Source organism: Embleya sp. NPDC056575 (assembly GCF_042793325.1).
GTDB lineage: Bacteria > Actinomycetota > Actinomycetes > Streptomycetales > Streptomycetaceae > Embleya.
Genome location: NZ_JBHTVA010000053.1, coordinates 1 through 57,671, shown reverse-complemented (window position 1 = coordinate 57,671; position 57,671 = coordinate 1). Strand labels below are relative to the sequence as shown.

Here is a 57,671-nt window from a genome sequence, read left to right as displayed (position 1 = left end):
CAGGCGATCGACACGGTGTCGGCGCTGGTCGGCGAGAAGATCCCGATGCGGGCCGACCCGCCGCCGGTCGGCCACACTCCCCCGCCGCCGGCCACACCGACCACCCCGCTCCCGCCGCCCGTCGTGCTCGGCCGCGAACCGCTGCCGCCGAACGCGCTTGCGAACTTCGGCGCGGAACAGCGCACAGTCGTCGCCAAGGCGCTGGACGACGTGGCGACCGGACCGGGTCCGGGCGGCAAGTCCACGCAGGGGCTGCCCGGTTCGCGGTTCGAGGCGTGGCACGACTACTCCCGTGCCAAGCAGGCGTTCGACCGGGCCGCGACCGCCGAGCAGGGGCTGCGGACCCGACTGCTCACCGGCGACACCAGTTCCGGAACGGTGCGGGCCCGACTGATGGTCGCCACCGCGGAGCGGGCCAACGCCCGTCTGGCCCTGGAGGATGCCACCACGGCGTTGAAGGCGTGGGGCGTGGATCCCGTGCACGCGGCCCCCGCGGTCGCCGAGGCGATGTCGAAGCTGCGCGGGTTGCCCGGCGGGATGACGCCGGTGGAGCACGTTCTCGACGCACGGGTACGGGTGCCCGACTCGTGGCCGCAGGGCGGCGGCACGGTCGGACACAACGATCGTGTCGTGCACATGTTCCGCGCCGGGGACACGGTCGACCACTTCGAGGTGCTGGGTGCGATGGGCCCGGGTGGGACACGGCCGCTGCTGCACGACGGCTACCTCCTGCCCGACGGCACCTACCAGGTGTTCCGTGGGGAGTTCCGGGCCGACAGCCCTTTCGAGATCTGGGCGGACACCGGCGGCACGCGCCTGGCCACCGGCGAGCTTCGCGGCGGGGGACCCAATTTCACGGTCACCACGGCTCACGGCGACTTCCGGATCTGGGGGCCTCGCGGCGCCGACGGCGTCCACCCGCTGCTCGCCGACGCGCGGCTTCTGGACGACGGGACCTTCCGGGTCACCGATGGCGCGCCGGGCGACCGCAACGGCTTCGAGATCTGGGCGCACGCGGACGAGCAGGTGCTCAGGACCGGGTATCCGGGACCGGACGGGACGTTCCACGTCCACGAGGGCCCTCGCGGCAGCAGCGACGACTTCGGCATCTGGGGGCCCCGCGACCCCGACACCGGCATCCATCCGGTCCTGGGCGAGGCGCACCGCCTGCCGGACGGCACCTGGCGGGTCGAGAACCCGGCGAACCGTCCTGCGGGCGATTTCCGGATCCTGGGACCGCGCGGCGCGGACGGCGCCCACCGGGTCCTGCGCGACGTGCACGTGCCGGGCAACGGCACGCATCACGTCTACGACGGGCCCCCGACCGACCCCGGACGCAACTTCGAGATCCGCTCCGCCGCCGACGACACGCTGCTCGGGTATGCCGAATTCCGGCCGGGCAGCGGCGACTTCCACGTCACCAACGTCGGCGACAATCACTTCCGGACCTGGGGACCCCGCGACCCCGACACCGGTGCCCACTCCCTCCTTCGGGATGCCCGCGCCCAACCCGACGGCACGTATCACGTCTATGCCGGCCCCCACTCCACCCCCGGGCAGAGCTTCGAGATCTGGTCCGATACCAACGGCACCGTCCTCAAACACGCCCGATACCGCGCGGCCACCGGCGACTTCCACGTCACGAACACCGGCAACGAGCACTTTCAGACCTGGGGGCCCCGGGACCCCGACACCGGTGTGCATCCGGTGCGCGAGGACGGGTACGCGCTCGGCGGGGATCGTTTCCAGGTGTTCGAGGGGCCGCGCGGGAGCGCCGAGCGGTTCCGGATCCATGGGCCGGCCGACGCGAACGGTGTCCGGCCGCCGGCCACGCGGCACGGGTACGCGCTGGGCGACGGCACCTGGCAGGTGTACGAAGGGGCCGCACACGGTCGGTTGGACGACTTCCGGGTCTGGGACGCGGACAACGCCCCGCTCCGGACCGGAACCCGCATTCGGGCCACGGAGCGTTTCCGGGTCACCAACGACGGCGACGACCACTTCCAGATCTGGGGACCACGGGGGGTGGACGGCGCGGCGCCCGAGGTGTTCAAGGACGCTCGCCGGCTGACCGATCGGCGATACCAGGTCTTCGAGGGTGCGCCCACGGCCGGCAACCGCGACTTCGAGGTGTGGGCGAACGATTCCTTCCGGATCGACCAAAACGGCGCCGTGCACGGCGGGAAGGTCACGCACGTCGGGGAACGGGTCGGCGAGACCGCCCACTTCCGGGTCACCGATCGGCTCCGCGGCACCTGGGAGAAGTGGGACAGCGCCGACCTGGCGAACCATCGGCTGCTCGAATACCCGGTGAACGGCCCCATCCCGGGAGTCGTTCGGCGGATCGATCACACGAACGGCACCTGGCAGGACGTACGCCCCCCGAACGCCCCGCTCGGCCACGACCTCGGCTGGGAGCACATGCCCTTCCGCAAGGGCACCGTCGAGCAGTGGCCCGCCGGGCCGAACGGCGAGTACAAGGGCATCCGCACACTCACCGACGGCAACGGCACCATCGTGTACACCCGCGACCCGTCGGTCGTCGACGGCCACTGGATCGAGGCGATGCGCGACCACGCCGGCAAGTGGCGGTGGGTGGACAAGACCGCCGAGGGCCGCACGATCGCCACCGGCCGGCGATACGTGCGCTGGGACACCACCGCGTACGACGTGATCGACGGCGTCTTCGACCTCAACGCCCGTCACCTGTTCGGCGGCAAGGTCCGGGACCTCTTCCCGCAGCTCGACGGGGGCCGCTTCGTCGCCGAGAAGGGCGGCCTACGGGAGTGGCAGTGGCAAAAGTGGGACGCCGAGGGCGCGCTTCAGGCGAAGGGACGGCTGGAATACCGGGTGGACCCGAACCTGGGCTTCAGGGCCAGGGTCACCGAAGTCCGGCTACCCGACGGCGGGTTCCACCGGCTCACCGACGCCGACCGCCCTCTGGTCGCCTTCGAGCGGTTCGCGCCCGTGCGCGGCAGCATGAAGGGCGACAAGTTCTTCTCCGCGCCCGACAAGGCCCGCGGCACCCGGCAGTTCACGTTCGACGCGAACGCGCAACCGGCGGACCAGTTCAAGTACTCCATCGAGCGCAACTACGTGAACGAGGAGGCGGCCACCTTCGCCAAGTTCGGCGAGACCGAGCTGAAGGTCCGGCGGATCTGGCAACAACGTTTCAACACCCCGTTCTTCCCCGGGCACGTGGACTTCCCCGGCAACCCGGTCACCGGCGACAGTCGGCTGTACCGGTACTGGACCGTCTCGGAGAAGAGTGGCGGGCAGACCACCGCCCGCACGCTGCGCGTGCAGCGTCTGGACGGCACCTGGCAGGACTTCACCGCGAACCGCGAGTTGGTGCGGGAGAGTCGGGTCCTGGCCGACGGGCGCAAGATCGAGTTCACCGCCGACGTCCCGGGGCGCGGCGGTACGTGGCGGGAGGTGGGCGGCACCGGCACCGGGCCGCGCGTCTTCGACGACAACCGGGGCTGGATCGACTACGCCGACGAGGCCCGCACGATCGAGGTCCGCAAGACCATCGACGCCAAGGGCACGGTGCGCGAGTATCCGGGCACCGCGGGCGACGCCGGCGCCTGGGTGGATCGCAACCGCTTCGGCCAACTGGTCGCACGCCGGGACGAGATCGCCGGCGGCTTCCTCGAGGCCCACATGCGCAAGGGACCGGACGGCGAGTTCACCTGGACCAAGCAGGCCGGCCCCGGCAACCCGCCCTTCGAGGGGCCGACCACCGGCACCCGCACCACCAATCGCGCCGGCGCGCAGATGTGGGGTGAGGGGTTCGACGACGCGTTCAAGGACTTCGCCCGGATCGACGGGCGGGACGTACTGGTCTACGAGCGCAAGTCGCTGGCCGACGGCCGTACCGCGATCATCGAGCGAGACGGCGCCGGCAACCACCGGACCACGGTCAGGGGCCGCGACGGCGCCGTCGAGGCGGCCCCCGGCGTCGGCGACGTGCGGCACGTGGACGCCGGCGCGAAGGGGTGGCACGACGAGTTCACCGACGCCGCCGGCAACGTGCACACCCTGCGCGAGGGCCGCGGCGACGCGATCCGCGAGTATCACGTCACCGACGGCAGGGCCGATCCGCGGCACTGGGACGACGTGCGCAACGGCACCAGGATCCGCTCGTACGAGCCGATCACGCACGGTGGGCAGCCGGTCGGCTACCTGGAGAAGGACATCGCCTACCTCCAGCAGCGCATCTACGACGGCGACGGCAACCTCGTGGTCCACCAGGGCCTGTCCACCCGGATCTTCGAGAAGACGCAGGCCCCGGACCCGAGCCTGGTCAATCGGATCGAGTCCAAGCTGCACCCCGACAAGGCCCTGGCGAAGGGCGTCGACTCGCGGTTCAAACTGGTCGGGCGCGGGGTGGACCATCCCGGCGCGCTGAACGACTTCCGCGGCTACAACCGGGCCCTGGCGGACACCAACCGGCGGCACTGGGGTGCGTACGACCGGGTCACCGGCTCGGCGGAGTGGACCTTCGAGCAGAAGGTGTGGACCAAGGTCGGCATGGAGTTCATGCAGGACTTCGGCTTCTCCGTGCTGGCCGGCATGATCACGGAGTGGATCAACGACGGGAGCATCTCCGGTGCCGACTGGGGGAAGATCTTCCTCAACTCGGCGGTCTCCGCGTCGTTCGCCGGTCTGATGGCCCGCTTCCACGAACTCAAGCTGAAGCCCGGGTCGTTCTCCCCCAAGCAGTTCAAGGACGGGCTCACCGCCAACGACTTCGGCAAGCCCTTCAACACGAACCCCTACTTCGGCGACAACTGGAAGACCGACTGGTCCAACTTCGACACCGCGTTGCGCTGGCGCTCGGGGATGTACAAGTACAGCCTGGGACTTGCGGTCAACCCGATCGTCGCGTTCGTCAACGGGTCGATCAACGCCGCGGTGTTCGGCGACAAGAACGGCGTCAAGCACTACGGCCTGGACGCGCTGAAGTTCGGCGGGGTCGCGGCGCTCGGCTCGCTGGCCGGTTCGGCGTTCGGGCCGGGGGCGTTCAAGTTCGCCTACGACGCCTATGCGGCGGGGCGGTTCTGGCGCAAGTCCGGGATCCTGGACCTCGGTATCAAGTTCGGTGAGAAGTTGATCGACGCCCAGCTCAACAAGCTCTTCCAGAAGGCGCTCGGGCTGAACGAGAAGTATCTCTACCCGCCCACGCCCGAGAACGGACAAAAGCCGTGAGTGTGTTCGGCAACCGCGGCAATCGCGGCCCCCGCGGCGACCGCCCCCAGCGTGGTGGTCGACCCGTCACCACCGGTCGCACCATCGCGGAACTGATCGGCGCCGCGCCCGACGGCGCCCGGGTCCTGGTCGCCCCCGGCGAGTATCGCGAGCACGTCGTGCTCGATCGCGGCGTGGTCCTGGTCGCCGAACAGGGGCCCGGCAGCGTGCGCCTGACGGGTGATCACGACGTCGCGCTGACCGTCCGCGGCGGGGTCGGCGTCCGGGTCGAGGGGGTGGTCCTGATCGCCGCCGACGCGGCCGCGCCGGCCGTGCGGGTCACCGGCGGCGCCGAGGTCGCCTTCGACGACTGCCGCGTCCTGGGCGGCCGGGTGGAGATCGCCGACACCGCCCGGGTCCGGCTGAACGACTGCCGAATATCGGCCGCCGGGGTGGCCGGGGTGTCGGTGGCCGACGACGCGCGCCTGTCCATGACGGGGTGTCGGATCTGTGCGGTGGACGGCGCGGGTGTGCTCCTGACCGGGTCGGCCACGGTGACCCTCGCCGATTCGGTGGTCACCGAGGCCGGCGTCGGCCTGAACGTGCGGGACACCGCGAGCGTGCAGGTGCGCGGTTGCGCGTTCGTACGCTGCACGCACAACGCCGTGCTGGTGGAGAACGAGGCGACGGCCGGGTTGGACGCCTGCCGCTGCACCGACAGCGGCGAGGACGCCGTACTGGTGCGCTGCGTCGCGAAGTTGACCATGCGGGGCAGTGCGGTCGACCGCGCCGGGGCCTCCGGGGTGGCCGCGATCGGGCAGGCCTCGGCGAACGTGCTGGACTGCCAGATCGTCGGTGCCGCGCTCAGCGGCGCGGTCGCCGACGAGGAGTCCCGCCTCGACCTGGTCGGCGGCCTGATCCGGGCCACCGGCGCCAACGGCGTCTTCGCCCGCGGGTCGGCCCGGGTCGGCCTGGACGGCGTCGTGATCGCCGACACCGCGTTCACCGCCGTACACCTGGACGAGCACGCGCACGGCGAACTGGCCGCCGTCGTGCTCGGCCCGACCCCCGAACACGGCCTGTGCGTGGCGGGCGCGGCGGGCGTGACCGCGACCGGCCTGCTGGTGCGCGCCGCCGAGATGACCGGGATCCACCTCGGCGGCACCGGCACCGCCCGGCTGCACGCGTGCGCGGCGCACCGCTGCGGGATCGGGCTGCGCGTGGACGAGGGGACCGACGCGGAGGTCGAGGACGCCACGTTCGCCGCCACCGGGCGGGCCGGGATCGAGGTGGGACCGCACGCCCGGCCGACGCTGCGCCGGGTGCGGGTCGCCCGCGCCGGCACCGCCGGGGTGGTCGTGCACGAACGCGCGGTGCCCGTCCTGGAGGACTGCGCGGTCACGGACAGTGCGGGTTCGGCGATGGTGGTGTGGACGGACGCGGCGCCCGTGGTCCGGGCCGGCGCGCTGACCGGCGCGGGCAAGAACGGGGTGTACCTCAAGGGCGGCGCCGGCGGCGAGTTCACCGACTGTGTGCTGGGCGGCTCGGCCTATCCGGCGGTCTACGTGGCCGCCGGCGCGGTGCCCGTGCTGCGCGCGTGCACGTTCCGGGACTGCCCGGGCGACGCGACCATCGAGGATCCGGAGCAGACCTCGGCGGTGTTCACGGACTGCGTGGCCCACGGGGTCGCCGAGGTCCTGGTGTCCGGCCGGGGCACAGCGCTGCCGGCGGGCCCGAACGGCCTCGCCGAGGGCTCCGGCGCGGCGGACGACACGGACCGGGCACCGGCGGATCTGGACACACTGCTCGCCGAGTTGCACGAATTGGTCGGGTTGGCCCGGGTAAAGCACGATGTGGCCACCCTGGTGCAGTTGATGCAGCTGGTCCGCCGCCGCGAGGAGGCGGGGCTGACCCCGCCGCCGCTGAGTCGACACCTGGTGTTCGCCGGCAATCCGGGTACCGGCAAGACCACCGTGGCACGTTTGTACGGGCGGATCCTGGCCGCGCTCGGCATGCTCTCGCGCGGTCACCTGGTGGAGGCCGATCGCGGTGCGCTGGTCGGCGAGTACGTCGGGCACACCGCACCACGCACGACGGCGATCTTCCGCAAGGCGCTGGGCGGCGTGTTGTTCATCGACGAGGCGTACTCGTTGACGTCGGCGGGCGGCAGCGACTTCGGGCAGGAGGCGATCGCGACACTGGTCAAGCTGATGGAGGATCACCGCGACGACATCGTGGTGATCGTCGCCGGCTACCCGGACGAGATGCATCGTTTCATCGACTCCAACCCGGGTCTGGACTCGCGGTTCAACCGCACCGTGGTGTTCGAGGACTACGCGTCGGCGGATCTGGTGCACATCGTCGAACACCAGGCCGCGGCCTACGAGTACACCCTCGACGAACCGGCACGCGCGGGCCTGTTGGCCTACTTCGACTCGGTTCCGCGCGACCGGCGGTTCGGCAACGGGCGTTCCGCGCGACAGGCCTTCCAGGAGATGACCGAGCGGCATGCCCGACGCGTCTCCGCCATCGCCGAGGTGACCCCCGAGGATCTGGTCTCCCTGCGCGCACCCGACCTCCCCGATCTCGTTCCGGCCGCCGGCGATCCCGCCCGGGCGGCCGAACCGACTCCGAAAGGCTGAACATGGCCGAACCACCCAACCCGAACGCGGACTTCCAGCGCGCGTTCGCCCGCTCGGTGCGCACGCCGATGCGACCGCTGCGGCCCGGCCGCCGGGTCTGGGCCGTGAGCCTGGGCATGCCGGTGCTGGCCGCGGCCGGTCTGGCGGCGGTGACCGTCGTCTCCGCGATCGACCTCGGCGGCGACGACGGCGCTCGGCGCAAGCCGGTGGCGCAGGCCGCGCCCATGCAGGACAAGCCCGTGGAGGTGCTGCCGAGCGGCGGCGGGGCGGCGCCGCAGAGCGGTCCGAGCGCCGGGAGCAGCACGGGCGACGCGGCCGGCGACCCCGGCCCGACCGGCGCCGGCACACCCGGCGGCGGTTCGGCGTACCCGCCGGGCTATCCGTACCCGAACGGCGGCTCCCCCGGCGGGGGCGCGTCGGGTGGCGGCGGGTCGGCGGCGGGCGGCTCGACCGGCACGTTCGGCGGCGGCGGTTCGACGCCCGACGCGCGCAACCCGGCCACGGGTTCGCCCGGCGGCGGGGGCGGCACGGCGCCCACGCCCGGTGGCGGCAGCCCGGGCGGATCCGGCAACAAGCCGGCGCCGCCGCCGGTACAGCCCGATTCGTTGGCCCCGAAGCAGACCTTCCTGGGCACCTCGGGCTATGGCTGCGCGAACAACGGCGCGAGCGGTTTCGCCGAGGTCGGCCGCTACGGCGACGGCTCCAAGGGCTGGTACACCGTGGGCAGCGGCGGCTGGAACAAGGACGGCTGCAACGGGAAGTTCGACGCGGTTCCGATGTCGGGGGACAAGAACAAGGACGACGCGAGCGCGCGCGTGTTGTGGTGGTTCGACGTCGGCAACGCCTCCAAGCGCTGCCAGTTGAGCGTGTACGTGCCCTCGGGCAACGGCCGTGACGTGGGCGGGACCCCGGCGCAGTACTTCGTGCTGCGCTCGCGCGACGACGACAAGACCGGTGCCTGGTACGCCCAGTTCCAGGTCAACCAGGTCAACAACAAGGGCCGTTGGGTGAGTGCGGGCACCTTCCCGGTGGCCAACGGCAAGGTCGCGGTGAAGCTGGTCACGCGCGGCGTCGACTGGGGCGGCACCGCGGGTGCGCACCTGGCGGCCGGTCAGGTCCAGGCGAGCTGCACGGGCTGACCCGAAAGCACGGCCGGGCGGCCGGCGGTCTGTGCTCGGCGTCGGGCGCTCGGCGCTCGGCGCTCGGCGCTCGGCCGGGAACGACGATGTCCGTGCTCGATCCCCACGATCGGGCACGGACATTCGTGCGTCTCGGTGTCGCCTCGACCTCAGGACACCTCTTCGGCCAGCGAGTCCCCCGCGTGCCGCTGCGGGGGCAGCAGGCGGGTGGGGTCGACCGGCGAGTGGGTGATCGGCCCGCTCCAGACGATGGGTCTGGGCAGCGGGAACGCGTCGGTGCGCGGGGTACGCACGGGCCCGGGGCGCGGCTGCGTCCCGGGCTCGCCCGCCTCGACCGAGGCCGGCACCGGGAAGCCCGGGTTGACCCCGCCGGCGGCGGTGATCCCGGACGGGCGCAGCAGTACCCCGACGGTGCGCCACAGGATGAGCAGGTCGACCCGCGCGCCGCGATTGCGCACGTACCACAGGTCGTACTCGATGCGTACCGGCCAGCTGAGCGCGTTGCGGCCCTGGACCTGTGCCCAGCCGGTCAGGCCGGGGCGCACGTCGAGTCGGCCGCGCTGGCGCGGGCTGTAGTGCACGACCTGGCTCGGCAGCGTCGGCCGGGGGCCGATGATGCCCATGTCCCCGCGCAACACGTTGATCAGCTGCGGCAGTTCGTCCAGGCTGGTGGTGCGCAGGAGTTGCCCGATCCGGGTGATCCGGGTCGCGTCGGGTTCGTCCGGATATCGCGGGTCGAGCATGGTGCGGAACTTCAGGATCTCGAAATCGCGGCCGTGTAGGCCGCTTCGGGTCTGACGGAACAACGCGGGTCCACCCATGGTCGCGCGGATCATCACGTGGATCGCGAGCAGTACCGGTCCCAGTAGAACCAGTGCCACCGCGGCCACGGTGATGTCGAACAGTCGTCGCATGCCATGCCCCTCCCCTGGTGTGGCGTTGGATTGTGGTGTTCCGCGGGCGCCGGTGGCGTCTCCCTCACCGGCCGGCGCCTTGTGTGTGCCTCACGTCCAGCCCAGGCCGCGGCGTGCGGCCACGGCCCGGTAGGTGTCGATCGAGACGCGGGCCACGCGTCGTTGGTCGAACTCGGCCAACGCGCGGCTCCGGGCCGCGGCGCCGAGTGCGGCGCGCAGGTCCGGTTCGCTGATCAGGCGGTCCATCGCGGCGGCCAGGGAGCGGGACTCCCCGGCCGGCGCGAGCAACAGGTGTTCGCCGTGGGTGCCGATCTCGCGGCAGCCTCGGATGTCGCTGAGCACCATGGGCAGCGCGCACGAGGCGGCCTCCATGGCGGATCGTGAGAAGCCCTCGCGGTGCGAGGGCAGGACGAAGACGTCGAGCGCGTTGTAGACGGCGGGCATGTCGGCGCGCGGGCCGACGAACTCGACGGGCGAGTCGTGCGCGGCCCGGGCGATCGCGTCGGGCTTGTCCGGGTCCTCGGGTCCGATCCAGACGAATCGGGCCTTGCCCGCGAGCAGTCCGGCTGCTTCCACGTATTCGAGGATGCCCTTCTCCGCGACCTGCCGCCCGACTCCGCCGACGAGGAGTTCGTCTTCGGCCACCCCGAGTTCGGCGCGGATCGCGGCGCGGGCGGCGGGATCGGGGCGAAAGCGGGTGAGGTCGGTGCCGTTGCCGACCACGCGCGAGCGCCATCCGGGCACGGCCCGGCGCAGCGTGGCGTGGTCGGTGGCGTTTTGGTACAGCTCGGCGTGCGAGGCGCGGGCGGCCAGGCTCTCGGTGCCGAGGACGAACGCGCGTCGGGCCCACGGGTCGCCGGGGCGGATCCACAGGCCGTGGCAGGTGTTGACCACGACGGGCACGCCGGCGGCGCGGCCGAGCAGGCGGCCGAGCACGCCGGTCTTGGGGTTGTGCGTGTGCAGCACGTCCAGGCGCAACCGGCGCAACGTGCGGACGAGTTCGCCGGCCGCGGCGGCGTCTCGGCGCGGATTCCAGGCGCGGGTGAGCGAGTTCAGCGGGACGTGGGTGACGCCCAGCGCCTCGATCCCGGGCACGTAGGGGCCGGCCGCGCTGATCCCGAAGGTCTCGAAGCCGGCGGCGACGTCCTCTTCCAGTTCGGTGCGAAGCAGCAGCGCCAGGCTCATGTCGACGGTGGTCAGGTGGGCGATCCGCAGTGGGCGCCCGCCCGGGCCGCGTGGCTCACGCATGCGCACCGGCCTTCTTCCCGAGGCCGACCACGGCCGCGTAGGCGCGTTCCTGGCCGAGCCGGCCGCCGAGCTTGGCCCGGAAGAACGCGGGCGGATCGGTGCGCCGGACCGGGACCCGGCGCAGCCGGATCGGGTCGCAGCCGGGCCGGTTGCGGCCGAGCACGCCGGTGGCGGCGCTGCGGAACCGGCAGCGCAGCGCGTGTTCCATGTCCGGGACGGCGACGCCCCACGTGTAGGCGAAGTGCGCGGGGCGGTGGCCGAGTCGGCGTTCGATGTCGTCGGAGGCGTCGTCGAGTTCGGTCGCGGTGAGCGCTTCGGGGCGGGCGTGGCTGCGGGTGTGGTTGCCGATGGTGGCCAGCCCCGAGTCGGCCAGTTCGGCCACCTGGTCCCAGGTCAGCGCGGCGGATCCGCCGCTGGTGCCGGTGGAGCCCTCCCAGCGCATCTCGGCGTCGATGCAGCCGGTCGCCAGGTAGAGGGTGAACGGCAGTTGGCGGGCCCGTAGTTCGGGCCAGGCGTTGGCGTACACGTCGGCGAAGCCGTCGTCGAAGGTGAGCACGATCGACGGGGTGGGGTCGCCGGCCGCGAGGCGGTCCACGGCGGTGTCCAGGGAGACCACGTGCCGGGCCGGCAGCAGGTCGAGCTGGGTGCGGAACGCGTCGGTGGGCAGGTCGAGTTCGTCCCGGGTGCCGCCGCCGACGCGGTGGTAGATGAGCAGGGTGGCGCCGGGCGCGGGGTCGCGGGCGAGGGCGGTGGCGGCCAGGCCGCGCTTGAGGGTGGTGCGCACGCGGTCGCCGCTGATGGCGGTCATCGGGTCAGGTGCCCTTCGGGGTGAGGCGGGTCGGGCCGGTGCGGGCGACCGGCCACGGAACCGGTTCCGGTTCCCGGCGCAGGGGGGTTCCGGGGGTTCCGGCGGGGTCGGGCAGGTACAGGCGCAGGGTTTCGCCGAGGGCGGTGGCCACGCTGCGTGCGGCCTCGTGCAGTTGCCGGTCGCGCGGCAGGGTGCGGTCGGCGCCGAGGGCGGCGACGGTGTGCACGGTCCGGTTCGGGGCCAGGTGTACGAGGGTGTGCGGTTCCTCGCCGACCAGCCACCAGGTCTCGCCGCGGGAGCGGCCGGCGTCGACCGCGTCGGTGCCCCGGTAGCCGCAGGCGAGCGCGATCGCGCGGTTGTCGGCGAGGCCGGCCTCGTGTACCGGGTCCGGTTTGTCGCCGCCCTCGTGCGGATTGATCGCGGGTGGGATCACCGTCTCGGCGACCAGGGTCGGCTCGACCGGGGCGGCTTTGGCGCGGCGTACCCGCAGGTGTTGCTCGACCGACATCCGGGTGGCCCTGGCGAAGCCGCGGGCGGGCAGGGTGACGGCGAGCAGGCGTCGGTCGCGGACTGCTTCGACGTCCCACAGGGCGGGGCGTTCGGGGGCGAGTCGCAACTTCTGCGGGGTGCGGGTGGGCATCAGGTCGACCAGGCGCGGCTCGGTTCCGGCGGGCCAGGGTTCGGCCAGGACGAGTTCCTGGGCCTGCCACTGCACCACGGTGCCGATGCCCAGGGCGGCGAAGCGTTCGTCGTAGGCGGTGGAGTGCCAGGTGGCCACGTCGCCGAGGCGGAACCACAGGTGCATCGCGGCGGGCACGCCGTCCACGCGCAGGATGTACAGCCGGGCCCAGTCGTGGCGCGCGGCGCGGGTGATCAGGTCGCGCCGCGCGTCGGCGGCGGCGGGCTGGAGCGGGCCCTTCCAACTGCGGGCGAACAGGTCGGTGTAGACGGCGAAGCCGGCGTCGAAGTCGTCTTCGCGGGTGCCGGGGCCGCCGATCCGGTCGACGGTCAGGTCCCACTGCGCGCGGACCCGGGTGGCGAAGCGGTGCGCGTAGCGGTCGAAGCTGCGGAAGCGGGCCCGGTGGCCGGCCCAGCCGCCCTCGACGCCGGCGAGCATGTCGCAGGCCTTCTCCCGGGCGTCGACCGTGTAGCCGCAGGCGCGCAGCCCGGCGATCAGGCGGTGCGTCTCGGGGTCCCGGCTGGGCATGCGGTGCAGGCGCAGTTCGCGTACGCCGGTGCGGGCGAGGGCGTCGGCGATCGAGTCGGCGCCGTGCGGCTCGTCGGGGTGTACCACCACGTGGCTGCGGGGGCGGCGGTGTGCGGAGAAGACGCCCCAGCGGTCGGGGCCGATCCGCTCCAGTGGGAGCAGGGCGCGCGGTTGGTCGGCGTCGTCGAGCACGGAGACCACGCGGATGTCGTCCAGTGGGTCGTGGTGGCCGTGCAGGGTGGAGGCGAACCAGGCGTGCGTGTCGAATGGGTCGGCGTGTACGCCCCGCGCGGCGACCAGGCGGTCCCAGGAGCCGGCGAAGGCGGCGTCGATCTCCAGGGGGTGCATCGGGCGTGCCCGCATCAGACCCCCTCGGCCCGGCTGAGCGCGCCGTGCGCTCCGGGTGTTCCGGGGGTCTCGTGTGTTCCGGGGGTTCCGTGCGCTCCGTGCCCTCCGGGTGCCTCGGCGGCGTCGTGCTCGTCGTGTTCCCGGACGCCGTCGTCGGCTTCGGTGACCGGGGCGGCGGCCGCGTGGTCGGCGGCATCGGGGTCGGCGACGCCGTGAGCGAGCGCGGTGTGGTCGGCGGCACCGGGGTCGGGTCCGGTCCAGGTGCGCGGCCAGCGCAGGCGAGGATCGCGCACGGGTACCTCGTCCAGGTAGCGGACGGGCGACGCGAGCAGGTCGGCGAGCATCAGCGCGATCGCCTCCAGGGTGTATGCCGGGTCGTAGCGCACGACCTCGCGCAGGGTGGGCACCGGCTCACCGGTGTCGACCCGGGCCACCGCGAGGGGGCCGGCGCCGATCCGGTACCAGCGGTCGTCCGGTCCCCAGTCGGCCCGCATCTCCTGCGGGCTCCGGCGCGCGCAGGCCACGGTGAGCAGGCGCAAGGTGGACTGGTCCAAGGTCAGTTCGGGGCTGGGTCGGGCCGGTGTCCCGGTCGCCGGTCGCGCCTCCAGCCGGCGGGCGGTGCCGGCGTGGCCGGGCGGGACGGCGCCGACCCGGGCACGCAGCCGGCCCATTCGGGCGCGGGTGGCGATCGGTACGGCGCGCTGCACCTCGCGGGCCCCGCGCAGCAACGGCAGCACCCGGCGCGGCACCCGGGCCGCGCACACGTCGAGCAGCGCCGGTCGTTCGCTGCTGACCCGATCCTTCAGCGGGCTCGCTCCCGGCAGCAGGTCGATAAGCGTCAACCCGCCCTCAGCAAAAGCGAGTTCCTGGGCGCGCCAGTGCACCACGTTGCCCGGCGACAGCAGCGCGGCGGCCGGGTCGTAGGCGACGGTGTGCCAGTGCATCACCGGGCCGATCCGCACGCCGAGGCAGGACGCGATGGCGCGGTCCTCGGCGTAGAGCACGTACAGCCGGGCCAGGCCGCGCTCGTCGAGCGCGCGGGTGAGCAACCGGCGGCGTTCCGGGGCGGCGCCGAGTCGGCCCTTCCAGCTCAGGTCGAACAGCTCTTCGTGGTCGGCGAGTCCGGCCGCGAGCGGTGGGCCGCCGGGGCCGCCGTACGCGACGACCCGCAGCGTCCACAGCCGGCCGGCGCGGCGCGTGGCCTGTCCGACGGCGCTGTCGAAGCCGCGATGGCGGGCCCGGTAGCCGGACCAGCCGTCGGGGGTGGACTCGATCATGTCGGTCATCCGCTCGCGCACGTCCACCGCGTAGCCGGCCTCACGCAGCGCGCCGAGCAGCGCGTGCGTGGCCGGGTCGCGGCTGGGCACGCGGTGCAGCGTCAACTCGCGGATGCCGAGCCGGCGCAGTTCGCCCGCGAGCGCGCCCAGCACGTCGGGGCGTGGTTCGGGGGTGCCGATGACGACACGTGTGCGCTCGCGCTGGCCGCGGCCGAGTTCGTGGGCGCGACCGGTCGAGTCGAGTTCGAGCGGCAGCAGGGCCAGCAGCCGATCTCCGTCGAACACGGCGGGTACACGCACGTGTTCGGCGCGCCGCGGCCGGGTCGCCAACCACGACGACGCCCATGCGTGGGTGTCGAAGACGTCTGCCTGAACCCCCCGTCCCACCACCAATTCGTCCCACGCGCGAGCGAGATCGCCATCGATCTCCTCGGCGCGCAGGGTCGATGCACGATTCATCGCCCGGCCCCCACCTCGCGGTCCCGATGTGAGCAGCATCGGAACGTTTGTGCCCGACCGGCGCCGCCGCCCCCACACGGTCGGGGCCGGGTCGCCCGCCGACCAGATTAGGCCGGATGGGTCACGCGTGAAGGGTGTTTCGCGATCCGTCCACGAGTCGGGGGTGATGTTGCGTGATATCCGACGTTGACGACCTTGCCATGACCTGGCGGGAGTTCGGGCGGATGTTCGGTGTCGGCCGGGCGGACGTTCGGTGTCCGGCTGACGGGAGGTGACCCCGCTGTTACGGTTCCGGCAGCGGGAGCCGAGAGGCTGGGGAACCGCGGGACCGGGGAGGCGCGGGTGGGCGGTTCGAGGGTGGGGACGTTGCGGTCGTCGGTGCGGTCCTCGCTGCGGGGTGGTGGTGACGCGCTGTTGCGGCGGTCGCCGGCGCAGGTGTGGTTCGCGCGCCGGTCCCGGCTGCGGCTGGCCGTGCTCGGGTATCACGGGATCTCCGATCCGGCCGTGTTCGCCGGGCAGTTGGACCGGTTGAAGCGGATCGCCCGGCCGGTGTCGCTGGACGAGGTGGAGGCGGCGCTGGGCGATCGACGCCCGCTGCCCGCCCGGGCGGTGTTGTTGACCTTCGACGACGGCGAGCGCAGCATCCTGGAACAGGGCCTGCCGCTGCTGCGCGAACGCGGCATCCCGGGAGTGGCCTACGTGGTGGCCTCGGCGATCGACTCGCGCTCACCGTTCTGGTGGCACGAGGCGCACCGGTTGGTCGCCGCCGGGGCGCGCGTCGCGGGCGAGCCGGAGCGGTCGCCGAGCGGGTGGGTCGCGTATCTCAAGACCGTGCCGCAGGAGCGCCGTCTGCGCCTGCTCGCCGCGCTGCGCGAGGGGCACGAGCCGGTGCTCGACGAGCAGTTGACCGGCACGGACCTGCGCACCCTGGAGTCGGGTGGGATCCGGGTGGAGAACCACTCGCTCACCCATCCGCTGCTCGACCGCTGCTCCGACACGGACGTGCGGGCCGAAGTGGTCGACGCGCACGAGCGGTTGACCAAGCTGCTGGGCCGGGCGCCGAGTTCGTTCGCGTATCCGAACGGGAACTGGGACGTGCGCGCCGAGCGGTTGCTCGACGAGCTGGGCTACCGTTCGGGCTTCCTGTTCGACCACCGGCTCGGACCCCGGCTGCCCGACCACCCGTTGCGGATCTCCCGCCTGCGGGTCGGCTCGAACACCCGCCCGGATCGGTTCGCCACCATCGTCTCCGGGCTGCATCCGGCCGTGCACGCGTTGCGCGGCGGGCGGTGAGGGGTCGGGTCCGGTTCGGCGTCGGTTTCGAGGTCCGGGGGGGATCGTCGTGCTTGCTCTGCCCACGTTGTCGCGCTCGCCCGAGGAGTTGGCGGCGCTGGTGCCGTCCTGGCGCGCGCTGGTCGCCGCGACGCCCGGGACGTCGTACTTCGCCACGCCCGACTGGGTGCTGGGCTGGACCGAGTCGCTGGGCCGGGAGCAGCCCGGGCGGGTGCTGGTCGCGGTGTGGCGCGCGGACGACGGCGCCGCCGAGGCGGTCGTACCGCTGCTGCGCACCCGTGAGCGGCTGCACCCCCGGCTGCCCGGCGGGGTACCGGTCTGGACCGTGCTGGGCAGCGGGATCGGCGCCGCGGACCACTGCGGCTTCGCCGTCGCGCCGCACCGGCACGAGGACGTACGGGCCTGGCTGGCCACACTCGCCCGGCGGCGCAGCATGCTCTTCCCACACCTGGATCCGGGCACGGGCGATCCGTATCTACCGCCCGGCGCCCGGGAGATCGAGCGCACGGCCTGTCCGGTGATGCCCGCCGACCCCGACGCCCTGGGCTCGGCCCGGCACCGCCAGGGGGTGCGGCGCAAGGCGCGCCGGCTCGCGGCCGACGGCGTCGTCTTCACCTGGGCGGAGCCCGGAGAGCTGACGCCGGAGGTGTTCGACGACCTGCTGCGGCTGCATCGGCTGCGCCGGGACACGATGGGCGCGTCCAGCGCGTTCGACGCCTCCCGGCGTCCGCTGCACGCGGCGCTGGCGGCACGGGCCGAACCCGGGCGCGGGCCGTGCGCGTTGGTGGCGCGGGATCCGGCGGGCGCGGTGGTGGGGGTCCTCTACGGGTTCCTGTGGCAGGACACGTTCGCGTACTACCAGTTGGGTTGGGATCCGGCCTACGCCAAGGCGAGCCTGGGCACGGTGTTGTTCCACGAGACGCTGACCGCGCTGGCCGCGCGCAAGGTGGCCACGTTCGACTTCCTGCGCGGCGCCGAGGAGTTCAAGCATCGGTTCGGCGCGACCGATCGATATGACACGACATGGTTGGTTGCCCGCGGTGCGGCCGGCGCGCTCCTCGGCGCGAAGGCCGCGGCCCGCCGGGCCCGGGATCGCCGGCGGCGACCGGCGCGGGGGGAATCGTGAAGGAGCGGATCAGGCTCGTCCACGTGGTGTGGCGGCTCAGTGTCGGCGGCGGCATCCCGCAGGTGAGCCGCCAGGTGCTCGCCGGGCTCGACCCGGAGCGCTTCGACTGCCACGCGATCAGCGCCCGACCCGCCTGGGAGGAGGACGAACTCGGCGAGTTGGGGCCGAATGTGACGGTGCATTCGCTCGACCACACCGGGCCCGCCGGCCCCCGGGACGAGGTGCGGTTGGGACTGCGGATCGCGGCGAAGGTCAGGGAGTTGCGCCCGGACGTGCTGCACGCGCACAGCGGCACGGCCCGCCTCTCGCTGCCCGCCGCGCTGGCGTGCCCCAGGCTGCCCCGGGTGATGGAGGTGCACGAGCCGTTGAAGGACGGCCTGCACTCGCGGTTGACCAACGGCATCGAGGTCGCCATGGTCAAGGCGGCCGGGTTCCGGCCGTTCGCCCACTCGACCCACGTGCGCGACGCGACGGCGGCGATCGTGCGATGGCGGCCCGAGCGCATCCCGCTGGTCCCGCTGGGGGTGCCGGTCCACGAGCCGGATCCGGCCGCCGGGGCCGCGCTGCGCGCCGAGTTGGGCATCGCGCCCGAGGCGCTCGTGGTGGTCGGGGTGGGCCGCGCCGCGCAGAAGAACATCCCGCTGATGGTGCGGGTCGGCGCCGACGTGGTGCGCAAGCTCGGCGACGCCGGACCGCCGGTGGTGTTCCTGATCATCGGCCGCCAGGAACCGGAGATCCCGGCGCTCATCGAGCGGTTGGGGGTGGGCAAGCACGTGCGGGTGGTGCCGCCGCTGCCGCGGCTGGGCGACGCGTTCGACGCGGCCGACCTGTTCCTGTCCACGTCCCACTACGAGGGCTTCGGCCTCGCGGTCGCCGAGGCGATGGTCGCGGGCGTCCCGGTGGTGGGCACGGCGGTGGGCGGGGTCACCGACGTCGTCGCCGACGGCGTCACCGGGCGCCTGCTGCGCGCGGGCGATCGCGGCGGACTGGTGATGGCCTGCCGCGAGTTGCTCACCGACGCGGACACCCGGGCCCGAATGGGCGCGGCGAGCCGGGAACGGGTCCTGGCCCGCTTCACCCGGCAACACATGCTCGACGGCTTCGCCCGGGTGTACGAACGCGCCGCGCTGCGCCGGAGTTAGGCCCCGCCCGGCGGATCGGACCGGGCCCGGCGGCGAGGGGAACGTCGCCGGGCCCGGCTTCACACGATCGGCGGCCAGTCCCAGTGCGGGACTTCGCGCAGCGGGTGCAGTTCGTCGTCGGTCTCGGCGTGCGAGTTCTGCTTGGCCACGTGGGTACCGAACTCCACATGCGAGCGCAGCGCCTCCCGAAAAGGTTCGTCGGGCGGCAGTTCGGCCTTGTCGGCCGCGGCGAGATACAGGTCGACGAAACGTTGGCGCTGTTCCTCGGAGATCTTCAGGCCGCGATGGACCTCGATCAGATGGGTGAAGCCGCCCATGGTCCGGGTGAAGTCGTTCGGCCCACCGAAGGTTTCGGCGGTGAAGGCGGTCAGATGGTCCACGTGCTCCGGGCGCCCCGCGCCGAACAGGGGTTGCAGGAGCGGGTCGGCCAGGACGTCGCCGTAGAAGATGTCGATGAACCGGCGCAGGCCCTCGTGTCCGCCCGCGTGCTCGAAAAGTGTCTCCATGCCACCTCATCCCAGACCGGGACGAAGCGGCTGTCAACGGCCGGCGCCCGGCCGTCACCGAACCGCTATCCGGGTAGTTCCGCCAGAATGTGCGCGGCCACCGTCGGCCACGTCATCGTCGCCCGCAGTTCCTCGCCCCGCACCACGGCGCGTTTGCGGAACGAGGGGTAGTCGGCGGTCAGTTGGCGCAGCGCGACGACCAGGGCGTCCTCGTCGCCCGGGGGTACGGTCAGGCCCGCGTCGCCGATGATCCAGGGCTGGTTGCCGACCGTGGTGGCCACGCACGGCAGCCCCCGGATCAGACCCTCGATCAGGGCGATCCCGAACGCCTCCATGTGCGTGGGGATGACCACCGCGTCGGCGGCGGCGTACGCGGCGCCCATCGCGGTGTGCGGCACCCGGCCCAGCGCGGTCACCCCGACCGGCAACTCCCCCGCCGGACCGCTGCCGACCAGTGTCAGCCGGTGACGCGGGTCGCGGGCGTGGAGCCGGGCGAAGGCGGCGAGCAGGAGCGGACCGCCCTTGAGCTCCCACTGGGTGCCGACGAACAGCAGCCGGGGCGGATCCGCGCCGCCCGGACCGGGATCGGCATCCGGCGCGGGTTCGGCGTTGGTCCCGGAGCCGACCACGTGCACCCGATCGGCGGCCAGGCCGTACTCGCGCACCAGCACGTCGGCCGTGCTGGGCCCCATCACGAACACCCGGTGCGCGCCCAGCAACAACCGCCGCTCCCGGGCCAACCACCCGTCGGAGTACCGGGATCGATGCACACCGCCGACCGCCGCGCCCTCCAGGCCGACCCGGTCGGTGTACACGCCGTAGCGCACGCCCGGCGGCGGGGTCAGCGCGGGCAGCGTCTGCACGATCAGCACCGGCCGCCCCGGGTCGAGCAGTCCCCGCGAGCGCACCCGGCGGTCCAGCGCCGCCGTCCACGCGCCGGTCTTGGTCCACGGCGTCCCGGGACCGGCCCGCCGCGCCTCGCGTACCGCCCGCAGCCGGGCGGCGGCCAGCCCCGGCGCGCGGGCCAGCGGCATCAGATCGTGCGCGGCCACCTCCGTACGCTCCGCGAGCGCCCGGCACAGCGCGGGCACCGACCCGGAGAAGGCCCCGACGTGCAGCAGTGTCAGCCCTCCCGGCCGGGTCATCGGGCCGAGGCTCCGCGCCCGCCCCGGGTGCGCCGGCGTAGCGCCTGACCGCGCTGCCCGGCCTTGAAGCCGACCAGGCGTCCGCCGACGCGCACCGCCTCGCCGACCCGACCGCGGGCGGGCGGGTGTTCGGCGCGGGCCTGCTCGTACCAGTCGACGAGCCGCAGCGCCTGGCTGTCCAGCGCGAAGCGCTCGCGGACCAGGTCGAGCGACCAGGCGCCGATGCGCTCGCGCTCGGCTCGGTCGCCCAGCAGCGTGGTCAGCTGGCCGACCAGCGCGTCCTGTTCGACGGACACCCGGCCCGCGCCCAGGCCGTAGAACCCGAGACCGTCGAATTCGCCGATCGTCTCGGGCGTGACCGGTTTGCTGAATCCCTGTTCGCCGACCACCACGGTGGGTTTGCCGAAGGCCATCCCGCGCAGCACCGAACTGCCCATGCCCACCACCACGTCGGCCGACGCGTACGCCGGTCGCGGGTCGGCCATCTCACCCGTCAGCACGATGGCGCGCCGACCCAGTTCGGCGTTCGCCGCCGCGGCCCGGGCCTGGAGTTCGCCCTCGATCGAGCCGCCGCCGACCAGCACGAGGCGCAACCCGGGCAACTCCGGGGAGAGCCGGGCCACCGCGTCGACGGTGCGTTCCAGGTGTTCCTGCTTGAGGTGGCGGGCCAGGCGCGAGACCAGCACCACGGTGGGCGCGGGCTTGAGCAGCCCGTGTTCGGCGGCGAAGGCGTCCACGTCGACCTCGGCGTCGGCCCCGTCCGCGATCGGGTGATCGATCGTGGTGTCCACGGGCGGTTCGAGAAGGTGCACGCGGGCACCTTCCAGGCCGCGCACCTCGCCGGTCTCCTCGTACAGGTCGCCGTAGCCGAGGGTGAGCGGCACGCCGGTGCGCGGGAAGTACGGCGGCAGGCTGCCCATCGACATGATCGTGCCCAGCACGGGGGTGCCGCGCGGGACGAACGCACCCAGGAACGCCTCGACCAGCGGCCAGTATTCGTAGGTGTGCACGACGTCGATGCGATGCCGGCGCACCGCCGCCGCGATGGCGCGCGAGACGGCGGGCGAGGGACGTACGTGCGCGCGCTCGGGCAGCGCGAGCAGCGGCAGGCCCGCGGCGGCGACGCGTTGTCGCAGCGGGCCCTGACGGCCCATCACCCACACCTCGTGGCCGAGGTCGCGCACCGCGCGGGCCAGGTCCACCGCGTTGATCGAGCTGCCGCCCAGTTGCATGTCGTGCGGACACACCAGGATGCGCACGGTCGTTCACCCCTCCCAGGTGTGGTCGACGTAGACCGGCGCGGCGAGCACGACCGCGCGCGGCGGGGTGTCCAGTTCGGGGCCGGCCACGTCGAACTGTTTGGCCGGATGCCACGCGGTCAGCGGATGTCCGTCGCCGTCGTAGACGCCGATCCACAGCGCGTAGCGCCCCCGGGGCAGCGGCAGTCGGTCCAGGGTGCATTTGACCCGGGTGCCCGACGGGCCGAACCGCACGTCGCGGCGGGTGGTGAAGACCGGGCTCGCGGTGCCCTCGGTGACGCCGATGTGCACGGTGGCCGAGCCGCGGAAGTCACCGACGAAGTCGGCCTCGACGACCATCGACCGGTTGGTGGTGGGACCGGCGGTGTCCACGCCGCGCACGTCGACGTAGGTGGTGCGGATCGCCTCGTCGGTGCGGGTGCGCGCCTCTGTCTCCTCCTCGACGCTGTCCCGATATCCGCGCAGCGCCTGCCGGATCGGGCCGTCGGTGCGGATCTCGCCCTGCTCCAGCCAGATGCCGCGCGTACAGATCGACTCCACCGACGCCAGGTCGTGCGAGACCAGGACCAGCGTGGTGCCCTGTTCGAGCACCACCCGCATACGATCCAGGCACTTTTGCTGGAACAGCGCGTCGCCGACGGCCAGTACCTCGTCGACGAGCAGCACGTCGGGCTCCAGGAACGCGGCGACCGCGAAGCCCAGGCGCATCTGCATGCCGGAGCTGTACCACTTGACCTGCCGGTCGATCGCCGTGCCCAATTCGGCGAAGTCGACGATGTCGTCGAAGCGTTTGGCCACCTCGGCCCGCTTGAGGCCGAGCAACGAGCCGTACAGGAAGGCGTTCTCACGACCGGTCAGGTCCGGGTGGATACCCGCGCGCACCTCGATCAGCGCACCGACTCGGCCACGCACCTGGAGCCGGCCGGCGTAGGGGTACATCACGCCGGTAAGCATTTTCAGCAGCGTCGACTTGCCCGACCCGTTGGAGCCGATCAGACCGACCGCCTCGCCGGGGTCGATGTGGATGTGGATGTCGCGCAACGCCCAACGCCAGTCGGCCTGGTCGCGGCCGGACAACTTGCGCGCGATACGGCCCAGGTTGTCCCGGAGCAGCATGCGTTGACTGTCCGCGCGAAAGCGTTTCCACAGGTGTTCGGCCTGGATCGTGCCCGGCGCGAGGGTGCCCGGCTTGGCCGGCGCGAGCGTGGTCGACGTGCGGTCAGGCGACATCGGCGATCCCCGCCTCGAGCTTCTTGAAGATCTTGTAGCCGACGACGAGCAGCACGGTCGCCGACGCACCGGCCGCGCCGGTGAGTTCCCAGTCGGGTTGTTGTCCGTACAGGATCGAGCGCCGGTAGCCGTCGATCACCGCGGCGAGCGGGTTGCTGATCACGTAGGGCAACAGCCAGTCCTTGGTGATCTGGTCCATGCCGTAGGCGACCGGGGTGGCGAACATGCCCATCTGCATGAGCAGCGGCAGCACGTGTCGGATGTCGCGGAAGTAGACCACCGCCGCGGACAACACGAGCACCACGCCGAGGGTGACCTCGAATTGGATGAGCAGCAGGATCGGCAGCGCCCACATGGTCGCGGCGGGCGGCGTGGTGTAGGCCGCGAACAACACCACCAGCACGCTCGACGCGATCAGCATGTCGACGGTGGCCACGATCACGGTGGCGAACGGGAAGACCTCGCGCGGGCAGTAGACCTTGTTCAGCAGCGGCCCGTTGGACACCAGCGAGGACGAGCCCTGGGTGACCGAGGACATGAAGAACGTCCACGGGAGCAGACCCAGGTAGCTGAACAGCGGGTAGGGCACATCGTATTTGTGCGCGGTCTCGCTGAGGTTGCCCACCCGCTGGAAGACGACGGTGAACACCAGCATCAGCAGGACGGGCGTGATGATCGCCCAGGCGAAGCCGAGAACGGCTTGTTTGTAGCGGGCCTTGAGGTCGCGCTCGGCCAGGGTGCGGACGAGTTCGCGCGAGTGCCACAACTCCCGGATGCCGCGGAACAGGCTGGTGCGGCGCTTGAAGCGCAGCTCCGGCGGTGGTCCCTTGACCTCAGGGTCGGGCGCCTGGGCGGCGGCGATGCGGCCGGTGCCGCTGCCGACGCCGGCCGTGGGCGCGGCGTGTCGTCCGGCGCCGGTGCGACTGTCGATGGTCGGCGTGGTCGCTCCCCCGTGGCCCGCGAGGGGCGCTCCGTTGACGTGTGTTCGGTGATCGGCGGGTTCGTCGACGCTGCCGCCGGGTCGGGCATGTCGGGCCGCGCGGCCGAGATCGCCGATTCTGCTCATGCCGTCGCCGGGCATGCCGACGGCACCCCCCACAGACTCCCCCACGGACTCCCCCTCCCTGGTTCGACAACAACCTTGGCACATGCGATCTCCCCACGAGTCGCATTCGGCCGTACGGGAATCGGGGCCCACGCCCCGTCCCGAGTCCTGCGTTCGACGCCGAGGCGTCGTCCCGATCCTTCCCTCGACGCCGCGGTGTCAGCGCGTGTGTTCGTCGAGCAACGCGGTCCACGCGTCCACCACGGTCTCCATCGCGTGTCGTTCCAGGCAACGAGCCCTGGCCGCACGCCCCATCGCGTCCCGGTCGGCCAACACCCGGCGGATCGCGGCGACCAGCGGGACCGGATCCCCGGCGCCGGGGCCCACCTCGGCGAGCGCCCCGGTGACCCCGTCCACCACCACGTCGCGAACGAACCCGACATCGGTCGCGGCGGCCGGGATCGCGGTCATGCCCGCCTCGACCAGGACTCCCGGCACACCCTCGCTGGTGCTGGAGAGCACCAGCACGTCGCCGGCGCGGTACACCGGGCCCAGGTCGGCGAGGTTGCCGGTGAAGGTGACCCGCCCCGGGGCGCGGCGCGCGGCCAGCGCCTCCAGGGCCGCGCGCTCGGGGCCCTCGCCGGCCACGAGCAGGTGGTAGTCCGGGAGTTCGGCGTTCTCCGGCGCCGCTTCGACACGCTCCGCGGCTCCTTCCACGAGCTGTGCGAAGGCCTCGATGGCCAGCGCCACCCGCTTCTCCACGGCCAGCGCGCCGACCACGACGAGCACCGTCGCGCCCGGTGGCAGCCCCAACTCGGCGCGCGCCTCGCGCCGATCGGTCGAATCCGGTGGCGGGAACCGCTCCGGACGCCGCCCGTTGGCGATAGCCCGTACCCGACCGGGCGCCAACCGGTAGGTGTGCAGCAGGATTTCCCGACCCGTCGGCGACACCGAGGCGATCGCCGCCGCCCGGCGCAGCAACAGCCCCACCCGCGCCCGGCGCAGCGCGTCGCGCGCCCAGTGCCGGGGGTCGCCGATGTTCACGTAGACGAACGGCGTCCGGGTGCCCGCGAGGGCGATCCCGCACGCGTCCAGCGTGGTCGAGCCGTGCGCGATCACCACGCCCGCGCCCGCCGCCCGTCGGCGCAGTTCGCGCAGCGTGCTCGGGTGCAATCGCCCCGGTCCGAGCACGGGAAAGTCCATCTCCCCGGTGCCGGACAGCGCGACGACCGCCGATGACCGCCCTCGATCGCGCAGCGCCGCGTCCAGATCGTGGGCGAACGCCTGTGAACCCCGTCGTCGGGGGTCGGTTACGACGTGCAGGACCCCACGCCGATCGGTCGTTGTCCCCATGGGGTGACAGGTTGTCACGAATCCGGCCCCGCCGGGGGCGTATCGATGACATGCTCGGCGGTGCGGGGTGGGGGCGTCCCGTGACCGACGGCCGCGTCGGGAGAGCGCGGGGGATGGCAGGGGTGAGGCGAGTGCACGTACTCCAGGTGATCGACAGCGTGGATCGGGTCGGCGGTGCCGAACGCGCGGCGGCGGCGATGGCTCCGGGACTGATCCGGCGCGGCGTCACCCTCGATGTCGCGTATCTCCTGGATCTCGACGGTTTTCAACCGGAGTTGGTCGAGGCGGGCGCGTCGCTGTTCGGGGTGCATCGTGGCTCGCGCGCGGGTTCGGTGCGCGGGTTGGCGCGGGTGATTCGCGATCGCCGGCCGGATCTGGTGCACACGACCCTGTACGAGGCGGACATCGCCGGGCGAATCGCCGCGCTGGCGACCGGTGTTCCGGTGGTGTCGAGCCTGGTCAACACCTCTTACGGGGCGGAGATGCGGACCCAGCCCGGGATTCGGCCGTGGAAGTTGCGCGCCGCTCAGGGTCTGGACGCGGCCAGCGGGCAGGGGGTGCGCCGCTTCCACGCGTTGACCGAGCATGTGGCCGAGGTGATGTCGCGCCGGTTGCGCGTGCGCCGGTCGCGGATCGAGGTGGTGCCGCGCGGGCGCGATCCCGAGGCGCTGGCCGCCGCGCGGGAGCGACGGGCGCACACCCGGGCCGAGTTGGGCCTGGGCGCCGACGTGCCGGTGCTGGTCACCGCGGCCCGGCAGGAATACCAGAAGGGCTTGGACGTGCTGCTGGCGGCGTTCGCGTCGGTGCGCCGCGAGGTGCCGGACGCGGTGCTGCTGCTGGCCGGTCCGCCCGGTGGGCAGACCGCGTCGTTGCGGAAGGCGGCGGCCGGCCTGGCCGGGGATTCCCCGGACGGGGTGGAGCCCGTCCGGTTCCTGGGATATCGCGACGACGTGCCCGATCTGATGGGCGCGGCCGATGTGTTCGTGCTGCCCTCGCGCTGGGAGGGCCTGGGCAGCGTGCTGATCGAGGCGATGGGGGTGGGGACGCCGATCGTCACCAGCGACCTGCCCCCGGTGCGCGAGATCACCGGGGCGGGCGACTGTGCGGCCCTGGTGCCGCCGGATTCGCCCGAGGCGCTGGCGACGGCGTTGGTCTCGGCCCTGACGGAGCGGGAGAAGACCGCGATGCGCGCGGAAGCGGCGTATCGACGTTTCGGCGAGGAGTACACGATCGACAGCGTTTGCGACCGGATGGTCGCGTTCTATGCCCGGGCACTCGGTCCCGGAGCGGGCCGTGACGGGTTGTCAGGTCCGGTGCGGTGACGGCCGCGCGAACACGGCGGGTCGGATCTCGACGGAATCTCCACACTTCCGGCACAGTCGAGGGGTCGTTCGGCACCCCGCGTGCTCTACGTTTGGCCTGCCCCGCGGTCCCATCGCGCGGTGGCACCTCGAACCGGAGGGGGACCGGTGGAAACCTCTAGCTACTTCTCCGTTCTCCAGCGTCGTTGGCCGCTGGTGCTCGCCTGTCTGGCGATCGGACTGCTCGCGGGGCTGATCCTGACCCCTTCGGACCCCAAGGGCACGGGCAATCAGTGGACCGCCTCGGTCAACGTGCTGCCCGCGCCGAACTCGGCGAAGGAGTTCAACCTCGCGCCGGTGCAACTGATGACCGACGGCGGCGAGGTGGCCCGCCGGGTGGCGAAGCGGCTGAACAACCCGGACCCGGCGGTGCTCGCGGCCAAGGTCACCTCGCAGCTGAACCCGAATCTGGGCCTGGTGACCATCTCCGCGAAGGCGCCCGGCCGCAAGACGGCCGAGGACCTGGCGAGCGCGTGGGCCCAGGAGACGGTGGCCGCGTTCGCCGACTCGCAGCGCAAGACCCGGCAGGGCCAGGCCGACAGCATGACCGCCCAGTTGGACAAGCTCAAGGCCGACATCGACGCGCTGGACAAGAACACCACCAAACGCGCCACCCTCCAGGCCGAGTTCGACGCGAAGCGGACCCAGTACACCACCCTCGTGGGGCAGCAGCAGGAGTTGATCAACCCGCTGAACGACCCCAAGATCGAGGTGATGGACGGCCTCAAGAGCACGGCCGACTCCACCACCAGCATCCTGGCGCCGACCTCGCGGCCGTTGCGGATCGCGCTCGCCGCGGCGCTCGGCCTCGCGCTCGGGTTGATCGCCGCGCTCATGGTCGACCGGATGGACGTGCGGCTGCGCGGGCGGATCCAGTTGGAGGACGCGTTCGGCCTCCCGGTGATCGCCGAGGTGCCCAGGGCCCCGCGCCGACAGCGAGCCGGGCACGCGGTGCTGGTCGCGGGGCGCCCGGACAGTCCGGTCGCGGAGGCGTATCGCACGCTGCGTTCCGCTCTGTTGCTCACCGGTCCGCCCGGGCTCGCCTACCGGCTCGGCGGCGCCGATCCGCGCCAGACCAGGGCCACCGCGATGCCGGTGCGCCGGGTCAGCGATCCGGCGCCGGTGATCCTGGTGGTGTCCTCGAAGCCGGGCGACGGGCGTACCAGCACGGTGGCCAACCTGGCCGCGGCACTCGCCGAGGCGGGCCGCTCGGTGCTGGTCCTGGACTGCGACTTCCGCAATCCGGCCACCCATCTGTACCTGGGCGCCAAGCCGGGCAAGGGCATGTCGGAGGCCCTGCTCGCCGAGCAGGAGATCGACCTCGGCGACGTGGTGCGCGGGACGAACATCCCGAATGTGCGGCTGATCACCGCCGGGGCGCCGGCCGCCTATCCGGCCGCACTGCTCCTGCGTGCCGGCGAGGTGGTCCAGCGCGCCCGGCACCACGCGGACGTGGTGCTGGTGGACAGCGCGCCGCTGATGTACGCGAACGACACCAACGACCTGGTACAGCACGCCGACGCGATGCTGGTGGTGGCTCGCAGCGGCAACCTGACGGCCGATCAGGCGTCCCGGGTGGGCGAGCTGTTGACCCGGACCGGGGTGCCGATCGCCGGCGTCGCGCTGCTGGGCGTGGATCCGACCGGGGCGATGGGCGGCGGCCTGGGGCGCGGGTCGCGGATCGGCTCGGTGGGCCGTACGGGTGCGGCCGGCGGCCTGGTGCTGCGCGGTCGCTCCGGCGGGCCGCCGGCCGAGCCGGAGGAGGACGCCGAGCGGCCCGCGCCGAGTTGGGCCAAACGCAACCAACTCACCGACGGTGAGCCGGAGTCGACCGAGCACGGTCACGGCTCGCAGCGCACCGGGCCGCCCGCCCCGTCCGAGGACGGCACCGCCGGCTTCCGGGTGCAGTCGGCCGCCGAGCGGGCGCTGCACAACGGTGCCGGTGACGGGGCGCGGTTGGGTCCGCACTTCGACACGTGGTCCACCGTCGAACTCGGCTCGGAGGATCGCTGATGGGAGAGCGCGTTCGTGTCCTGTGGCTCGCCAAGGGCCTGGGGCGCGGTGGTGCCGAGCAGTTGCTGGTCAACGGCGCCCGGCACCTGGACGACGAACGCTACGAGGTCGAGGTCGCCTACGTGTTGCCGTGGAAGGACGCGCTGGTGCCGACGCTGCGCGGGCTCGGCGTCACGGTGCACTGCCTGGGCGGCGGGCGGCGCTGGCCGCTGCGGCTGCGCACGCTGGTGCGGGCGCGCGGCTACGGGCTGATCCACACGCACATGCCGGTCCCGGCGGTCGCCGCCCGCGTGGTGGCGGCCGGCGTGCCGATCGTGCACACCGAGCACAACATGTGGCCGCGCTATCGGCGGCCCACCCGGCTCGCCAACGCGTGGACCTACCGGCGCAACAGCGGCGTGATCGCGGTCTCGACGGCGGTGGCCGAGAGCATCGTCCCGGGCCGGCTGCGCCCCGGGGTCTCCCCGACGGTGATCCACCACGGCCCGGACCTCGGCGACGCGTTCGCCGGCCCCGGCGCCCGGGAGCGGGCCCGCCGGATGCTGGACCTGGACCAGGACGCCTTCATCGTCGGCACGGTGGCCAACTTCACGCCCAAGAAAGACCAGTTGGGCCTGCTGGACGCGCATGCCCGGGTCCGCGAGCGGCATGTGGGCGCGCTCCTGGTGCTGATCGGCTCGGGGCCGCTGGAGGCGACCCTGCGCGAGCGGGCCAACCGGGACGACCTCAAGGGGTCGGTGGTCTTCACCGGCTCGCGCGGCGACGTGCCGACCCTGCTGTCCGCCTTCGACGTGTTCGCGCTGAGTTCGCGTCAGGAGGGGCTGCCGGTCTCGTTGATGGAGGCGATGACGGTGGGCCTGCCGTCGGTGGTGACCGCCGTCGGGGGTATGCCGGAGATCGTCACGGACGGGATCGAGGGCGTGGTGGTGCCGCCGGGTGATCCCCGGGCGTTCGGCGACGCGCTGGCGGCGTTCGCCGCGGACCCGGGGCGCCGGCGGGCGTGCGGCGAGGCGGCGCACAAGCGTTCCGCCGAGTTCGACGTCGCGGGTGCCCAGCGGCGGATCGAGGATGTGTACGCGAGAGTGCTGGAGGGGTCGCGGTGAGTGGGCAGGAACGCGGGAATTCGCCTTTCACCGTGCGGGAGTTGGGCAAACACGACGAGCCCCGGGTGTTGGACCTGCTGGGCACGGCGCTGTCCGGCGGGCCGACCGGCGAGCGCACCTCGGAGTTCTTCCGCTGGAAGCATCGGGACAACCCGTTCGGCGCCAGCCCGGGCCTGGTCGCGGAGAGTGCCGACGGTCGGGTGGTGGCCGTACGGCTCTTCCTGCGCTGGGAGTTCGTCTTCGGCGGAGAGGTGATCCGGGCGGTGCGCGCGGTGGACACCGCGACCCATCCCGACGTGCAGGGCCGCGGCCTGTTCCGCCGGCTGACCACGGATCTGCTGGAGCGGATCGAGGCGGACACCGCGCTGGTGTTCAACACCCCCAACGGCAACAGCCTGCCCGGCTATCTGAAAATGGGCTGGCAGGAGGTCGGGAAGGTACCGATCTCGCTGCACCCGATCCGGCCGCTGGCCTTCGCGCGCGGGCTCAAGGAGTTGCGCGCCTCGGGTGACCTGACCGGCACCTCGCAGACGTGGAACTCGGTGGATCCGGCCGCCCGCTGCCGCTTCCCCACCGCCCGTCAGTTCTTCTCCGATCCCCGGGCCGCGATCGGCTTCGACGAGCTGGTCGCCGAGGCCGACGCGGGCGACGCGGCGATCGGGCACGACAAGCTGCGCACCGCGCTCACCGGCGACTTCCTGCGCTGGCGCTACGGGGAGGCGCCGGGCCTGGACTACCGGATCGTCGCCTCCTACAAGAACGGCGAGTTGACCGGCGTGGTGTTCGGCCGGCCGCGCCTGCGCGGGCCGTTGGTCGAGTTCACGCTGTCCCAGATGGTGGTCCGCCCGGGCGATCGGGACACCGCGCGCACCCTGTTCTCCGGGGTGGCCATGTCCGGGTGCGACCACGTCGCGACGCACCTGGCGCGCGGGTCCGAGGCGGCCCGCGCGGCGCGCTACGCGGGCTACGCCACTCCGCCGCGCACCGGCATGCTCCTGGTCGCGCGGCCCGTGCACCCGCATCCGATAGACATCCACGACCTGCGCTCGTGGCAGCTCTCCCTGGGGGACTTGGAGGTGTTCTGACTCCGCGGCCGATGCCGCGCCGGACCGGTCCGATCCGGTTCCGCGCGCCATCGCCGCCCCGCGTCGCGCCGGTTCGCCGTTCCTGCGAGGAGTTCCGTTGTCGTCCCGACTTGCGTGGTTCACCCGGTGGACGGGTCGTTCGCCGCGGCTGCCGTGGGGTTCGCTGCTCGCGCTCGCCGCCGTGGGTGTCTACGTCTCGGTGTTCGCGTGGGCGATGGAGTATCGCCCGTACGACACGTGGGGCGCGCTGATCGTCTTTCCGCTGCTGCTGACCGTCAGCGTGCCGCTGCTGTCCCGGTTCTCCCGCGACGAGCCGCCGTGGGTGAGGCGGTTGGTGATCGGCGCGCTGGTCGCCAAGCTGCTCGCGTGCTTCGCCCGCTACTGGATGTCCTTCGTGCTCTACGAGGGTCGCGCCGACGCGGCGACCTACGACCTGGTCGGACGGGCCATCGCGCCGCACTTCCGGGACGGCGACTTCACCGTGGACATCGGCCGCAAGGTGATCGGCACGGGCTTCATCATGATCGTCACCGGGATCGTGTACGCGATCGTCGGCCAGTCCCTGCTCGCGGGCTACCTGGTCTACTCGTGGCTCGGGTTCTGGGGGCTGTACCTGTTCTGGCGCGCGTTCAACGTGGCCTATCCGGACGGCGACCGGCGCCGCTACGGCAAGCTGCTGTTCTTCCTGCCGTCCCTGCTGTTCTGGCCGTCGGGGATCGGCAAGGACACCTGGATGATGTTCACGCTGGGCATGGCCGCCTACGGCGTGGCGCTGCTTCTGGTGCGCAAGCGCGGGGCGTTCGTGTTCCTGATCCTGGGCGCGGTGGGCACCACGATGGTGCGACCGCACGTGACGGTGCTGCTCCTGTGCGGGTTGTGTGTGGGGTATCTGCTGCGCAACCGGCCGCAACAGGCGTCAGCGCTGGGCCCGTTGCGCGCGGCCTTCGGCATCGTGGTGCTCGGGGTGGGCTGCGTGCTGGCGCTCCAGCAGGTGGGCACCTTCTTCGGTACGCCCGGCATCGGCGCCGCGCAGGCCAACCAGGTGATCGCCAAGACCCAGACGCAGACCGCACAGGGCGGTTCGGCCCAGGCGGTGGACGACCAGGCGGCGCTGGCGATCTCGCCGGCCGCGTTGCCGCAGTCGCTGGTGACCGTGCTGTTCCGGCCGTTCCCGTTCGAGGCGCACAACATCCAGGCCCTGGTCGCCTCGCTGGAAGGCGTGGTGTTGATGGGCCTGTTCGTGGTGGCGCTGCCCCGGTTGAAACGTATTCCGGGTCTGCTGATCCGAAGACCCTACGTGGCCTTCGTGATCGTCTACACACTGGTGTTCGCGCTCGCGTTCGCGAACATCCGCAACTTCGGCATCCTCACCCGCGAACGGGTCCAGGTGTTCCCGTTCGTGCTGGTGTTGCTCGCGGTGTCGAAACCGGAACGGACCGAGACCGCGAAGGGCGGCGGTTCGGAGCGGAGACGGCGGCGTGTGCCCGTGCGGCAGACGATGCCGGTCGCGGCCGATTCCGAGTCGGTGGGGACAGGTACGACGGATCCGGGGTATCCCGGGGAATTCAGGGGGGATGGGACATGGCGGTGACCGGCAAGCCGGCGGTGCTCGGCGGAACGGCGCTGTTCGCGGAGGGCCTGCCGCTGACACGGGTACGGGTGCCCGAGCGGGAGGAGTTGACACGGCGCCTGGACACGATTTTGACGAGCGGTCGGCTGACCGACGGGTCCACGGTCCGCGAGTTGGAGGAGGCCGCGGCGGCGCAACTCGAAGTGCCGTATGTGGTGGCGGTGTCCAACTGCACGAGCGGGCTGATGCTCGCGCTACAGGCGATGGGGGTCAACGGCTCGGTGGCGATGCCGGGCTTCACCTTCTCGGCCACGGCGCATGCGGCGCACTGGGCCGGGGCGGTGCCGGTGTTCGCCGAGGTCGACCCGGACACGCTGACCCTGGACCCGGCGGACGCGGCGAAGTTGCTGGCCGAGTCAGGAGCTTCGGCGCTGATGGCCACGCACGTGTACGGAACCCCGTGCCGGGTCGAGGAGTTGGCCCAGGTCGCCGACGACGCGGGCGTACCGCTGCTCTACGACGCGGCACACGCTCTGGGCAGCCGGCGCGCCGGCACCCCGATCGGTGGCTTCGGCGCGGCGGAGGTCTTCTCGCTCAGCCCGACGAAGGTGGTCGTCGCGGGCGAGGGCGGCCTGATCGCGACCCGCGACGAGGGCCTGGCCCAGGCGTGCCGTTTGGGGCGCGGGTACGGCAACCCGGGCGACTACGACTGCGTCTTCCCGGGCCTGAACGCCCGGATGTCCGAACTCCACGCGGCGTTGGCCCTGGTCTCCCTGCGGGGCCTGCCGGAGCGGGTCCGCACGCGCACCGACCTGGTCGCGGCGTTCGCTGCGGCGATCCGGGACGTCCCGGGCGTGCGGTTGCCGGTACTGGCCGAGGGCGACGTATCGACGTGGAAGGACCTGACACTGGTGATCGACCCGGAGTCGTTCGGCCTCGACGTCCCCACTCTGGCGCGGGCGCTGAAGGCGGAAGGCATCGACTCCCGCCGCTACTTCCACCCCCCGGTACACCGTCAAAAGGCCTACGCCCACCTCCCGGCGCGGAGTCTGCCGGTGACGGACGACATCGCCGACCGGGTCCTGACACTGCCGCTGTGGTCACACATGGACACGACGACGGTCGACACGGTGGCGGAGGCGGTAATCCGCCTGCACGAGCACGCGGCGGAGGTGCGGTCGGCCGCCGGGTAGGGGGTGGGCGGCCGGGAGCGAGGCGGGGCGGGGTCGGGCCGGCGGCATTCGCCGGTCGGCCCGGTCGGCCCCCGGCGCGGGCCGGGCCGGGCCGGCCGGGGTCGTAGACGACTCGGCTCCGCCGAATCCGCCGCCCGACACCCCGGATCGGGCTCGTGCACCGGCCACGACGCACGCGGGATCACGCGTCGGGCCGGGGATCCGCCCGACTGGCTCGGTTCCCCCGGCGCCCGTTGCGCTTCCGGTGGCCGGGGCGCGGTGCGGGGTTGGTCCGGCTCGAGGGGTGGGCCGCTGCCGGCCCGCCCTCCGCCGAGCCCCGCACACCCACGCGCCCCGCCCCTCCCCCGATCGGCCCCCGGCGGGCTTCCCCACGGCGGCCCCGCCGCCGCTCCCCCGGATGGGTCGCCGGGATCGCGGGGGTGCTGTGGGCGGGTGAGCGTGGGGGGATGGGTGTCGGTCGGTGGGTGGTGGTGCTTCGGGGGGTTGCCGCGCTGGTTTCGACCCTGGCCGTGGTCGTGTTGGGCCTGGCCGGGATTGCTCGGAGCACCGTGCTCAATCGGGCCTTCTATCAGGGGGCGCTCGACGACGAGCGGGCCTACAACCGGATGTACGACCAGGTCCTGGTCGATCCGGCCGCCGCCCGGGTCACCCGGGACCTGTTGGCGCGGATGCCCGTGCCGCCGTCGGTGGTGACCGCCAACCTCAAGACCGTGTTGCCGCCCGCGACCCTGCGCGGCATCGTCGACACGCAGATCGCCAACACGATCGGCTACCTGCGCGGCGAGCAGCCCGAGTTGCGGCTGATCCTGGATCTGCGGCCGATCCTGGCCAACGTCGGCGGCGTCGCCGAGTTGTACCTCGGGGACCTGATCGCCAACGTGCAGGGCCACCCCTCCGCCGACTTCGCCGCGTTTCGCGAGGGCCTGGACGCCGCCCTCGACGACCTCGCCGAGGGCCGCCGGCCGGCCGACTTCCCCACCTTCGTGCTGGACGCCCCGAGCATGGCCGCCACCACCGACGCCCTGGTCGCGGTGGTGCCGGCCGACGCCCGACCCGGGGTGCGCGTCCAGGTGACCGCGGCGCTCGCCACCGGCGACATCGCGGGAGCGCTCGCCGTGGTCGGGCCGTACGTGCTGGGCGGCGGCGCCGGTTCGGCCTCCTCCGACCTGGCCGCGCGCACCGACGACGGGCAGTGGGACGTGCTCCCGGACCTGCGCCACGCCGGCCTGAACCTGAGCAGCGTCTCCACCGCCCGCGGCTTCACCAAACTGGCCCTCGGCCCGATCCAGACGCTGGCCACCGTGCTCGGCATCGCCGCCGTGGCCCTGCTGTGGCTCACCGGACCCCGTTCGTGGACGCGCCGCGTGCCCGTGATCGGCTGGTCCCTGGCCGTCGGCGGAGTGCTGACCGGCGCGCTGGTCCTGTTCGTCCGCGGCCGGCTGCCGAACGTACTGGCCCAGCCGTCGCCCACCTGGCCGCATTCGGTGAACACGCTGGTCACCGACGTCCAGCGGTCCGCGATCTCCTCGCTCACCCGCGTCGGCCTGTTCGTCGCGCTGGTCCCCCTCGTACTCGGCCTGCTCCTGGTCGCCGGCGCCTGGAGCTGGCGTCGCGCCGCCGCCCGCCGGGCCCTGGCCCTGCCCCCGCGCCACCGCGTCGCGCTCGCCGCGACCGTGGCCGCGCTCACCGTCGTGGCCCTGGCCCTGGGCGCCACCGTGGTCCCCATCGCGGCGGGCAAGAGCGAGGAGCCGCACTGCCTGGGGTCGATCGAGCTGTGCGAGCTGCGCTACGACGAGGTCGCCTACCTGACCACGCACAACGCCATGGCGAGCACCGCCGACCGGTTCATCGGCCCGCTCCAGGACCCGAACATCCCCGCGCAGCTCAACGCGGGCGCGCGCGGCCTGCAACTGGACACCTACACCTGGGAGCAGCCCGACCAGGTCCAGCCCCGGCTCAGCGTCTCCAGCTTCGCGCCGGACATGCAGGCCGAGGTGTTGCGGCTGATCGACCTGGCCAACCCGCCACGCCCGGGCCTGTGGTTGTGCCACGCGCTGTGTCGCGCGGGCGCGATCCCACTGGCCCCGACCCTGCGCGAGATCGGCGCCTGGCTCGACGACAACCCGGGTGAGGTGGTGACGCTGATCCTGCAGGACGACATCACCGGCGAGCAGACCGAACAGGCGTTCCGCGAGGCGGGCGTGGAGCGGCTGCTGTTCACTCCGTCCGCGGACCCGGCGGCGAAGTGGCCGAAGCTGGGGGACATGGTCCGCGACGGGAAACGCCTGGTGGTGTTCGCCGAGCGGGCCGGTGGTCCGGCACCGTGGTACCGCAACTTCTACCAGTACGGCATGGAGACCCCGTTCACCTTCCTCACCCCCGCCGACATGTCCTGCGTGCCCAACCGGGGCGGCACCGACAAGCGGCTGTTCCTGATGAACCACTTCATCACCAACCTGGGCGGCAGCCGGTTGGACGCCGGGCAGGTCAACGCGCGCCGGTACGTGCTCGACCGGGCCCGCGCGTGCGAGGCGCGGCGCGGGCGACCGGTGAACTTCGTCGCGGTGGACTACGCGACGATCGGCGACGCGGCGGGGGCGGTCGAGGAGATGAACGCCGCCCGCGCCCGGTCGCGGTGACCCCCTCCCGGGGTCCCGCGCCACCCGACGAAGTCCCGCGGGACACCCCTCGCGGAGCCCCGCGGGACCCGCGTCAGTCGAGTTGCCCGGCGAGCATCTCCGCGAGGTCGGCGACGCGCTCCGGTGTCAGCGTCTCCGACGAGACGTACATCGCCGCCGCGCCCGGCCCGCTCACCCGCAGCCGTACGGCCGCGACGTGCCCGTTGCCGACCGGGATCACCCGCTGCGGCTCGCCCGTCCCGATGTCGTCGGAGAACGGACCCAGGATCGCCGACCTCGCCTCGGAGTCGCGCTGGATCACCGGCAGCGCCATGCTGAGCGGGAAGCCGCGCCGGGAGCCGTACGTGCCCACGTCGATGTTGTCGGCGCCGATGCGGTAGGAGCAGGTCAGCGCGACGCCGTTGACCCGCTGGACCGCGGTGAGGTTCGACCGCGGGTCGCGGGCCGCGGCCTCGTCGTCGGACCACCCCTCGGCGCCGGACGCCGCCGGTTCGCCGGGGGTGACCGCGCCGTCGATGTGGGCCTTGCGGGCCGCGGCGGCGACGTCGTACCGGACCGGACACACGCTGCCGTGCTCTCCGATCGGTCTCACCTGCTGTCGGAACTTCTCCACGTTCAGGCGTTTGCCGGACCCGCCGGGACCGTCGTCGCCGCCGCACGCGCTCGTCGCGGTGATGACCAGTGCCCCCGTCGCGAGCACGGCGAGGGTACGACCTCGGATGTGCTGCCAATCGATCATGCGGGCAGCGTACGCCCGGGGTCAGCTCATCGGATACACCTCGAAGGCGGCGCCGAATCGGGTGCCCAGACGCGCGCCGGCAGCCCGGCCCATGCCCTCCAGGAACTCCGCCGCGTCGGCCATCTGATGGTCCTGCCCCAGGCCGGCGAGGTAGGCCGTGTGCGCCTCCAGCGAGGCCACGCCCACGGCGAAGTCCTCGGTGGTGTCCACCGCGTGCCCGGACTCCGGCGACCCGCTCGCCCACACCGCGCGCACGCCGCCCCACGGCTGGTGTCCCTCGTCGAGCAGTTCGCGAAAGACCCAGCGGTTGCCCGCGTCGCGCACCGCGTCCACCACGGCACGGCCGACCGCGATGTGGTCCGCCTGGTTGAGGAACGTGCCGCCCCAGGTGTCCCGGAAGTTGCCGGTGATCACGATCTCCGGGCGGTGCCGGCGGATCACCCGGGACAGGTCGCGGCGCAGCGGCAGCCCGTACTCGACCACGCCGTCGGGGTGGCCGAGGAATTCGACCGTGTCCACGCCGACGATCCGCGCGGATTCGACCTGTTCGGCCTCGCGCAGCGGGCGACACTCGTCCGGCTCCAGGCCGTCGATGCCGGCCTCGCCGCTGGTGACCATGACGTACGTGATCCGCTTGCCCTGTCGGGTCCAGCGGGCGATCGCGGCGGCGGCGCCGTATTCGAGGTCGTCGGGGTGCGCGACGATGGCCAGCGCGCGCTCCCAGTCCTCGGGCAGCGTCTCGTACGGTTCGGGCCGGGACTCGGTGGTCATCGCATCGTCCTTCCGGGGTGGCCGTTTCGGCCGGGTGGTACGCGGACCCGGCCATCTTCACATCGGGCGGCCTGCCACGGCCCGCTTCGCGGCGGCCGATAGGATTCGTATCCTCATGAGCGCCACGATCGTCGTCAAAGAGCTTGCCGCCGGACACGGTGACCGTGTCCTGTTCTCCGGACTGGACCTGGTGATCGCCCCCGGCGACGTCGTGGGCCTGGTCGGGGTCAACGGCGCGGGCAAGTCCACCCTGTTGCGGCTGCTGGCCGGCCTGGCCACGCCGGAGGCGGGTTCGGTACAGCTGTCGCCGCCGACCGCGTCGGTGGGCCATCTGCCGCAGGAGCCGGAGCGGCGGCCGGGCGAGACGGTGCGCGCGTTCCTGGCCCGCCGCACCGGCGTCGCCGCCGCGCAGGCCGCGCTCGACGCCGCGACCGAGGGGCTGGTCGAGGGTCGCGCGGGGGCGGACGACGAGTACAGCGTGGCGCTGGATCGTTGGCTGGACCTGGGTGGCGCGGACCTGGAGGAGCGGGCCGAGGAGGTCGCGGCGGAACTGGGCCTGGCGGTGGACCTCGATCGGGAGATGACCGCGCTGTCCGGCGGCCAGGCGGCCCGCGCGGGGCTGATGTCGCTGCTGCTCAGCCGCTACGACGTGTTCCTGCTCGACGAGCCGACCAACGACCTGGACCTGGACGGTCTGGACCGGTTGGAGAAGTTCGTCACCGGGCTGCGCGCGGGCACCGTGGTGATCAGCCACGACCGCGAGTTCCTGGCCCGCACGGTGGATCGGGTGGTCGAGCTGGATCTGGCCCAGCAGCAGGTGCGCGGCTTCGGCGGCGGCTACGACGCCTATCTGGCCGAGCGCGAGGTGGCCCGCCGGCACGCCCGCGAGGACTACGAGGAATACGCCGAAAAGCGCGGCGACCTCGAGGCCCGGGCCCGGATGCAGCGCGGGTGGATGGACAAGGGCACCCGCAACGCGCGGCGCAAGTCCACGGACAACGACAAGATCAGCCGCAAGACCCGGGCCGAGGCGAGCGAGAAGCAGGCCTCCAAGGCCCGGCAGACCGAGCGCATGATCGAACGCCTCGACGTGGTCGAGGAGCCGCGCAAGGAGTGGGAGCTGCGGATGGAGATCGCCGCCGCCCCACGCGCGGGCGCGGTGGTGGCCACGCTCAACGGCGCGGTGGTCGAGCGCGGCGGGTTCACGCTGGGTCCGGTGACGCTGCAGATCGACTGGGCGGACCGGGTCGCGATCACCGGCGCGAACGGCGCGGGCAAGTCGACGCTGCTCGCGGCGCTGCTCGGGCGCACCGAGTTGACGGCGGGTCGGGGCTCGCTCGGCTCGGGGGTGGTGGTGGGCGAGGTGGACCAGGCGCGCGGGTTGTTCCTGGGCGACCGGCCGCTCCTGGACGCGTTCTGCGCGCTGGTCCCGGATCTGTTGCCGGCCGATGTCCGCACGCTGCTGGCCAAGTTCGGGCTCAAGGCGGCGCACGTACTGCGCCCGGCGGCGACGTTGTCCCCGGGTGAGCGCACCCGGGCGGCGCTGGCGCTGCTCCAGGCCGAGGGGGTCAACCTGCTGGTCCTGGACGAGCCGACGAACCACCTGGACCTGCCCGCGATCGAGCAGTTGGAGTCGGCGTTGGAGTCGTACGCCGGCACCCTGCTCCTGGTCACCCACGACCGCCGGATGCTGGACGCGGTCCGCACCACCCGCCGGTTGCGGGTCGCCGACGGCCGGGTCACCGAGGTCTGATCGGCGTCGGGGCGGGGCACCGCCCCCGGGTCGGCTCGACGCGGTCGTGGACCCGGTGTCGATCCCTCGCCCACCAGCCGCCCATGATCCATCGTTAGAATCAGCGGCCATGAGCGAACTGCCGCCGGGCGCGAACCAATCCTTACCGGTGGGCGTCGTGCGGGTACGGGTGCCCGGGCCGTTCGACATCTCCGCGCTGATCACGGGTGAGGACCGACGGGTGTCCGGCGACGCCGACTTCGTCTTCTTCAACCAGGTGTCCGCGCCCGGGGTACGGCTCGGCGGCGACACCGTCACCGTGGATCCCACCGGCCTGCGGGCGGGCGCGACGCGGGTGACCGTGGTGGTCAGTCCGGCCGACACCACGCACACCCTCGGCGAGCTGCCGCCGCCGGCGATGACGCTCACCGGTGCGAGCGGCACGCTGCTCGCACGGTTCACCCCGCCGCGACCACGCACCGAGACGGTGTTGTTGCTCGCCGAGATCTATCGGCGCGGCGCGCAGTGGAAGGTGCGCGCGCTCGGTCAGGGCTACGCGGACGGCCTCGCGGGCATCGCCCGGGACTTCGGCGTCGACGTCGAGGAGGAGACACAAACCCCGTCCGGCCTCTCCGAGTTCCAGCGCGGCGTGGTCGAGCTGACCAACGTCGAGCGGGCCCGGCACGGTCTGCGTCCACTCGCCCCGCAGCCGCAACTGACCGCGTGCGCTCAGGCGTTCAGCGCGGACATGATCACCCGGGCGTTCTTCTCGCACACCGATCCGGACGGCCGCGAGCCGTGGGACCGGGCGATCGCGGCGGGTTACCTGTACAGCCGGATAGGGGAGAACATCGCCTGCGGCCAGCGCAGCCCGGCCGAGGTGGTGCAGGGGTGGATGGACAGCCCCGGGCATCGCAGGAACATCCTCACCGCGGAGTTCACCGAAATCGGTGTCGGATATGTCACCGGCGGCACCTACGGCACGTCCTGGACCCAGGTCTTCGGCACCCCGCGCTGACCCGTTCCGGGATGGGCCGGCGGTCTCCCCGTTGACCCGAATGGGTATAAAGACGATGCCGGGATCGACGTCGGTGGGAGTGGTGCGCTCCGTGTGCGGGCACCGGGGCACACTCTCGGGTCGAACCGGCAACCGGGTGCGAGGAGGCCCGATGACGGTGCGTCATACTCGGTTGTTCGAGGCGAGGGAGATCACGTGCAGCTTGAGTTGGATCCGCCGTACGGCGTAGGGCCGATCAAGATCGGCATGTCCATGGACGAGGCAGAGACCGCTCTGCGCGAACTCGGAGGAGATCTGTCGGGACGCACTCGTGGGTTCGCCCACTTCGGTGCGGACCTCTCGATTCATGTGGTGAGCGACAAGGACGGACTGGTCGAGGCGATCGAGGTACACCGGTCCGAGGACGATTTCGCCGACACTGTGCTGTGTCTGGGTATCGACGTCTTCGGCACACCGGCCGTCGACGTCACCCGACTGCTCGGCGAACTGACACCCGTCCGGGTGGAGACCGAAGGCGCGTCGCTGGTGGCCCCGGAACTGCTGGTGGCCCTGTGGCAGCCGTTCGTGCCCGGACACGGCAACAACAACGGCGTGGTCGGCGAGGGCCTGTACTTCCGCACCGCCCTGGTCGCCGGCCCCGGATACTACGACAAGAGCGGGCAACACCGGGCGATCCACGCCGGGTAGGCCCGACCCCGTAAACGATCGGCTCACAGGACGGGAACCCGACGAGCCGAAGTCGTGGATCCTCGCCGAGAAGTGGCTCGGCGGGGTTCACGACCTCGTCGGCCGACGCTACGGCCGCCCGGACTCCACCGCCCGGCGTGTGAACACGCCCCCGGGCCGACAGGGCGGCCGTGACGCGGTGGACAGGGGCTTGCGGCGGTAGGCGGGTCGACGGCCCTCCCGGCCCCGCACGGCGGCCCCCGGACCCTTCGTGGACCCGGGGGCGGCCTCGCTCAGACCCGGTTGCCCAGCAGGCCGTTCAGGACCGCGGCGCCCTGGGGCGCGTCGGAGACGGTGACCACGAACTCGCGTCCGGAGACGAGGGTGAGCGTCAGGGCCTCGCCGGAGCGCTGCACGACCCCGGTCGCGCTCGACTTGATCCGGTATCCCCAGCCGCCGAACTCGCGCAGCGCCCGGACCTCGCGGTGTCCGGCCCTGCGGATCTCGCCCAGCGGCACCCGCTTGCGCGGCCACGGCAGCAGCCCGAACTCGACGGTCAGCCCGCGTTGGTCGGCGTGCACCCGCACGACCGACAGGAACGCGCACAACACCGCGCCGCCCAAAAGCCCGACGCCCGAGCCGATGAAGCCATACATGACGCTGACCACGACGGAGGCCACCACGAAGGCCCCGGTCAGGCCCACCATGACGGGTGAAACGGAGGTTTTGCTCCAGGACGAGTGTACGAACGACGACATGGGACCCCTCTGTTGCCCGATACCGCTGCCCTTGCCGTCCCGACGATATGCCGGCTCCCGCAGGCCGCGGGAGCCCGCATCACGTCAACGCGCCGCCACGATCCGGCCGCTGACCTCGCCGAACCCGAGACGTGTGCCGTTCGGGCCGGGGGCGGTGGCGGTGATCGTGACCTCGTCGCCGTCCTCCAGATAGGTCCGGCTCGACCCGTCCGGGAGCTTGAGGGGGTTCTCGCCGTTCCAGGTGATCTCGATCAGCGCGCCGCGCTCGCCGACCTCGGGCCCGCTGACCGTGCCGGAGGCGAACAGGTCACCCGGGCGCAGCGAGGCGCCGTTGACGGTCATGTGCGCCAGCTGCTGCGCGGCGGTCCAGTACATCGACGCGAACGGCGGCCTGGAGATCACGTGTCCGTTGAGCCGGACCTCCATGCTCAGGTCGAGCCCCCACGGCTCGGCGGCGCGGTCGTCCAGGTAGGGCAGTGGCTCGACGTCGCGCGCGGGCGGTGCCACGCGCGCGGCGTCGAGTGCTTCGAGCGGCACGATCCAGGGCGACACCGAGGTGGCGAACGACTTGCCCAGGAACGGGCCCAGCGGGACGTACTCCCACGCCTGGATGTCGCGTGCGGACCAGTCGTTGAGCAGGCACACGCCGAACACGTGGTCGGCGAAGTCGCCGAGGCCGACCGGGGTGCCCAGCTCGGAGCCGGCGCCGACGACGAAGCCGACCTCGGCCTCGATGTCGAGCCGCCGGGTGGGCCCGAAGGACGGCACCGCGTCGGTCGGCGCCTTGCGCTGTCCGCTGGGGCGCACGATCGGGGTGTGCGAGACCACGACGGTGCCCGCGCGGCCGTGGTAGCCGATCGGCAGGTGCTTCCAGTTCGGGCTCAGCGGCTCGGTGCCGGGTCGAAAGATCCGGCCGAGGTTGCTCGCGTGGTGCTCGGAGGCGTAGAAGTCCACGTAGTCGGCCGGCTCGAAGGGCAGCCGCAGCACCACGTCCCGGCGCGGGATCAGGTGCGGTTCGACGCTCGCCCGCAGGCTCGGGTCGGTCAGCCAGGTGGTGATCGCGGCTCGTACGCCGCGCCAGGTCGCTCGCCCGGCGGCCATCAGCGCGGTCAGGCTCGGCGCGTCCAGCACGGCCGACACCTCGGCGCTCGCGTCGACCGCGTGCGCGGCGGCACCGGCGTCGAGCACGAAGTCGCCGATGGCCACCCCGACGCGCGGCCGGTCCGGCTCGTGGTCGGTGGTGAACACGCCGTAGGGCAGGTTGTCGATGCCGTAACCCGAGTCGGTCGGCAGCGGGACCCAGGTGCTGGGCATGAGGTGCGGCTCCTCGTGGGATCGGTCGCGGTGGTGCGGACGGTCAGTCCCGCCGGTGCGGGGGTTGGCCGAGCAGGCCGAGCGTGAGCGCGTCCTGGAGCGGCTCGGCGACGCTACAGGTTCCGTACGAGGTCAGGTAGCCGCGCAGGCGGGTGCGCTCGGGCACGGTGAGTCCGTGTGCCATGCGGGTGAGTTCGGCGCTGTCGCGGATGGCCAGCAGGTCCGCGAGCGCGTCCGGTTCGGCGCCGGCGACGGCGTGGTGGGTGGCGAGCATCAGGTTGAGGTAACCGTGGTGCTCGAAACCCGTGGTCGGGTCGGTGTGCCGCACGGCGTTGTGCAGCCCGGCCGTGACCTTGAACGGCATTTCGCGGACCCGGCACGCGTGTACGAACGCGGCCAGTTCGGCCTCGTTCGGGAACGCGTGCGCTGCGGTGCCGCCGGTGCGGAACTTGGGCCGCCCGTACGTGCCGGCGAGATTGTCCAGGTCTGCGTCGAGGCCCGCGCCTTTGAGGACCTCGACGTAGCCCGCCGTCATCTCCGGCAGGTGTTCGTGCAGCGCCGCGACCGCCTTGCCGATCTCGCCGTCGCCGGCGACCTCGATGCCCTCCAGGAGCAACCCGGGGGTGTCCAGGATGGTGCGTACCGCGGGCCCGACCGTGGCCGGCCCGCCGGGCGCCACGAGCACCACGCGCAGCGGCGCCTCGGGGTCGGCGAGCGCGATCAGGTCGGGCAGGTGCGCGACGCCGACCAGGAAGTGCCGGACGAAGTCGGCGAACCATTCGGTGCGGTAGACGCGGTGCGCGGGTACCGCCTCGGCCATCGGGGCGTTCCCGGGCGGGAACAGCGCCGCGTCGTCCCACAACCCGGCGAACAGCGGCACTTCGGGCCCTGCGGCGTCCGTGTTCGTGCCCGTGCTCATGTCCGCGGCGCCTTTGCGGCCCAGGTCCACGCGTAGGCCGGGTCCTCGCTCGCGAGGCCCCCCTCGCCGACGCCCAGGGGCCGGAACGTGTCCACCATGACCGCCAGTTCGTCGAAGAACTCGATGCCGATGCTGCGCTCGTAGGCGCCGGGCTGCGGCCCGTGCGCGTGTCCGCCCGGGTGCAGCGAGATCGACCCCTGGCCGATCCCGGAGCCCTTGCGGGCCTCGTAGTCGCCTCCGCAGTAGAACATGACCTCGTCCGAGTCCACGTTGGAGTGGTAGTACGGCACCGGGATCGACAGCGGGTGGTAGTCCACCTTGCGCGGCACGAAGTTGCAGATCACGAACCCCTGGCCCTCGAACACCTGGTGCGCGGGCGGCGGTTGGTGGATCCGGCCGGTGATCGGCTCGAAGTCGGAGATGTTGAACACGTACGGGTACAGGCACCCGTCCCAGCCCACCACGTCGAACGGGTGGGTGGGGTACACGTAGCGGGTGCCGGCGATCTCACCGCCCAGGCCGCGATGCTTGACCAGTACCTCGACGTCGGTGCCCTCGGCCAGGAGCGGCTGTACGGGCCCGCACAGGTCGCGCTCGCAGAACGGCGCGTGCTCCAGGAGCTGGCCGAACCGGGAGAGGTAGCGCTTGGCGGGCGCGATGTGCGAGTTGGCCTCGATGCAGTACGCGCGCAGCGGCTCGTCGCCGCTCGGCACCCACCGGTGGGTGGTGGCGCGCGGCAGGATCACGTAGTCGCCGGGGCCGACGGTCAGCGCGCCGAAGACGGTCTCCACCGTGCCCGAGCCCGACTCGACGTAGACGCACTCGTCGCCGAGCGCGTTGCGGTACAGCGGGGAGGTGCTGCCGGCGACCACGTAGGAGATCCGCACGTCGGCGTTGCCGAGTACGAGCCGGCGGCCGGTGACCGCGTCGACGGCCTTCCACTCGTTGTCCGCGAACAGGTCGTGCAGCTTGAGGTGGCGCGGCTTGAGCGGGTGGTTGGCGGTGACCGTCTGGTCCGGGACCTCCCACACGGTCGCGTCGGCGATGGCCGAGGGGATCGCGCGGTGGTAGAGCAGCGAGGAGTCGGACGTGAAGCCCTCCTCGCCCATCAGCTCCTCGTAGTACAAGCCGCCGTCCGGGCGGCGGTGCTGGGTGTGCCGCTTGGGCGGCACCTCGCCCACGCTGCGGTAGTACGCCATGACTGCCCGACTCCTCCGTCCGCTCCCGCGCCCTGTGCGCGGCGCCGCCGTCCCGCCCGTGTATCGGTCCGCCCGGCCGTGCCGGCCGGGCGGACGCGTCGCGGCCTAGAGGTTGCCGCGGCGCTCCTGCTCGCGCTCGATCGCCTCGAACAGCGCCTTGAAGTTCCCCTTGCCGAAGCCGAGCGAACCGTGCCGCTCGATCAGCTCGAAGAACACGGTGGGCCGGTCCTGGACGGGCTTGGTGAAGATCTGGAGCAGGTAGCCGTCCTCGTCGCGGTCGACCAGGATCTTGAGTTCGCGCAGCGTCTCGACCGGTACCCGGGTCTCGCCGGCCCACTCCCCCAGGGTGTCGTAGTAGCTGTCCGGGGTGGACAGGAACTCGACGCCCATCTCGCTCATCGCCCGCACCGAGGCAACGATGTCGTTGGTGGCGAGGGCGATGTGCTGTACGCCGGGGCCGCCGTAGAACTCGAGGTATTCGTCGATCTGCGACTTCTTGCGGCTGATCGCGGGCTCGTTGAGCGGGAACTTCACCCGGTGGTTGCCGCTGGTGACGACCTTGGACATGAGCGCGGAGTATTCGGTGGCGATGTCGTCGCCGATGAACTCCTTCATGTTGGTGAAGCCCATGACGCGGTTGTAGAAGGACACCCACTCGTCCATCTTGCCCAGCTCGACGTTGCCCACGCAGTGGTCGATGGCCTGGAAGTAGCGCTTGGGGTGCGCGGCGGGCTTGCCGCGGAACAGCGGCTCGGCGGCGACGAAGCCGGGCAGGAACGGGCCCTTGTAGGCGGAGCGGTCCACCAGCGTGTGCCGGGTCTGGCCGTAGGTGGCCAGGACCGCGCTGCGCACGGTGCCGTGCTCGTCGCTGTCGTCGTGCGGCTCGACCAGGACGGTGGCGCCGTGCTCGCGGGCGTAGGCGATCGCCTTGTCCACGTCCGGGACCTCGATGGCCAGGTCGGCGACGCCGTCGCCGTGGGCGTGGGTCGCGGCGCCGATCTCGGTGCCGGCGTGTACCTCGCCGGTGATCACGAAGCGGGCCTTGCCGGAGACGAGGACGTACTCGGCGGCGTCGCGGGAGCCGGTCTCGGGACCGCGGTAGGCGACGCAGGTCATCCCGAACGCGGTGGAGTAGTAGTGCGCGGCCTGTTTGGCGTTGCCCACGAAGAACCGGACGTGGTCCATCGCGATGACGGGGAAGGGGTCGCCCGCCGGGTCGTGCTCGACGGCGCCGACGAGGACGTCGGTGTCTTCCAGGGTGTTGAAGGTGCTCATGACGGGCGATCCCCTCGGAAAGGAACGGATGCCGGAAGTACACTTCCGCTGGCAACATCTGACAACATCTTGGCCGGGAGCTATACAGATTGCTTAGTTAAGAGAGCCATATGCGAGACGATCTTCAGGATTCGCGCATCACACTGGACGAGTTGGACGTACGTCTCATTCGGGCGGGCCGGCAACATCCGCGCGCCGGCATGCTGGAGCTGTCCCGGTTGATCGGGGTCTCCCGCGCCACCGTCCAGGCCCGGCTGGACCGGATGGAGGCGGCCGGGGTGATCACCGGCTACGGCCCCGAGGTGGATCTGGTCGCCGCCGGATACCCGGTCCTGGCCTTCGTCACACTGGAGATCGCCCAGGGCGGCCTGTCGGGCGTGGCCACCGCGCTGGGCGCGGTCCCCCAGGTGCTGGAGGCGTACGGCACCACCGGCATCGGCGACGTGCACTGCCGCATCGCCGCCACGTCGAATCAGGACCTGCAACAGATCCTGATCGACGTCAACCGCATCCCCGAGGTGGTCCGCACCACGAGCGTCATCGCCCTGTCGGAGGTGGTCCCCATGCGCACCCTCCCCTTGCTCGAAGCCCAAAACCGCCCCCGCCCCAGCCGGGTCCCGGCCTTCCGCGACCACTCGGCGTAACGGGCGATCGGCGGGCGGGATCAGCCGCCGGAACGTGAGGACGGCCTCGCGTTCCCGGTGGGGCTGCGCGACAGGGGGGTGGGTGGGACGGGAGAATGGCGGGGGATGGTTGGTGATGATGTGGATCGGGACGTGACGATGTCGGTGTCTGGGCAGCAGGGTTCGGAGCAGGGTGCGCAGGAGGATGTGCATCGGCTGATCGCCGAGGAGCTCGGGGTTCGGGAGGGGCAGGTCAGGGCGGCCGTCGAGTTGCTCGACGGGGGTGCGACCGTGCCGTTCATCGCCCGCTACCGCAAGGAGGTGACCGGGACCCTGGACGACACGCAGTTGCGCACGCTGGAGGAACGGCTGCGCTACCTGCGGGAGTTGGCCGAGCGTCGGGTCGCCGTGCTCGCCGCGATCGAGGCGCAGGGCAAGTTGGACGACGCGCTGCGGGCGCAGATCATGGCGGCCGATTCGAAGGCCCGCCTCGAGGACGTCTACCTCCCGTACAAGACCAAGCGTCGGACCAAGGCGCAGATCGCCCGCGAGGCCGGCCTCGAACCGCTGGCGCTCGGGCTGCTGGGCGACCCGTCGCGCGATCCGGTCGCCGCGGCCGGGGCGTTCGTCGACCCGGACAAGGGTGTCGCCGACGCGCAGGCGGCGTTGGAGGGTGCCCGCGCGATCCTGGTCGAGCGCTTCGCCGAGAACGCCGACCTGATCGGCGCGCTGCGCGAGAAGATGTGGACGCGCGGGCGCGTGGTGGCCAAGGTGCGCGAGGGCAAGGAGGAGGCGGGCGCCAAGTTCGCCGACTACTTCGACTTCGCCGAGCCGTTCACCCGGCTGCCGTCGCACCGGATCCTGGCGATGTTCCGGGGCGAGAAGGAGGACGTCCTCGACCTGACGCTGGCCCCCACCGCGGACGCGGCCGAGGAGGGTGACGGTCCGACCGAGTACGAGCGGGCGATCGCGCACGCCTTCGGGATCACCAACCGCGACCGCCCCGCCGACAAGTGGCTCGCGGACACCGTGCGCTGGGCGTGGCGCACCCGGATCCTGGTGCACCTGGGCATCGACCTGCGCGGTCGGCTGCGCCAGGAGGCCGAGGACGAGGCGGTCCGGGTGTTCGCCGCCAACCTGCGCGACCTGCTGCTGGCGGCGCCGGCCGGCACCCGCGCCACGATGGGCCTCGACCCGGGCCTGCGTACCGGGGTCAAGGTCGCGGTGACCGACGACACCGGCAAGGTGGTGGCGACCGAGACGATCCATCCGCACGAGCCGCGCCGCCGCTGGGACGAGTCGATCGCCACGCTCGCGCGCCTCGCCGCCGCCCACCGGGTGGACCTGATCGCGATCGGCAACGGCACCGCCTCGCGCGAGACCGACAAGCTGGCCGCCGAACTGATCGCCAAGCACCCCGAGTTGGGCCTGACCAAGGTGATGGTCTCCGAGGCCGGCGCCTCGGTATACAGCGCCTCGGCCTTCGCCTCGCAGGAACTCCCGGATCTGGACGTGTCGTTGCGCGGCGCGGTGTCGATCGCCCGGCGGCTCCAGGACCCGCTGGCCGAGTTGGTCAAGATCGACCCCAAGTCGATCGGCGTGGGCCAGTACCAACACGACCTGTCCGAGCTGAAGTTGTCGAGGTCGCTCGACGCGGTGGTCGAGGACTGCGTGAACGCGGTCGGCGTGGACGTCAACACCGCCTCCGCACCGCTGCTGACCCGGGTGTCCGGGATCGGCGCGACGCTGGCCGAGAACATCGTGCAACACCGGGACGCGAACGGTCCGTTCAAGACCCGCCGCGACCTGAGGAACGTGGCGCGGCTCGGCCCGAAGGCGTTCGAGCAGGCGGCCGGCTTCCTGCGGATCCCGGCCGGCGACGACCCGTTGGACGCCTCCTCGGTGCACCCCGAGGCCTATCCGGTGGTGCGCCGCATCGCGGCGGCGGCCGGTGGCGACGTCCGCACCCTGATCGGCGCGGCGCCGAAGTTGCGCGCGCTGGACCCGAAGGCGTTCACCGACGAGAAGTTCGGGCTGCCGACGGTCACCGACATCCTGCGCGAGTTGGAGAAGCCGGGGCGCGACCCGCGACCGGCGTTCAAGACGGCCACCTTCAAGGAGGGCGTCGAGAAGTTGTCCGACCTGCGGCCGGGGATGCTCCTGGAGGGCGTGGTCACGAACGTGGCCGCGTTCGGCGCGTTCGTGGACGTCGGCGTGCATCAGGACGGCCTGGTGCACGTGTCGGCGATGTCGAAGACCTTCGTGAGCGACCCGCACGACGTGGTCAAGTCGGGGGACGTGGTGCGGGTCAAGGTGCTCGACGTGGACATCCCGCGCAAGCGCATCTCGTTGACGCTGCGGCTGGAGGACGAGGCGGCCGAGCGCGGGGGGCGCGACGGGCGGTCCGGGGAGGGGCGGTCCGGGGACGGGCGCCAGGGTGGTTCGCGGCAGGGGCAGGGGGGTTCGCGGCCGGGCCAGGGTCAGGGCGGCTCCCGGCAAGGGCAGGGCGGTGGAGCCGGCGGCGGCCAGGGGCGCCGAGGCGCGCCGCCGAAGCAGAGCCGGGGGTCGCAGTCGCCCGCCGGCGGCGGCGCCATCGCGGACGCGCTGCGGCGGGCCGGACTGGTCAAGTAGGCGCGGTTGTTCGACTGATCGTGCGTGCGCGCCGGGTGGGCCTTCGGGTCTGCCCGGCGCGCACGCGGTTCGTCGGCCCCACGCCCGCGCGCACGTGCCCCGCACCGCGTACGGGCACGCCGGGCGTCAACCCGCCCGGGCCGCCGGCGGCGCCAGCGCCCGCAGTACCGACACGCGGGTCACCCCGTATTCGGCGAGCAGGTCGGCCACCACGCCCGGGCCGGACGTGAGCGCGAGCAGCACGTGCTCGTCGCCGATGTGCTTGTCCCCGCGCTCCAGCGCCTCCCGCAGCGACTTCTCCAGCACCCGCTTGGCCCCCTCCGTGAACGGCCCCGGTGCCGAGCGACCGCCGAACGGCCACACCCTCCGGCGTCGCGGCGCCATCGCCAACGCGCCCTCGCCGTGCACCTGTTCGATCCTGGCCACGATCTCGTCCACGTCGATCCCGAGGTCGGCGAGCGCGGCCTGGTCGGCGGACGACACCCCGCCGCGCCGGCGCGCCCGGGTCAGCGCCTCCATCACCTCGTCGCGATGGGCGACGAATCCGATCGTCGCCAGCGCGACGGCCGCCGGCGTACCCTGCCCGTCCAGCAACGCCGCGAGCATGTGCTCCTCCCCCACCTCGCCGGCCTCGGCCCGTCGCGCGTGCTCGCCCGCGCCGCGCACGACGGCGCGGGCATCGTCGGTGAACCTCTCGAACATCAGTTCCTCCCATGCTTCTTGTGCACCGCCTGACGGCTTACTCCCAGCTCGGCGGCGATCTCCTGCCACGACCAGCCCTGCACGCGCGCGCTGCGCACCTGCACGGCCTCGAGCTGTTCGAGCAGCCGCCGCAGCGCGGCCACGGCCCGCAGGCCCACGCGCGGATCACGGTCCCCCGCCCTACTGGCGAGGTCGGTTGCTTCGGTCATGTCTGTCAACGTACGTTGACACGCACGGCGTGTCAATCACAGTTGACACGCGAATATTCGGCACACGACGTCGCCCGAGCCGATACCGTCGCCGACCATGCGCATTCTTGTATTGGGCGGCACCGCGTTCGTGGGTCGGGCGATCGTCGAGGACGCACTGCGCGAGGGCGCCGACGTGACCGTGTTCGGGCGGGGGCGAACCGGATCGCACCTGTTCCCGGACCTGCCCCGGCTGATCGGCGACCGCGACACCGGCGACTACGCGGCGCTGCGCGAGGGCGAATGGGACGCGGTGGTCGACGTCAGCGGCTACGTCCCGCGCCATGTCAACCAGGCGATGGACGCGCTCGGCGACCGGGTCGGCCGCTACCTGTTCGTCTCCAGCCACGCCGTATACGTACAGACCGGAGTCGACCCCGGTTCGGACGAGGACACCCCGCGCCGGCCGCCCCGCCGCGACACCGAGGAACTCGACAACGACACGTACGGCCCGTGCAAGGTCGCCTGCGAGGACGACGTCCTGGCCCGGTACGGCGACCGCGCCACGATCGTGCGCCCCGGCAAGGTCGTCGGCCCCCACGATGTCCAGGAGACCTTCACCTACTGGGTCCGCCGAGCCGCCCGGGGCGGCCGAGTGGCCGTCCCAGGCGGCCCCGACCAGCCGGTACAGGTGGTCGACTCCCGGGACCTTGCCCACCTGGTCACCCGCCTGCTGACCGACAACCGCCCGGGCGCCTTCCACGCCGTCGGCCCGGCCGAGCCCACCACGCTGGGCACCCTGATCGAAACCTGCGCCGAGGCGGCCGGCACCGACATCGAACTCGTCCCGATCCCCATGGACGCGGTCCCGGCACACTTTCCCCTGGTCACGCCGAAAGCCCAATGGCCCACCCGCCAACGCAGCGCCGCCCGAGCCCGCGCCGCCGGCATGCCCGCCACCCCCCTCCCGGTCACGGTGGCCGACGTCCGCGCCTGGGACCTCCAACGCGGCGAACCCCCTTTGTCACACGGCCTGTCGGCGCGGGAGGAGGCCGATCTGCTCGCCGGCGCGTAGCCCGAGGGACCGAGCGGCCCGATCCCGCCCCCACGACGCACGATGGCGAACCCGCCCCGCCCGACCCCCAAGTCCCAGGTCAGCCCCACATCCGCCCCCGTCCGACCCCCCTGCGGATCTTTGATATGGTTCTCCACGTCGCCGCGCAAACCACAGGGCGACCATCCGGTCCGGGTGGCGGAATTGGCAGACGCGCTAGCTTGAGGTGCTAGTGCCCGAAAGGGCTTGGGGGTTCAAGTCCCCCCTCGGACACCACGAGAGACCCCTGTCGATCAGGGGTTTTTCTGCTTTCCACTCCATGGCGTGACCAACCGGGCCGAGACTTCTCGGGTCGGTACGCCGACCCGGGACCGGTCGGTCAGGGTTGTGTCGGCGGTTCGTCGCCGGAGGGGGGCGGGGTTTGGGCGTGGAAGGTTACGGCGGAGAAGTTGTGGCCCTGGAGGACCGGGCCGTGTTGGGTGCCGCCGGTGATGGTGTTGGTCACCTGGGTGGTGGTGGGCGTCCCGGTCAGTGGGGTCAGTTCGTCGAGCAGCGCTCGTAGGTCGGCCGCCGCCGTCGGGTCGGATTGGAGGGCTCGGCGCAGGCGGGTTCGCCATTCGGCTTCGATGTCGGCCGCCACGATGTCGTTGCCCTGTGCCCGGGCCGTGGTCAACTCGCCCTGGGCTGCGTCGAGTTGTTGTTCCGTGGTGGATGGTTCGGAGCCGGTTCGGGAGAAGAAGGCGGCCAGCCGGCTGCGGGCCTGGGTCCAGGATTCGGAGACCATCAGGCCCACCATCGTGGTGGCTCCGGATGCTGCCAGCGTCATCAGTTCCGCTTCCATCGGGCCCCCGTCGTCGTTGCCGCAACGAACTCCGTGTTCCGCTCTTGGTGAGCCGCCGTGTACGCATTGTCGCGCACCGGCGGGCCGGTGGGCGGCCGGTCGGGCGAATACGTCGTCGGTCAGCCGGCGGGGGGTTGGCCGGAGCCCTGGAGGCGTTCCAGGTCGGAGGCGCGGACCTGGATGACGAACAGGGCGATCACCGCGGCGACCACCGCGAAGATCGCGGCCACGATGAACGCCGAGGAGACGCCGCTCGTGAGCACCTGGTCGCTCCACGGCGCGGGCAACACACCGGTGCGGTCGAACTCGGCCCGCTGCGTCGGGGTGGCCTGGGCGAGGAAGGCGGGGACCTGGTCCTTGGCCTCATTGCGGGTGGCCGTGCCGAAGACGGTGACCAGGATCGACAAGCCGAGCGAGCCACCGACCTGCTGCATCGCGTTGAGCAGCCCGGAAGCCGCGCCGGAGTCGCGCGCCCGCACGCCGGAGACCGCCATCAGCGTCAGGGACACGAACTGCATGCCCATGCCCACGCCGAACACCAGCGTCGGCCCGAGGATGCTGCCCAGATACGTGCTGTGCACATCGGTGCGGGTGAGCCAGCCCAGCCCCGCCGCCGCGAGCAGCGCGCCGACGACCATGAACGGCTTGGGCCCGTAGCGCGGCAGCAGCTGCGAGGCGAATCCCGCGCCGACCGCGATCACCGCGCTGATCGGCAGGAACGCGAGCCCGGTCCGGAGCGGGCTGAAGCCCAGCACGTCCTGGACCCACAGGGTCAGGAAGAAGAACATCCCGAAGATCGCCGCCGCCAGGCACAACATGATGCCGTACGTACCGGCCCGGTTACGGTCGGCGAACATCTTCAACGGGGTGATCGGCTGCCGCGAGTTGCGCTCGATCGAGATGAAGAGCGCGAGCAGCACCACGGCCGCCGCGAACGCGCCCAGGGTGAACGCGTCGCGCCACCCCTCCTGCGCGGCCCGGATGAAGCCGTACACGAGCGAGGTGATGCCCAGCGTGGAGGTGAGCGCGCCGAGCAGGTCGAAGTGCCCCGGATGGCGCTCGGATTCGCGGATGTAGCGCGGCGTGGCCAGCGCCAGCAGCACCCCGATCGGCACGTTGACGAAGAACACCCACCGCCAGTTCAGCCACTCGACCAGGACCCCGCCCGCGAGCAGCCCGATCGCGCCACCACCGGCGGACACCGCCGCGAACACCCCGAACGCCCGGTTGCGGGCCGGGCCTTCGGGAAACGTGGTGGTGATCAGGGCGAGCGCGGTCGGCGACGCGATCGCGCCGCCGACGCCCTGGAGCGCGCGGGCGGCGAGCAACTCCGGCGCGCTTTGCGCGAGTCCGCCGAGCAGCGAGGCGAGCGCGAACAACAACACGCCGAAGATGAACACCCGGCGCCTGCCCAGGATGTCGCCCGCGCGCCCACCGAGCAGCAGCAGCCCGCCGAAGGTCAGCGTGTACGCGTTGAGCACCCAGGACAGGCCGGTGGTGGAGAAGTCCAACGACCGCTGGATGTGCGGCAGGGCGATGTTCACGATGGTGATGTCCAGGACCACCATCAACTGACAGGAGGCGATCACCGCGAGCGCCGCGCCGTTGCCGCCGCTTCGCTTCGGTGCGGCGGCGGTCTGCGAGGGTGTCGCGTTCGGATGCGCCATGGTGTGTCCTGCGAGGCGATGGGCTTGCCGGTCGAGGCGTCGAGGCGTCGAGGCGACGCCCGCCTGCGGTGCGGGCCGTACGGAACGGACCCACTCGTTCGACCGTAAACCCGCACCGGCCGGCCCACCACCGGGCACCGCGCGGGGTCGGGGTGGCGAACCCGCGCGGTGGACTGGGGTCAGGACGTCCTGGGGGTGGCGCGCACGCCCATGTGGAGGTACTGGCTGCCGTCGGCGAGACGGTAGAAGACCACGTTGTCCCACAACGTGGCGCCCTCGCGCTGCCCGACGAACGTGGTCTCGTCGACCGGGGTGAGCGTCAATTGCATGTCCGGCGAGATGTCGGCCAGCTCGCCGGTGGTCTGGAGGAGCATGTGCAGCCGACCGTCCCGGACCGAGACGGTGGTGCGGTTGCCCACCCGCTCGTAGACGCCGGCGTACTGCTCGACGTCCACCTCGACCGGGGTCTGCGGCGGGCCCAGCTGCGGCGACATGGTGATGCCGGCCAGCGTGGCGAACAGCTCGCCGCCGAGCGCGCGTACCAGTGCCGAGGTGTCGCCGCCGTTGGCCAGCACACACACCACGGTGCCGGTGTCCGGCACCACCCACAACATCGCCGACTGGCCGATGGTGTTGCCCGCGTGCATGATCACCCGGTGGCCGGACCACTCGTCGAGGATCCACCCGATCCCCCACTGCGGCGCGAGCGTGTACGGGTTCGGCAGGTCCACCTGCGGCTCGGTCATCCCCGTCGGCTCGGCCAGCAGCTCGGTACCCAGGTGCGCGCGACCGAAGGCCACCACGTCGCTCGCCCGCGCGCAGATCAGGCCGGCCGGCCCCATCGCCCGCGGCAGACCCCACACGGAGGTCGCCTTGCCGTCCTCCACGTGCCCCGTCGCCGCGCTGAAGCGCAGCACGTCCTCGGGCAGCGTCCAGGTGTGGGTCAGGCCCAGGGGCTCGCAGATCTGCTCGCGCAGCGCCGCGTCCCAGGTCTTGCCGGTCAGCCGCTCGACGATCCGGCCGGCGATCACGAAGCCCGTGTTGCAGTAGGAGAAGCTCTCCCCGATCGGGTGGTTCTGGGTCAGGTCCGCGCAGGCCGCGACGTACTTTTCCAGACAGTCGTCGCCGCGCCCGGTGTCCAGGAACAGGTCGCCGTCTATGCCGGAGGTGTGCGTCAGCAGCTGCCGCACCGTCACCGACTTCGTCACCTCGGCGTCGGCGACCTTGAACTCGGGCAGCAGGTCGACGACCGGGGTGTCCAGGGTGAGCCGGCCCTGCTCGGCGAGGAGCATCAGCTGGGTGGCGGTCCAGACCTTGCTCACCGAGCCGATCTGGAACAGCGAGTCGACCGAGACGGGCGTACCGGTGTCCCGGTTGAGCACACCGGCGGCGAAGCTGTGCACCTCGCCGCCGTGCCAGAACGCGAGGCTCGCACCCGGCACGTCGTATTCGGCGATCAACTCGGCGAGGCGGGCGTTCCAATGCGCGGTGTCGACGACGGTTCCGGTCATGGGGCCTTCTTTCACGGGAGTCCGGAGGCGTACGGGCACGCTACGCGGACGACGGCCCGCTGCTGATGGCCGCGACGACGAACCCGAGCGCCGGTGTTCGTGCGAACGCACAATCAGCGGTCGCGATCGCCCTGCCCCGCCCGAACCAGGCCGGATTCGTACGCCACGACCACCGCCTGGGCCCGGTCCCGCACGTCGAGCTTGGTCAGCAGGTCCGCCTCCCGCCGCTCCAGACCGGCCGGCTCCACCCGAATCGCCGCGGCGATCTCGCGGTCGGCCTTGCCGGTCGCGAACAGGCGCAGCAGCGCCAGCTCGGCCGGACCGAGCCGGGCCAGCCGATCGGGCTCGGACGCGGGGCCGACACCCGCCGGCGGCGTCGGCGCGGGCGCCGGCTCCTCCCCCGCCAACGGCAACACCGCCGCGACCCGGAACCCGCCGTCGGCCACCCGCCCCGCCTCGAACGACCCGCCGTGCACCGCCACCCGCTCACGCATCCCGACCAGCCCGTGCCCACCACCGGTCATCGCATGGTCGCCGACGACCACCTCGCCACCCCCGTCGTCGCGGATCTCCACGGCGACCGCCCCCGGCAGGTATTCCAGCCGCACCGTCGCCGTCGCCCCGTCCCCCGCGTGCTTGCGGGCGTTGGTCAGCGCCTCCTGGGTGATCCGGTACACCGCCAGCCCCACCGGCAGCGGCAACGCGCGCGGCGCGCCCAGCACGCGCAGCTCGGTGGGCAGCCCGGCCAGGCAGGATTCGGCGATCAGCCGGGCCAGGTCGTCCACGCCGGGCTGCGGGGCCACCGAGGCCGCCTGGTCCGGGTCGTGGTCGCTGCGCAGTACACCGAGCAACTGCCGCATCTCGCCGAGCGCGACCCGGCCGGACGCCTCCAGGGTGAGCAGCGCGGCGCGGGCCGCCTCCGGGTCGCGGTCCAGGCTGGCCCGGGCACCGCCGGACATCAGGTGCATCGTGGTGATGTGGTGCGCCACGATGTCGTGCAGTTCGCGGGCGATCCGGCGGCGCTCGTCGGACAGTGCCCGGTCGGCCAGCAGCACGCGGTTGACCTCGATCTGCCCCTGCCAGTTCCGTACCGCCACGCTGACCCCGATCACGAGCAGGACCGCCACGAAGTCGCCGCTGAACAGCCAGAGGAAGGACTGCGAGGCGTTGGGATATCCCGTCGCCTGGGCCGCCAGCGTGGCCAGCGCCGCGAGCGCCACCGTCCGGGCCCGACCGGCCAGGCCGACCGTGTACAACGCCACGGCCAGCGCGATACCGAAACGTTGCGGCATCGCCAGGAGCAGGTTGAGCACCACCACCAGGGTCAGCACGAACGACAACACGCCGATCGGCGACCGACGGCGCGCGAGCAGGCTCGCGGCCGACACGAGCATGAACAGCGTGCCGACGACCCGCTCTCCCGGTCCGGCGGAGGGAAGGGTGATGAAGAACCCGAAGGTGTCCACGGCCGCCGCCACCAGGCAGATCACGAGGTCGGCCCGGGTGACGCCGAGGAATGCCCACCGGCCGGGGGGCGCCCCCGGGGTCGACGTCGTGCCTGCGAGGTCACGCCCGGTGACGGCCCTGCCGAGCGCGGCCCAGGACTCGGGGCCGAAGCCCATCCGGGGTCTCCTTCCATGGGGAACGGCGTGCCAGTATTCCATCGTGGCGGAATAGGCACGAATCGCCGCAATAGACACCCACTGGGTGCGGCGCGCGGTTCCTCATGTTTATTAAATCTTCGGCCGGGTCCCGAGGTTTTAGGGTG

43 protein-coding genes and 1 tRNA gene (1 of these 44 running past the window's edge) are annotated in these 57,671 nt (G+C 72.4%); 20 read left to right on the top strand and 24 right to left on the bottom strand.

Features of this window, described 5'->3' with window-relative positions; genetic code table 11:
* The 3 genes in view from ACFRCG_RS33925 to ACFRCG_RS33915 are tightly spaced (at most 2 nt apart) and all read left to right on the top strand, a layout consistent with a single transcriptional unit that may run on beyond the window.
* Nucleotides 1-5,211, top strand: the 3' portion of a protein-coding gene (locus tag ACFRCG_RS33925) for a hypothetical protein (RefSeq protein ID WP_380038620.1). 2,088 nt of this gene lie to the left of the window's left edge; the window shows 5,211 of its 7,299 coding nt (coding positions 2,089-7,299); its start codon lies off the left edge, out of view; the stop codon is at nt 5,209-5,211.
* Nucleotides 5,208-7,832 carry a right-handed parallel beta-helix repeat-containing protein gene (locus tag ACFRCG_RS33920; RefSeq protein WP_380038618.1) on the top strand — a complete coding sequence of 875 codons (2,625 nt, stop codon included), beginning with the start codon at nt 5,208-5,210 and terminating at the stop codon, nt 7,830-7,832. Before ACFRCG_RS33925 ends, ACFRCG_RS33920 begins: the two co-directional genes overlap by 4 nt.
* 2 nt (nt 7,833-7,834) lie before the next feature.
* Nucleotides 7,835-8,971, top strand: a complete 1,137-nt coding sequence (locus ACFRCG_RS33915; protein WP_380038615.1) for a hypothetical protein — start codon at nt 7,835-7,837, stop codon at nt 8,969-8,971.
* 149 nt (nt 8,972-9,120) lie between these two features.
* Here ACFRCG_RS33915 and ACFRCG_RS33910 read toward each other — a convergent pair whose 3' ends face one another.
* The 5 genes from ACFRCG_RS33910 to ACFRCG_RS33890 all read right to left on the bottom strand — a co-directional run bounded on the left by ACFRCG_RS33910 (nt 9,121) and on the right by ACFRCG_RS33890 (nt 15,232).
* Nucleotides 9,121-9,885, bottom strand: a complete 765-nt coding sequence (locus ACFRCG_RS33910; RefSeq protein ID WP_380038612.1) for a sugar transferase — start codon at nt 9,883-9,885, stop codon at nt 9,121-9,123.
* A gap of 90 nt (nt 9,886-9,975) precedes the next feature.
* Nucleotides 9,976-11,133: a glycosyltransferase gene (locus ACFRCG_RS33905; protein ID WP_380038610.1), complete on the bottom strand. Its 1,158-nt coding sequence runs from the start codon at nt 11,131-11,133 to the stop codon at nt 9,976-9,978.
* On the bottom strand, nt 11,126-11,941 hold the full coding sequence (locus tag ACFRCG_RS33900; RefSeq protein WP_380038608.1) for a polysaccharide deacetylase family protein: 816 nt from the start codon (nt 11,939-11,941) through the stop codon (nt 11,126-11,128). Before ACFRCG_RS33900 ends, ACFRCG_RS33905 begins: the two co-directional genes overlap by 8 nt.
* Nucleotides 11,942-11,945: 4 nt before the next feature.
* Nucleotides 11,946-13,511 (bottom strand): GNAT family N-acetyltransferase, encoded by a 1,566-nt coding sequence (locus tag ACFRCG_RS33895; protein ID WP_380038606.1) that lies wholly within the window; start codon nt 13,509-13,511, stop codon nt 11,946-11,948.
* Nucleotides 13,511-15,232 carry a GNAT family N-acetyltransferase gene (locus ACFRCG_RS33890; protein ID WP_380038603.1) on the bottom strand — a complete coding sequence of 574 codons (1,722 nt, stop codon included), beginning with the start codon at nt 15,230-15,232 and terminating at the stop codon, nt 13,511-13,513. Before ACFRCG_RS33890 ends, ACFRCG_RS33895 begins: the two co-directional genes overlap by 1 nt.
* 342 nt (nt 15,233-15,574) lie before the next feature.
* On the opposite strand from ACFRCG_RS33890, the gene ACFRCG_RS33885 reads away from it, so the two are divergent.
* The 3 genes from ACFRCG_RS33885 to ACFRCG_RS33875 are packed head-to-tail and all read left to right on the top strand — an operon-like array spanning nt 15,575 to nt 18,793.
* Complete coding sequence (locus ACFRCG_RS33885) at nt 15,575-16,525, top strand: polysaccharide deacetylase family protein (RefSeq protein ID WP_380038601.1); 951 nt, start codon at nt 15,575-15,577, stop codon at nt 16,523-16,525.
* Nucleotides 16,526-16,574: 49 nt separating this feature from the next.
* On the top strand, nt 16,575-17,651 hold the full coding sequence (locus ACFRCG_RS33880) for a GNAT family N-acetyltransferase (RefSeq protein WP_380038599.1): 1,077 nt from the start codon (nt 16,575-16,577) through the stop codon (nt 17,649-17,651).
* Entirely contained in the window at nt 17,648-18,793 is a 1,146-nt protein-coding gene (locus ACFRCG_RS33875) for a glycosyltransferase family 4 protein (RefSeq protein WP_380038597.1), read from the top strand. Before ACFRCG_RS33880 ends, ACFRCG_RS33875 begins: the two co-directional genes overlap by 4 nt.
* A gap of 59 nt (nt 18,794-18,852) precedes the next feature.
* Here ACFRCG_RS33875 and ACFRCG_RS33870 read toward each other — a convergent pair whose 3' ends face one another.
* The 6 genes from ACFRCG_RS33870 to ACFRCG_RS33845 form a co-directional block, all read right to left on the bottom strand.
* The gene (locus ACFRCG_RS33870; protein WP_380038595.1) at nt 18,853-19,299 is read right to left on the bottom strand and encodes a group II truncated hemoglobin; all 447 of its coding nucleotides are present in this window, start codon (nt 19,297-19,299) and stop codon (nt 18,853-18,855) included.
* 65 nt (nt 19,300-19,364) lie between these two features.
* On the bottom strand, nt 19,365-20,444 hold the full coding sequence (locus ACFRCG_RS33865) for a glycosyltransferase family 4 protein (RefSeq protein ID WP_380038593.1): 1,080 nt from the start codon (nt 20,442-20,444) through the stop codon (nt 19,365-19,367).
* Complete coding sequence (locus ACFRCG_RS33860; protein WP_380038591.1) at nt 20,441-21,703, bottom strand: glycosyltransferase family 4 protein; 1,263 nt, start codon at nt 21,701-21,703, stop codon at nt 20,441-20,443. Before ACFRCG_RS33860 ends, ACFRCG_RS33865 begins: the two co-directional genes overlap by 4 nt.
* Before the next feature lie 6 nt (nt 21,704-21,709).
* Nucleotides 21,710-22,933 carry an ABC transporter ATP-binding protein gene (locus ACFRCG_RS33855; protein ID WP_380038589.1) on the bottom strand — a complete coding sequence of 408 codons (1,224 nt, stop codon included), beginning with the start codon at nt 22,931-22,933 and terminating at the stop codon, nt 21,710-21,712.
* Nucleotides 22,923-24,044: an ABC transporter permease gene (locus ACFRCG_RS33850; protein WP_380038587.1), complete on the bottom strand. Its 1,122-nt coding sequence runs from the start codon at nt 24,042-24,044 to the stop codon at nt 22,923-22,925. Before ACFRCG_RS33850 ends, ACFRCG_RS33855 begins: the two co-directional genes overlap by 11 nt.
* Before the next feature lie 153 nt (nt 24,045-24,197).
* The gene (locus ACFRCG_RS33845; RefSeq protein WP_380038585.1) at nt 24,198-25,331 is read right to left on the bottom strand and encodes a glycosyltransferase family 4 protein; all 1,134 of its coding nucleotides are present in this window, start codon (nt 25,329-25,331) and stop codon (nt 24,198-24,200) included.
* Between the two features lie 122 nt (nt 25,332-25,453).
* Between ACFRCG_RS33845 and ACFRCG_RS33840 the strand changes: the two genes are divergently transcribed.
* From ACFRCG_RS33840 to ACFRCG_RS33810, 7 genes are all read left to right on the top strand, one after another.
* Complete coding sequence (locus ACFRCG_RS33840) at nt 25,454-26,653, top strand: glycosyltransferase family 4 protein (protein ID WP_380038583.1); 1,200 nt, start codon at nt 25,454-25,456, stop codon at nt 26,651-26,653.
* Nucleotides 26,654-26,800: 147 nt separating this feature from the next.
* Nucleotides 26,801-28,705: an AAA family ATPase gene (locus ACFRCG_RS33835; protein ID WP_380038581.1), complete on the top strand. Its 1,905-nt coding sequence runs from the start codon at nt 26,801-26,803 to the stop codon at nt 28,703-28,705.
* Entirely contained in the window at nt 28,705-29,808 is a 1,104-nt protein-coding gene (locus ACFRCG_RS33830) for a glycosyltransferase (RefSeq protein ID WP_380038579.1), read from the top strand. Before ACFRCG_RS33835 ends, ACFRCG_RS33830 begins: the two co-directional genes overlap by 1 nt.
* Nucleotides 29,805-30,893, top strand: a complete 1,089-nt coding sequence (locus ACFRCG_RS33825) for a GNAT family N-acetyltransferase (protein ID WP_380038577.1) — start codon at nt 29,805-29,807, stop codon at nt 30,891-30,893. Before ACFRCG_RS33830 ends, ACFRCG_RS33825 begins: the two co-directional genes overlap by 4 nt.
* A gap of 97 nt (nt 30,894-30,990) precedes the next feature.
* The gene (locus ACFRCG_RS33820) at nt 30,991-32,484 is read left to right on the top strand and encodes a hypothetical protein (protein WP_380038575.1); all 1,494 of its coding nucleotides are present in this window, start codon (nt 30,991-30,993) and stop codon (nt 32,482-32,484) included.
* A complete protein-coding gene (locus ACFRCG_RS33815) occupies nt 32,475-33,656 on the top strand; it encodes a DegT/DnrJ/EryC1/StrS family aminotransferase (RefSeq protein WP_380038573.1) in 1,182 nt (393 codons plus the stop codon). The genes ACFRCG_RS33820 and ACFRCG_RS33815 overlap by 10 nt, the downstream gene beginning before the upstream one ends.
* A gap of 446 nt (nt 33,657-34,102) precedes the next feature.
* Nucleotides 34,103-36,295, top strand: coding sequence for a hypothetical protein (locus ACFRCG_RS33810; RefSeq protein WP_380038571.1), 2,193 nt, complete (start codon nt 34,103-34,105; stop codon nt 36,293-36,295).
* A gap of 73 nt (nt 36,296-36,368) precedes the next feature.
* Here the strand turns inward: ACFRCG_RS33810 and ACFRCG_RS33805 are convergent, their stop codons facing one another.
* Nucleotides 36,369-37,034 carry a hypothetical protein gene (locus ACFRCG_RS33805; RefSeq protein WP_380038569.1) on the bottom strand — a complete coding sequence of 222 codons (666 nt, stop codon included), beginning with the start codon at nt 37,032-37,034 and terminating at the stop codon, nt 36,369-36,371.
* Nucleotides 37,035-37,055: 21 nt separating this feature from the next.
* Complete coding sequence (locus tag ACFRCG_RS33800) at nt 37,056-37,805, bottom strand: PIG-L deacetylase family protein (protein WP_380038567.1); 750 nt, start codon at nt 37,803-37,805, stop codon at nt 37,056-37,058.
* Nucleotides 37,806-37,920: 115 nt separating this feature from the next.
* On the opposite strand from ACFRCG_RS33800, the gene ACFRCG_RS33795 reads away from it, so the two are divergent.
* From ACFRCG_RS33795 to ACFRCG_RS33785, 3 genes are all read left to right on the top strand, one after another.
* Nucleotides 37,921-39,558 carry an ABC-F family ATP-binding cassette domain-containing protein gene (locus ACFRCG_RS33795; RefSeq protein ID WP_380038566.1) on the top strand — a complete coding sequence of 546 codons (1,638 nt, stop codon included), beginning with the start codon at nt 37,921-37,923 and terminating at the stop codon, nt 39,556-39,558.
* Nucleotides 39,559-39,667: 109 nt separating this feature from the next.
* Nucleotides 39,668-40,555: a CAP domain-containing protein gene (locus ACFRCG_RS33790; protein ID WP_380038564.1), complete on the top strand. Its 888-nt coding sequence runs from the start codon at nt 39,668-39,670 to the stop codon at nt 40,553-40,555.
* A 195-nt stretch (nt 40,556-40,750) separates the two neighbouring features.
* Complete coding sequence (locus ACFRCG_RS33785; RefSeq protein WP_143657831.1) at nt 40,751-41,242, top strand: hypothetical protein; 492 nt, start codon at nt 40,751-40,753, stop codon at nt 41,240-41,242.
* Nucleotides 41,243-41,514: 272 nt separating this feature from the next.
* On the opposite strand, the gene ACFRCG_RS33780 is transcribed toward ACFRCG_RS33785, so the two are convergent.
* The 5 genes from ACFRCG_RS33780 to hppD form a co-directional block, all read right to left on the bottom strand.
* Nucleotides 41,515-41,979 (bottom strand): hypothetical protein, encoded by a 465-nt coding sequence (locus ACFRCG_RS33780; RefSeq protein WP_380038562.1) that lies wholly within the window; start codon nt 41,977-41,979, stop codon nt 41,515-41,517.
* A gap of 84 nt (nt 41,980-42,063) precedes the next feature.
* Nucleotides 42,064-43,293 carry a fumarylacetoacetase gene (gene fahA, locus ACFRCG_RS33775; RefSeq protein ID WP_380038560.1) on the bottom strand — a complete coding sequence of 410 codons (1,230 nt, stop codon included), beginning with the start codon at nt 43,291-43,293 and terminating at the stop codon, nt 42,064-42,066.
* 43 nt (nt 43,294-43,336) lie between these two features.
* Entirely contained in the window at nt 43,337-44,212 is an 876-nt protein-coding gene (locus ACFRCG_RS33770; RefSeq protein WP_380038558.1) for a hypothetical protein, read from the bottom strand.
* Nucleotides 44,209-45,411, bottom strand: coding sequence for a homogentisate 1,2-dioxygenase (locus tag ACFRCG_RS33765; RefSeq protein WP_380038556.1), 1,203 nt, complete (start codon nt 45,409-45,411; stop codon nt 44,209-44,211). The genes ACFRCG_RS33770 and ACFRCG_RS33765 overlap by 4 nt, the downstream gene beginning before the upstream one ends.
* 105 nt (nt 45,412-45,516) lie before the next feature.
* Nucleotides 45,517-46,596, bottom strand: a complete 1,080-nt coding sequence (gene hppD, locus ACFRCG_RS33760) for a 4-hydroxyphenylpyruvate dioxygenase (RefSeq protein ID WP_379997334.1) — start codon at nt 46,594-46,596, stop codon at nt 45,517-45,519.
* Nucleotides 46,597-46,796: 200 nt separating this feature from the next.
* Here hppD and ACFRCG_RS33755 point away from each other — a divergent pair, with 200 nt between their 5' ends.
* Both ACFRCG_RS33755 and ACFRCG_RS33750 read left to right on the top strand, forming a co-directional pair.
* Nucleotides 46,797-47,330 (top strand): Lrp/AsnC family transcriptional regulator, encoded by a 534-nt coding sequence (locus ACFRCG_RS33755; RefSeq protein ID WP_380038554.1) that lies wholly within the window; start codon nt 46,797-46,799, stop codon nt 47,328-47,330.
* Nucleotides 47,331-47,468: 138 nt separating this feature from the next.
* Nucleotides 47,469-49,940: a Tex family protein gene (locus ACFRCG_RS33750; RefSeq protein ID WP_380038642.1), complete on the top strand. Its 2,472-nt coding sequence runs from the start codon at nt 47,469-47,471 to the stop codon at nt 49,938-49,940.
* Nucleotides 49,941-50,066: 126 nt separating this feature from the next.
* Here ACFRCG_RS33750 and ACFRCG_RS33745 read toward each other — a convergent pair whose 3' ends face one another.
* The gene (locus ACFRCG_RS33745) at nt 50,067-50,642 is read right to left on the bottom strand and encodes a Clp protease N-terminal domain-containing protein (RefSeq protein ID WP_380038551.1); all 576 of its coding nucleotides are present in this window, start codon (nt 50,640-50,642) and stop codon (nt 50,067-50,069) included.
* Nucleotides 50,642-50,851 (bottom strand): helix-turn-helix domain-containing protein, encoded by a 210-nt coding sequence (locus ACFRCG_RS33740; RefSeq protein WP_026218136.1) that lies wholly within the window; start codon nt 50,849-50,851, stop codon nt 50,642-50,644. Before ACFRCG_RS33740 ends, ACFRCG_RS33745 begins: the two co-directional genes overlap by 1 nt.
* Nucleotides 50,852-50,948: 97 nt before the next feature.
* Between ACFRCG_RS33740 and ACFRCG_RS33735 the strand changes: the two genes are divergently transcribed.
* A complete protein-coding gene (locus ACFRCG_RS33735) occupies nt 50,949-51,905 on the top strand; it encodes an NAD-dependent epimerase/dehydratase family protein (RefSeq protein ID WP_380038549.1) in 957 nt (318 codons plus the stop codon).
* A gap of 168 nt (nt 51,906-52,073) precedes the next feature.
* A tRNA-Leu gene (locus ACFRCG_RS33730) sits at nt 52,074-52,160 on the top strand.
* Between the two features lie 103 nt (nt 52,161-52,263).
* Here the strand turns inward: ACFRCG_RS33730 and ACFRCG_RS33725 are convergent.
* The 4 genes from ACFRCG_RS33725 to ACFRCG_RS33710 form a co-directional block, all read right to left on the bottom strand.
* Entirely contained in the window at nt 52,264-52,710 is a 447-nt protein-coding gene (locus tag ACFRCG_RS33725; RefSeq protein ID WP_380038547.1) for a hypothetical protein, read from the bottom strand.
* A 134-nt stretch (nt 52,711-52,844) separates the two neighbouring features.
* Nucleotides 52,845-54,392 (bottom strand): MFS transporter, encoded by a 1,548-nt coding sequence (locus ACFRCG_RS33720; RefSeq protein WP_380038545.1) that lies wholly within the window; start codon nt 54,390-54,392, stop codon nt 52,845-52,847.
* 179 nt (nt 54,393-54,571) lie between these two features.
* Nucleotides 54,572-55,903 carry a serine hydrolase domain-containing protein gene (locus ACFRCG_RS33715; protein WP_380038543.1) on the bottom strand — a complete coding sequence of 444 codons (1,332 nt, stop codon included), beginning with the start codon at nt 55,901-55,903 and terminating at the stop codon, nt 54,572-54,574.
* 113 nt (nt 55,904-56,016) lie between these two features.
* Nucleotides 56,017-57,525 (bottom strand): histidine kinase, encoded by a 1,509-nt coding sequence (locus ACFRCG_RS33710; protein WP_380038541.1) that lies wholly within the window; start codon nt 57,523-57,525, stop codon nt 56,017-56,019.
* Between the last annotated feature and the right edge of the window lie 146 nt (nt 57,526-57,671).

What these genes read in the sequence shown, in the direction of transcription:
- ACFRCG_RS33745 (WP_380038551.1), bottom strand. Translation starts at nt 50,642, where the DNA reads ATGTTCGAGAGGTTCACCGACGATGCCCGCGCCGTCGTGCGCGGCGCG.
- hppD (WP_379997334.1), bottom strand. Translation starts at nt 46,596, where the DNA reads ATGGACCACGTCCGGTTCTTCGTGGGCAACGCCAAACAGGCCGCGCAC.
- ACFRCG_RS33795 (WP_380038566.1), top strand. Translation starts at nt 37,921, where the DNA reads ATGAGCGCCACGATCGTCGTCAAAGAGCTTGCCGCCGGACACGGTGAC.
- ACFRCG_RS33755 (WP_380038554.1), top strand. Translation starts at nt 46,797, where the DNA reads ATGCGAGACGATCTTCAGGATTCGCGCATCACACTGGACGAGTTGGAC.
- ACFRCG_RS33720 (WP_380038545.1), bottom strand. Translation starts at nt 54,392, where the DNA reads ATGGCGCATCCGAACGCGACACCCTCGCAGACCGCCGCCGCACCGAAG.
- ACFRCG_RS33895 (WP_380038606.1), bottom strand. Translation starts at nt 13,511, where the DNA reads ATGCGGGCACGCCCGATGCACCCCCTGGAGATCGACGCCGCCTTCGCC.
- ACFRCG_RS33905 (WP_380038610.1), bottom strand. Translation starts at nt 11,133, where the DNA reads ATGCGTGAGCCACGCGGCCCGGGCGGGCGCCCACTGCGGATCGCCCAC.
- ACFRCG_RS33890 (WP_380038603.1), bottom strand. Translation starts at nt 15,232, where the DNA reads ATGAATCGTGCATCGACCCTGCGCGCCGAGGAGATCGATGGCGATCTC.
- ACFRCG_RS33770 (WP_380038558.1), bottom strand. Translation starts at nt 44,212, where the DNA reads ATGAGCACGGGCACGAACACGGACGCCGCAGGGCCCGAAGTGCCGCTG.
- ACFRCG_RS33915 (WP_380038615.1), top strand. Translation starts at nt 7,835, where the DNA reads ATGGCCGAACCACCCAACCCGAACGCGGACTTCCAGCGCGCGTTCGCC.
- ACFRCG_RS33715 (WP_380038543.1), bottom strand. Translation starts at nt 55,903, where the DNA reads ATGACCGGAACCGTCGTCGACACCGCGCATTGGAACGCCCGCCTCGCC.
- ACFRCG_RS33790 (WP_380038564.1), top strand. Translation starts at nt 39,668, where the DNA reads ATGAGCGAACTGCCGCCGGGCGCGAACCAATCCTTACCGGTGGGCGTC.
- ACFRCG_RS33870 (WP_380038595.1), bottom strand. Translation starts at nt 19,299, where the DNA reads ATGGAGACACTTTTCGAGCACGCGGGCGGACACGAGGGCCTGCGCCGG.
- ACFRCG_RS33710 (WP_380038541.1), bottom strand. Translation starts at nt 57,525, where the DNA reads ATGGGCTTCGGCCCCGAGTCCTGGGCCGCGCTCGGCAGGGCCGTCACC.
- ACFRCG_RS33855 (WP_380038589.1), bottom strand. Translation starts at nt 22,933, where the DNA reads ATGTCGCCTGACCGCACGTCGACCACGCTCGCGCCGGCCAAGCCGGGC.
- ACFRCG_RS33845 (WP_380038585.1), bottom strand. Translation starts at nt 25,331, where the DNA reads ATGGGGACAACGACCGATCGGCGTGGGGTCCTGCACGTCGTAACCGAC.
- ACFRCG_RS33780 (WP_380038562.1), bottom strand. Translation starts at nt 41,979, where the DNA reads ATGTCGTCGTTCGTACACTCGTCCTGGAGCAAAACCTCCGTTTCACCC.
- ACFRCG_RS33765 (WP_380038556.1), bottom strand. Translation starts at nt 45,411, where the DNA reads ATGGCGTACTACCGCAGCGTGGGCGAGGTGCCGCCCAAGCGGCACACC.
- ACFRCG_RS33800 (WP_380038567.1), bottom strand. Translation starts at nt 37,805, where the DNA reads ATGACCACCGAGTCCCGGCCCGAACCGTACGAGACGCTGCCCGAGGAC.
- ACFRCG_RS33750 (WP_380038642.1), top strand. Translation starts at nt 47,469, where the DNA reads ATGTCGGTGTCTGGGCAGCAGGGTTCGGAGCAGGGTGCGCAGGAGGAT.
- fahA (WP_380038560.1), bottom strand. Translation starts at nt 43,293, where the DNA reads ATGCCCAGCACCTGGGTCCCGCTGCCGACCGACTCGGGTTACGGCATC.
- ACFRCG_RS33810 (WP_380038571.1), top strand. Translation starts at nt 34,103, where the DNA reads ATGGGTGTCGGTCGGTGGGTGGTGGTGCTTCGGGGGGTTGCCGCGCTG.
- ACFRCG_RS33805 (WP_380038569.1), bottom strand. Translation starts at nt 37,034, where the DNA reads ATGATCGATTGGCAGCACATCCGAGGTCGTACCCTCGCCGTGCTCGCG.
- ACFRCG_RS33865 (WP_380038593.1), bottom strand. Translation starts at nt 20,444, where the DNA reads ATGACCCGGCCGGGAGGGCTGACACTGCTGCACGTCGGGGCCTTCTCC.
- ACFRCG_RS33900 (WP_380038608.1), bottom strand. Translation starts at nt 11,941, where the DNA reads ATGACCGCCATCAGCGGCGACCGCGTGCGCACCACCCTCAAGCGCGGC.
- ACFRCG_RS33910 (WP_380038612.1), bottom strand. Translation starts at nt 9,885, where the DNA reads ATGCGACGACTGTTCGACATCACCGTGGCCGCGGTGGCACTGGTTCTA.
- ACFRCG_RS33830 (WP_380038579.1), top strand. Translation starts at nt 28,705, where the DNA reads ATGGGAGAGCGCGTTCGTGTCCTGTGGCTCGCCAAGGGCCTGGGGCGC.
- ACFRCG_RS33735 (WP_380038549.1), top strand. Translation starts at nt 50,949, where the DNA reads ATGCGCATTCTTGTATTGGGCGGCACCGCGTTCGTGGGTCGGGCGATC.
- ACFRCG_RS33815 (WP_380038573.1), top strand. Translation starts at nt 32,475, where the DNA reads ATGGCGGTGACCGGCAAGCCGGCGGTGCTCGGCGGAACGGCGCTGTTC.
- ACFRCG_RS33740 (WP_026218136.1), bottom strand. Translation starts at nt 50,851, where the DNA reads ATGACCGAAGCAACCGACCTCGCCAGTAGGGCGGGGGACCGTGATCCG.
- ACFRCG_RS33725 (WP_380038547.1), bottom strand. Translation starts at nt 52,710, where the DNA reads ATGACGCTGGCAGCATCCGGAGCCACCACGATGGTGGGCCTGATGGTC.